54 protein-coding genes and 2 pseudogenes (2 of these 56 running past the window's edge) are annotated in these 57,671 nt (G+C 39.5%); 33 read left to right on the top strand and 23 right to left on the bottom strand.

What is annotated here, in order from left to right:
* Positions 1–442, bottom strand: the start of a protein-coding gene (gene prfA / locus HO345_RS01335; protein WP_253683484.1) for a peptide chain release factor 1. It extends 644 nt beyond the left edge of the window; the window shows 442 of its 1,086 coding nt (coding positions 1–442); its start codon is at positions 440–442; its stop codon lies off the left edge, out of view.
* A gap of 184 nt (positions 443–626) precedes the next feature.
* Complete coding sequence (locus HO345_RS01330) at positions 627–1,262, bottom strand: hypothetical protein (RefSeq protein WP_253683483.1); 636 nt, start codon at positions 1,260–1,262, stop codon at positions 627–629.
* Between the two features lie 260 nt (positions 1,263–1,522).
* Here HO345_RS01330 and HO345_RS01325 point away from each other — a divergent pair, with 260 nt between their 5' ends.
* Positions 1,523–2,287 (top strand): Rpn family recombination-promoting nuclease/putative transposase, encoded by a 765-nt coding sequence (locus tag HO345_RS01325; RefSeq protein WP_010694903.1) that lies wholly within the window; start codon positions 1,523–1,525, stop codon positions 2,285–2,287.
* 49 nt (positions 2,288–2,336) lie between these two features.
* Positions 2,337–3,557, top strand: a complete 1,221-nt coding sequence (gene tyrS / locus HO345_RS01320) for a tyrosine--tRNA ligase (protein ID WP_253683482.1) — start codon at positions 2,337–2,339, stop codon at positions 3,555–3,557.
* 40 nt (positions 3,558–3,597) lie between these two features.
* Here tyrS and HO345_RS01315 read toward each other — a convergent pair whose 3' ends face one another.
* The 10 genes from HO345_RS01315 to HO345_RS01270 all read right to left on the bottom strand — a co-directional run bounded on the left by HO345_RS01315 (position 3,598) and on the right by HO345_RS01270 (position 10,669).
* Positions 3,598–4,335 (bottom strand): 16S rRNA pseudouridine(516) synthase, encoded by a 738-nt coding sequence (locus tag HO345_RS01315; protein WP_366796446.1) that lies wholly within the window; start codon positions 4,333–4,335, stop codon positions 3,598–3,600.
* Entirely contained in the window at positions 4,332–5,258 is a 927-nt protein-coding gene (locus HO345_RS01310; RefSeq protein WP_253683480.1) for an alpha-hydroxy-acid oxidizing protein, read from the bottom strand. The genes HO345_RS01315 and HO345_RS01310 overlap by 4 nt, the downstream gene beginning before the upstream one ends.
* A 9-nt stretch (positions 5,259–5,267) precedes the next feature.
* Positions 5,268–5,840, bottom strand: coding sequence for a hypothetical protein (locus tag HO345_RS01305; RefSeq protein WP_366796645.1), 573 nt, complete (start codon positions 5,838–5,840; stop codon positions 5,268–5,270).
* Positions 5,837–7,042, bottom strand: coding sequence for an LIC_12708 family protein (locus HO345_RS01300; RefSeq protein WP_253683478.1), 1,206 nt, complete (start codon positions 7,040–7,042; stop codon positions 5,837–5,839). Before HO345_RS01300 ends, HO345_RS01305 begins: the two co-directional genes overlap by 4 nt.
* Before the next feature lie 14 nt (positions 7,043–7,056).
* On the bottom strand, positions 7,057–8,244 hold the full coding sequence (locus HO345_RS01295; RefSeq protein WP_253683477.1) for a class II aldolase/adducin family protein: 1,188 nt from the start codon (positions 8,242–8,244) through the stop codon (positions 7,057–7,059).
* A 5-nt stretch (positions 8,245–8,249) separates the two neighbouring features.
* Positions 8,250–8,819: a response regulator gene (locus HO345_RS01290; protein ID WP_253683476.1), complete on the bottom strand. Its 570-nt coding sequence runs from the start codon at positions 8,817–8,819 to the stop codon at positions 8,250–8,252.
* Between the two features lie 54 nt (positions 8,820–8,873).
* Positions 8,874–9,542, bottom strand: coding sequence for a recombination regulator RecX (gene recX, locus HO345_RS01285; protein ID WP_366796643.1), 669 nt, complete (start codon positions 9,540–9,542; stop codon positions 8,874–8,876).
* On the bottom strand, positions 9,508–9,897 hold the full coding sequence (gene rpsI / locus HO345_RS01280; protein WP_002672107.1) for a 30S ribosomal protein S9: 390 nt from the start codon (positions 9,895–9,897) through the stop codon (positions 9,508–9,510). The genes recX and rpsI overlap by 35 nt, the downstream gene beginning before the upstream one ends.
* Positions 9,898–9,907: 10 nt before the next feature.
* Positions 9,908–10,336 carry a 50S ribosomal protein L13 gene (rplM, locus tag HO345_RS01275; protein WP_010694886.1) on the bottom strand — a complete coding sequence of 143 codons (429 nt, stop codon included), beginning with the start codon at positions 10,334–10,336 and terminating at the stop codon, positions 9,908–9,910.
* Positions 10,337–10,435: 99 nt separating this feature from the next.
* Positions 10,436–10,669 (bottom strand): hypothetical protein, encoded by a 234-nt coding sequence (locus HO345_RS01270; RefSeq protein ID WP_002670146.1) that lies wholly within the window; start codon positions 10,667–10,669, stop codon positions 10,436–10,438.
* Positions 10,670–10,975: 306 nt separating this feature from the next.
* Here HO345_RS01270 and HO345_RS01265 point away from each other — a divergent pair, with 306 nt between their 5' ends.
* The gene (locus HO345_RS01265; RefSeq protein ID WP_253683474.1) at positions 10,976–13,141 is read left to right on the top strand and encodes a methyl-accepting chemotaxis protein; all 2,166 of its coding nucleotides are present in this window, start codon (positions 10,976–10,978) and stop codon (positions 13,139–13,141) included.
* Positions 13,142–13,350: 209 nt separating this feature from the next.
* Here HO345_RS01265 and HO345_RS01260 read toward each other — a convergent pair whose 3' ends face one another.
* The 7 genes from HO345_RS01260 to cfpA form a co-directional block, all read right to left on the bottom strand.
* Positions 13,351–14,064, bottom strand: coding sequence for a queuosine precursor transporter (locus HO345_RS01260; RefSeq protein ID WP_253683473.1), 714 nt, complete (start codon positions 14,062–14,064; stop codon positions 13,351–13,353).
* Between the two features lie 57 nt (positions 14,065–14,121).
* Positions 14,122–14,808 carry a YkgJ family cysteine cluster protein gene (locus tag HO345_RS01255; protein ID WP_253683472.1) on the bottom strand — a complete coding sequence of 229 codons (687 nt, stop codon included), beginning with the start codon at positions 14,806–14,808 and terminating at the stop codon, positions 14,122–14,124.
* Positions 14,809–14,814: 6 nt separating this feature from the next.
* A complete protein-coding gene (locus tag HO345_RS01250) occupies positions 14,815–16,986 on the bottom strand; it encodes a DUF4954 family protein (protein WP_253683471.1) in 2,172 nt (723 codons plus the stop codon).
* A 130-nt stretch (positions 16,987–17,116) separates the two neighbouring features.
* The gene (locus HO345_RS01245; protein ID WP_253683470.1) at positions 17,117–17,791 is read right to left on the bottom strand and encodes a TIGR00266 family protein; all 675 of its coding nucleotides are present in this window, start codon (positions 17,789–17,791) and stop codon (positions 17,117–17,119) included.
* Positions 17,792–17,892: 101 nt separating this feature from the next.
* Positions 17,893–20,700, bottom strand: a complete 2,808-nt coding sequence (locus HO345_RS01240) for a putative PEP-binding protein (RefSeq protein WP_253683469.1) — start codon at positions 20,698–20,700, stop codon at positions 17,893–17,895.
* Positions 20,701–20,710: 10 nt separating this feature from the next.
* Entirely contained in the window at positions 20,711–21,748 is a 1,038-nt protein-coding gene (locus tag HO345_RS01235) for a hypothetical protein (RefSeq protein WP_253683468.1), read from the bottom strand.
* A gap of 86 nt (positions 21,749–21,834) precedes the next feature.
* Positions 21,835–23,883: a cytoplasmic filament protein CfpA gene (cfpA, locus tag HO345_RS01230; RefSeq protein WP_253683467.1), complete on the bottom strand. Its 2,049-nt coding sequence runs from the start codon at positions 23,881–23,883 to the stop codon at positions 21,835–21,837.
* Between the two features lie 167 nt (positions 23,884–24,050).
* Here cfpA and HO345_RS01225 point away from each other — a divergent pair, with 167 nt between their 5' ends.
* From HO345_RS01225 to HO345_RS01195, 7 genes are read left to right on the top strand one after another with little or no spacing between them, the layout of a single operon-like run.
* Positions 24,051–24,713, top strand: a complete 663-nt coding sequence (locus tag HO345_RS01225) for a vWA domain-containing protein (RefSeq protein ID WP_253683466.1) — start codon at positions 24,051–24,053, stop codon at positions 24,711–24,713.
* A 41-nt stretch (positions 24,714–24,754) separates the two neighbouring features.
* On the top strand, positions 24,755–26,233 hold the full coding sequence (locus tag HO345_RS01220; protein ID WP_253683465.1) for a pallilysin-related adhesin: 1,479 nt from the start codon (positions 24,755–24,757) through the stop codon (positions 26,231–26,233).
* Between the two features lie 46 nt (positions 26,234–26,279).
* Entirely contained in the window at positions 26,280–27,722 is a 1,443-nt protein-coding gene (rsxC, locus tag HO345_RS01215; RefSeq protein WP_253683464.1) for an electron transport complex subunit RsxC, read from the top strand.
* Positions 27,722–28,738, top strand: coding sequence for an RnfABCDGE type electron transport complex subunit D (locus HO345_RS01210; RefSeq protein ID WP_253683463.1), 1,017 nt, complete (start codon positions 27,722–27,724; stop codon positions 28,736–28,738). The genes rsxC and HO345_RS01210 overlap by 1 nt, the downstream gene beginning before the upstream one ends.
* On the top strand, positions 28,735–29,304 hold the full coding sequence (locus HO345_RS01205) for an RnfABCDGE type electron transport complex subunit G (RefSeq protein ID WP_253683462.1): 570 nt from the start codon (positions 28,735–28,737) through the stop codon (positions 29,302–29,304). The genes HO345_RS01210 and HO345_RS01205 overlap by 4 nt, the downstream gene beginning before the upstream one ends.
* Complete coding sequence (rsxE, locus tag HO345_RS01200) at positions 29,305–29,964, top strand: electron transport complex subunit RsxE (RefSeq protein WP_010694856.1); 660 nt, start codon at positions 29,305–29,307, stop codon at positions 29,962–29,964.
* A 3-nt stretch (positions 29,965–29,967) separates the two neighbouring features.
* A complete protein-coding gene (locus tag HO345_RS01195; RefSeq protein WP_253683461.1) occupies positions 29,968–30,540 on the top strand; it encodes an electron transport complex protein RnfA in 573 nt (190 codons plus the stop codon).
* A 132-nt stretch (positions 30,541–30,672) separates the two neighbouring features.
* On the opposite strand, the gene HO345_RS01190 is transcribed toward HO345_RS01195, so the two are convergent.
* A complete protein-coding gene (locus HO345_RS01190; protein WP_253683460.1) occupies positions 30,673–31,725 on the bottom strand; it encodes a formylglycine-generating enzyme family protein in 1,053 nt (350 codons plus the stop codon).
* Positions 31,722–32,261 carry a hypothetical protein gene (locus HO345_RS01185; RefSeq protein ID WP_193328954.1) on the bottom strand — a complete coding sequence of 180 codons (540 nt, stop codon included), beginning with the start codon at positions 32,259–32,261 and terminating at the stop codon, positions 31,722–31,724. Before HO345_RS01185 ends, HO345_RS01190 begins: the two co-directional genes overlap by 4 nt.
* A gap of 266 nt (positions 32,262–32,527) precedes the next feature.
* On the opposite strand from HO345_RS01185, the pseudogene HO345_RS13055 reads away from it, so the two are divergent.
* From HO345_RS13055 to mnmG, 3 genes and pseudogenes are all read left to right on the top strand, one after another.
* Positions 32,528–32,875 (top strand): annotated as a pseudogene (locus tag HO345_RS13055) (nuclease/transposase family protein); the annotation flags it as partial.
* A 131-nt stretch (positions 32,876–33,006) separates the two neighbouring features.
* The gene (locus tag HO345_RS01175) at positions 33,007–34,299 is read left to right on the top strand and encodes a M18 family aminopeptidase (RefSeq protein ID WP_253683459.1); all 1,293 of its coding nucleotides are present in this window, start codon (positions 33,007–33,009) and stop codon (positions 34,297–34,299) included.
* A 15-nt stretch (positions 34,300–34,314) separates the two neighbouring features.
* Entirely contained in the window at positions 34,315–36,201 is a 1,887-nt protein-coding gene (mnmG, locus tag HO345_RS01170; protein ID WP_253683458.1) for a tRNA uridine-5-carboxymethylaminomethyl(34) synthesis enzyme MnmG, read from the top strand.
* A 213-nt stretch (positions 36,202–36,414) separates the two neighbouring features.
* On the opposite strand, the gene HO345_RS01165 is transcribed toward mnmG, so the two are convergent.
* A complete protein-coding gene (locus HO345_RS01165; protein ID WP_253683457.1) occupies positions 36,415–38,007 on the bottom strand; it encodes a UDP-N-acetylmuramoyl-L-alanyl-D-glutamate--2,6-diaminopimelate ligase in 1,593 nt (530 codons plus the stop codon).
* 101 nt (positions 38,008–38,108) lie between these two features.
* Here HO345_RS01165 and HO345_RS01160 point away from each other — a divergent pair, with 101 nt between their 5' ends.
* The gene (locus HO345_RS01160) at positions 38,109–38,786 is read left to right on the top strand and encodes a CAP domain-containing protein (RefSeq protein ID WP_253683456.1); all 678 of its coding nucleotides are present in this window, start codon (positions 38,109–38,111) and stop codon (positions 38,784–38,786) included.
* 3 nt (positions 38,787–38,789) lie between these two features.
* On the opposite strand, the gene fabZ is transcribed toward HO345_RS01160, so the two are convergent.
* Positions 38,790–39,221 carry a 3-hydroxyacyl-ACP dehydratase FabZ gene (gene fabZ, locus HO345_RS01155; RefSeq protein WP_253683455.1) on the bottom strand — a complete coding sequence of 144 codons (432 nt, stop codon included), beginning with the start codon at positions 39,219–39,221 and terminating at the stop codon, positions 38,790–38,792.
* 297 nt (positions 39,222–39,518) lie between these two features.
* On the opposite strand from fabZ, the gene HO345_RS01150 reads away from it, so the two are divergent.
* The 19 genes and pseudogenes from HO345_RS01150 to HO345_RS01065 all read left to right on the top strand — a co-directional run.
* Positions 39,519–40,100, top strand: coding sequence for an MptD family putative ECF transporter S component (locus HO345_RS01150; RefSeq protein WP_253683454.1), 582 nt, complete (start codon positions 39,519–39,521; stop codon positions 40,098–40,100).
* A gap of 9 nt (positions 40,101–40,109) precedes the next feature.
* On the top strand, positions 40,110–40,814 hold the full coding sequence (locus HO345_RS01145; protein WP_253683453.1) for an energy-coupling factor transporter transmembrane component T: 705 nt from the start codon (positions 40,110–40,112) through the stop codon (positions 40,812–40,814).
* Positions 40,814–42,430 (top strand): ABC transporter ATP-binding protein, encoded by a 1,617-nt coding sequence (locus tag HO345_RS01140; RefSeq protein WP_253683452.1) that lies wholly within the window; start codon positions 40,814–40,816, stop codon positions 42,428–42,430. The genes HO345_RS01145 and HO345_RS01140 overlap by 1 nt, the downstream gene beginning before the upstream one ends.
* Before the next feature lie 97 nt (positions 42,431–42,527).
* Complete coding sequence (locus tag HO345_RS01135; protein ID WP_253683451.1) at positions 42,528–42,881, top strand: four helix bundle protein; 354 nt, start codon at positions 42,528–42,530, stop codon at positions 42,879–42,881.
* A gap of 69 nt (positions 42,882–42,950) precedes the next feature.
* Positions 42,951–44,690: an ABC transporter ATP-binding protein gene (locus HO345_RS01130; protein ID WP_253683450.1), complete on the top strand. Its 1,740-nt coding sequence runs from the start codon at positions 42,951–42,953 to the stop codon at positions 44,688–44,690.
* 17 nt (positions 44,691–44,707) lie between these two features.
* Complete coding sequence (locus HO345_RS01125) at positions 44,708–45,289, top strand: MptD family putative ECF transporter S component (RefSeq protein WP_253683449.1); 582 nt, start codon at positions 44,708–44,710, stop codon at positions 45,287–45,289.
* 39 nt (positions 45,290–45,328) lie between these two features.
* Entirely contained in the window at positions 45,329–47,191 is a 1,863-nt protein-coding gene (locus HO345_RS01120; RefSeq protein WP_253683448.1) for an ABC transporter ATP-binding protein, read from the top strand.
* 210 nt (positions 47,192–47,401) lie between these two features.
* Positions 47,402–48,082, top strand: a complete 681-nt coding sequence (locus tag HO345_RS01115) for a TetR/AcrR family transcriptional regulator (protein ID WP_253683447.1) — start codon at positions 47,402–47,404, stop codon at positions 48,080–48,082.
* Positions 48,079–48,513: a hypothetical protein gene (locus HO345_RS01110; protein ID WP_253683446.1), complete on the top strand. Its 435-nt coding sequence runs from the start codon at positions 48,079–48,081 to the stop codon at positions 48,511–48,513. Before HO345_RS01115 ends, HO345_RS01110 begins: the two co-directional genes overlap by 4 nt.
* Before the next feature lie 29 nt (positions 48,514–48,542).
* Complete coding sequence (locus tag HO345_RS01105; RefSeq protein WP_253683445.1) at positions 48,543–49,379, top strand: KilA-N domain-containing protein; 837 nt, start codon at positions 48,543–48,545, stop codon at positions 49,377–49,379.
* Positions 49,380–49,408: 29 nt separating this feature from the next.
* The gene (locus HO345_RS01100; RefSeq protein WP_253683444.1) at positions 49,409–49,771 is read left to right on the top strand and encodes a VOC family protein; all 363 of its coding nucleotides are present in this window, start codon (positions 49,409–49,411) and stop codon (positions 49,769–49,771) included.
* Positions 49,752–49,901 (top strand): hypothetical protein, encoded by a 150-nt coding sequence (locus HO345_RS01095; protein ID WP_253683443.1) that lies wholly within the window; start codon positions 49,752–49,754, stop codon positions 49,899–49,901. The genes HO345_RS01100 and HO345_RS01095 overlap by 20 nt, the downstream gene beginning before the upstream one ends.
* Positions 49,902–49,919: 18 nt before the next feature.
* Positions 49,920–51,656, top strand: a complete 1,737-nt coding sequence (locus HO345_RS01090) for an ABC transporter ATP-binding protein (protein ID WP_253683442.1) — start codon at positions 49,920–49,922, stop codon at positions 51,654–51,656.
* Positions 51,657–51,882: 226 nt separating this feature from the next.
* Positions 51,883–52,377, top strand: coding sequence for a methyltransferase family protein (locus HO345_RS01085; RefSeq protein ID WP_253683441.1), 495 nt, complete (start codon positions 51,883–51,885; stop codon positions 52,375–52,377).
* A 267-nt stretch (positions 52,378–52,644) separates the two neighbouring features.
* On the top strand, positions 52,645–54,366 hold the full coding sequence (locus HO345_RS01080; RefSeq protein WP_253683440.1) for an ABC transporter ATP-binding protein: 1,722 nt from the start codon (positions 52,645–52,647) through the stop codon (positions 54,364–54,366).
* 159 nt (positions 54,367–54,525) lie between these two features.
* The gene (locus HO345_RS01075) at positions 54,526–56,139 is read left to right on the top strand and encodes an ATP-binding protein (RefSeq protein ID WP_253683439.1); all 1,614 of its coding nucleotides are present in this window, start codon (positions 54,526–54,528) and stop codon (positions 56,137–56,139) included.
* A 114-nt stretch (positions 56,140–56,253) separates the two neighbouring features.
* Positions 56,254–56,658: a hypothetical protein gene (locus tag HO345_RS01070; protein ID WP_253683438.1), complete on the top strand. Its 405-nt coding sequence runs from the start codon at positions 56,254–56,256 to the stop codon at positions 56,656–56,658.
* Positions 56,577–56,924, top strand: a pseudogene (locus HO345_RS13100) (InlB B-repeat-containing protein); the annotation flags it as partial. The gene HO345_RS01070 and the pseudogene HO345_RS13100, both read left to right, overlap by 82 nt.
* Before the next feature lie 57 nt (positions 56,925–56,981).
* Positions 56,982–57,671: the 5' portion of an Ig-like domain-containing protein gene (locus HO345_RS01065; RefSeq protein WP_253683437.1), read on the top strand. It continues 2,769 nt past the right edge of the window; the window shows 690 of its 3,459 coding nt (coding positions 1–690); the start codon lies at positions 56,982–56,984; its stop codon lies beyond the right edge, outside the window.

The following is a 57,671-nucleotide window of genomic DNA, read 5'->3' as shown; positions in this document are numbered from 1 at the left end:
AAACCTCGTACTTCCAGTTTTTCATTTCGGCATAGTGGGTGTACATTCTAAAAAGGTCGGCCGCAAAGAGGGCTGCTTCATCGCCTCCTGTACCGCCGCGTATTTCCATAATAATATTTTTTTCTTCCAGAGGATCGGGCGGAATTAAAAGCATCTTGAGATCTGCCTCGCTTTTTTCAAAGGCGGCTTCAAGAGAATGCAGCTCTTCCCTCGCCATCTCTTTAAGTTCGGCATCGCTTTCTTCTTGAATGAGAAGCTTGGAATCTTCTATCTGTTTTTCGATAGAAAGATAGTTATCGTATTCTTCCATCAATTTTGAAAGATAGGAGTGTTCCCTCATGGTTTCTTTATATTTTGCAACATCTTTGATAAGGTTAGGGTTTTCAACTTGTTTTTCGACTTCAATAAGCCTGTTTCTTAAATTATCCAATCGTTCTTTCATAAAAATTCCTTGTATTGAGGGGAGAGTATAACAGTTTTTTTAATTTTTTTCAATTGGACGAGATTTACGTGGGTGGATATAGCTAAAAAATAAGGCCTATTTAGTTTTATAGTTGAATATTGGTATAAAGATAAAATTTATTTAATGTTCTACTTCACTAAATTGAATTTAATAATTTTAAGATCTAATTTTTTTTCTTTTGTTTCAGTTTTCGGACATACTCTTTTTCTCCCTCATTTAAAGCTTCAAATGAATCATAAGCTCGCCCGTCTTTTGCGTATGGAGTTACTGCAACTACATAATTACCGGCAAGCGGTTTATGTTTTATAAGGGGGCCTGAAAGTTTTATCATATGCAAAGGAAGAGTTCTATTCCATACAGCGACAGATTCATTATAATTCAGTTTTACCGTTTCACTATCTTCAAAATCAAGCTCAAAACATACATCAACTATTGCATTATTAGCAAGTTTACCCATATACCTTGTATGCAATTTATAGTTATTGTCAGATACTTTTATAATTTTCAATACTTTATATCTATCCCACATTTCCTGTACATATAAAGATTCATTATCATAAACATCAATTTGAATAAGAGTTCTAAATGTATCCGTAATACCCTGACCCCAAGAAAATTCGGTCTCGACCCAAAATAGAAATCCTTTTCGGTCTTTTTCCATATATGTCCCAAGAATATTTTCAATATCATGCTCTGAAACATTATAATTATTTGCATATTTTATATATGGCAATTTTTCGCAATATACTTCAAAAACAATAAGACATATAAATACAAAATATAAAATATTTTTTTTCATTTTATCACACCAATAATTATTCTTTTTTGCTCAAATTCATTGTAATACAATTTGTAAGTTTTGTATAGCCTTAACCTCGTTCTCTTTAGTATCGAATACTGTTTTAAAAGCATAGCCGTTGCGGAAGGTGATTTTAAATAGTTTTTCATAATTAATACTTTGCACTCTGTTATTTTTTTTATAATTTACTATTTTTTTCAAATAATTCTTATAAATATAATGGGGATGGGAAAATATTAAAAAATAATAGGAGAAAATAAATGATTAAGAAGTTTGAAGATTTAACGTTTACAGACGATTTTATGTTTTGTAAGGTTATACAAAATCCGGATCTATGTAAGAGACTTATTGAAATGATACTATTCGATACAATAGGTAAAATTGCTTATATTTCGGTACAGCATAGTATTAAAACTTATGAACAAGCTAAATCCGTAAGGTTTGACGTGCTGGTACAAACAGAAAATGGTAATTTCTACGATGTGGAAATGCAGGTAAGTAACGAGAGAAATATCCCAAAACGAATGCGGTTCTACCAAGCAACTATAGATATTTCATTCTTGGATAAAGGGAACTTCTATAACGATTTAAATGAAAGCTTTATAATTTTTATTTGTCTGTTTGATGTTATCGGTAAAAATAGACCTGTTTATACCTTTGAAAACATCTGTCTTGAAGATAAAAACATATCTTTACAAGATGGAACAAAAAAGATTATAATAAACGCAGAGGCCTTTAAAAACACTAAAAACAAAGAATTGAAGGAATTTTTAGAATACATTAAAACAGGTAAGGCGAAGAGTGAATTTACAAGGAGGATAGAAGAAATGATACAAACAGTAAAACAAAACGAACAAGCAAGGCAAGAATATAGATTAATGTCTACCTTTGAGATGGACGCTAGGTATAAGGGATTTTCTGAAGGCTTAAAGCAAACAGCTAAAATCTTAAAACAGTTAGGGGATCCAATACAAAAAATTATGCAAGTTACAGGTCTTTCCGAAGCGGAAATCGAAAAACTATAATCTTAATAAATCTGTTGACCTAAGCTAAAAATTATTGTATAGTCAAAACATGAATAAAGCATTAAAAATATTACAGGAGAGGGGCTTTATCCAGCAATGTACCGATTTGCAAGCCCTTTCCGATAGAATGGACAAGGGGCAAATCGCCTTTTACACAGGTATCGACCCGACAGGGCCCAGCTTACACATAGGGCACATGGTTCCGATTTTTGCCTTAAAGCATTTATGCCGCGAGGGGCACAAGGGTGTCGTTTTAGTCGGCGGCGGCACTTCGCGAATAGGAGACCCGTCGGGAAAAACAGAAATGCGCAAGATGCTTTCTTACGATGAACTCGATAAAAATGCGGCCTCAATTCAAAAACAGATTGAAAAATTTTTAGCGGAAGATATTGGAAATGTACGCTTTGTCAACAACAAGGATTGGCTTGCCGATTTAAACTACATCGATTTTTTACGCGATATAGGTTCACACTTTTCGGTCAACAAAATGCTCAGCTTTGAAGCCTACAAAAAAAGAATGGAAACGGGGCTTTCCTTTTTGGAATTCAATTATCAGCTTTTGCAAAGCTATGACTTTTTAATGCTCAATCAAAACTACAATGTCAAACTCCAAATAGGCGGTGATGACCAGTGGGGAAACATGGTTGCAGGAAGCGACCTTATCCGCAGAAAGGGAGGCAGCGAAGTTTTTGCCCTTACCTTCCCTCTGGTTACAAGAGCCGACGGTCAAAAAATGGGAAAAAGCGAAAAGGGAGCTCTGTTTTTGGATCCTGCCCTTGTTTCTCCCTATGATTTTTTCCAATATTGGAGAAACACAGCCGATGCCGATGTCGAAAAGTTTATGCTGCTTTTTACATTCCTTCCTATAGAAGAAATAAAATCGGTTTGTGCAGGAGACATAAACAAGGCCAAGGAAAGATTAGCCTTTGAAGTTACAGCCCTTATTCACGGAAAAGAAGAAGCGGAAAAAGCCTTGGAAGGTGCAAGGGCAGCTTTTTCTGGCGGAGGAAATAAGGAAGCCATGCCCACGGCGAATTTGAGTCTTTCAAAATTAGATGAGGGCATCGGTATTATTGACCTCTTTGCCGAAGCAGGACTTGCCTCCACCAAAAGCGATGCCCGCCGTCTTGTCGAGCAGGGAGGAGCCTTTATAAACGAAGAAAAAATTTCGGACATCAAGGCTCTAATTGGAAAAGAAAAACTCGACAAGGACAAGGAGATGATTTTGCGTGCCGGTAAAAAACGATTTATGAGGATAATTTTCAACTAAAAGGATTAATCTCTAAAATCCGATGTTTTTAGCGAGACTCTCAATAATCTCTGAGCGAATCTATCTCTTCAGCGGAAAGCTCGCGGTATTCTCCGGTCTTCAAGCTCTCATCTAAAACTATTGAACCGACTGCAATCCGGCGCAGGTAACAAAGTTCGTTCCCTGCGCTTAAGCACATTTTTTTTACTTGATGGAATTTCCCCTCGGTTATGTGCATTAAAAATCCGCTTCTAAAAGAACCGGTTTTATTTTCACATTTTTCGAATTTTGCAGGAAGACACTTATAACCGTTTTTTAGCACAATTCCTTTTTCAAACTCTTCGCAGTAATTTTTAAATTCTTCATCGGAGGGCTCTCGGCTTAATTCCAGATAATAAGTTTTTACCGTTCCCGATTTAGGCGAGGTAATCTTGTGGGTAATCTCGCCGTCATCGGTAATAATCAAAAGGCCTTCGCTGTCTATATCCAGCCTGCCGATAGGGAACAGCTTCATCCTGTCAAAGGGAGCTTTTATATAATCCATTATAGTTTTATGTACGGGATCGCTTGTCGAAGTTACACAGCCTTGCGGCTTATTAAACATAAGATAAACATTTGTCCTCAACACAAGAGGCTCCCCGTCTATAGTTATTTTATTTAGGTCAGTGTCTAAAATAAAAGAAGGAGAAACAATACGCACCCCGTCCACGCAGCAGTTTTTTTTGCGTATCATTTTTTTTACATCACTTCGGGAGCCTAAACCGCTGAGGGCCAATATTCTATCCAAACGGGTCTTCAAGGTTTTTCAAAACTCCTTAAAGGGCTGTTCTCTAGGGAGCCGCAAGCTTCTTTATTTAAATCTTTACTTAAAATAGAATCGATAAAATTTTTTATACCGTTCTCCCTGTCCCTTAAAAGAGCGGTAATACAGGGGCGGCCTATTAAAACTTCTTCAATACCTAAAGAAGAAGCAGCTATAAAATCTTCTCTTTTCCGTAAGCCGCCGTCAGCCCAAACCTCGCCTGAATATTTTTTTATCTCTTTTAAATGAGAGTGAACAAATGAGGCAACGCTTCCCCTATCGGTTTCGATACGGCCGCCGTGATTTGAAATAATGGCAATATCGGGTTTTAGCTCCTTCACAACTTCGATATCATAGGAGGTAAAAATACCCTTCACGGCAAAGGGCAGCTTTGCATATTTTTTTAAAGCAGCCAAATCTTTTGCGCTTTTTTTTTCAAGGTGAACAAGATTCCGCATAGTTACAATATTATAAGCATCCGTATCTACCCCGATAATTTCCGCCTCCTCCAGTGAGGCCTCAATTCTTTCAAAAAGCTTCATCTGAGGATATGGTTTTAAAAAGACTGCACCTTTTTTTTTAACATCCTTTAAGGCTTCAATCCCTGAAAAAAGTTTTAAGTCGGGATAGCCGTCCCCAATGCTTAAAGCCAAACCGGCCTTAACCGATGCCCTTATAAGGTCAAAATAAAATTGCCTTTCGTCCTCATAGCCGACATTTTCGACAGCCCCCGTCATAGGAGCAAGGCGGAGTCTCGGCAGAGGATAGGAATCAGAGGTATAATAATTTTTCCACTCGGCACAGTTTAAAATAAAATTAGAGCTTTCAAAGACTCCGCCCATTCCGGGAAGCTCTCCTATGCAGGCTTTTCCGTTACATTCCTTGCATAATCGGCACTTATATTTTTTGTTCACACTCATTTTATTTTCTCATTTTATTTTTGACGATAAAACCAAAAGTTTTTCTTTAATATAAATTTCGGCTTGAACCTTTTTTGCATTTCCGGATTCATTTTGAGAAGAAAACCTAAGCTCCCCTCCCGTATAAATACCGGTCTGCAGAGAAGACGATAATTTATTTCCGTTATCATCTAAAAAAATAAAGTTTACCCTTACCAATGCACCGTCTTTTTCTTCACTCTCTTTTAAGCTTTCTAAAAATTTAGTATTTTCACTCAAACGCAAATTTGCCAAAGCTCTATCTTGATAAATAAAGGACTTTAGCTCTACTTTTATTCTATAAATCCGGCCGCTATTTCTGTCGGAACGGGTAATAAAAAAGGCTATGTTAATACTTACAAGAACAACTATAACAAAAAATACTGACCTTAAGCCCCGATTTTCGGTTACACTTTTTATAAAACTTCTTCTTCTTACAAAATCAGGATCGTGTAATTGCCTGACCTTTTCTGAAGCATTTTTAATTCTATCTTCCCTATTATAGCGGGTAAAAACTTCACGGGAAGAAGAATCCCTTGTTTCAAATAAATCATCACTCATTATTTATCCCCGATAATTTTATCGGCACGCCACCATATAATTAAGGCCTTGTCTTCTCGGGCAAGAATGGCCGAAATAATTCCCTTAGAGGAAACATGGAAGGTATTATAAAATGTTTCATCATTTGAAACAATCAAATCTTTTTTATATTTTTTTTGAGATTTTAAATTCATCATTTCAAGAGCATAACCTTTACTTGTGGGAGTCAATAAGTAACACCAATTACTTTCCGTAATACCCATCATTTCATAAACTTTTTTAAAAGTAAAAGTTTCGGTTCCCGATGTTTCAATTTCCTCATAATCATCTATATCCATTTTTTTATCATACTTACCGGTTTTAATATTTAAAAAATACAAACAGCTTTTATCGTAACTTACCCCAAGGTTTGCCCTAGTTGCAGCATCCTTTTCTTCAAGATAGTAATCAATTTTAATATACAAATAAAGATCATTAAAGTCGGGAATTATCTTATCTATCGAAGAAAATATTTTATTGGAACCTTCATAGGGGGTAGGTACTGCATTAAAAAAGATAGGTATCTTATACAGCAAGTCTCCCTTGCTGTTATACCAATAAATTTTTAAACTCGTCTGTGTTCGGCAAACGACTATTATATCGTTGGAAGAATTCGTATGAATCCCCTCAATAGATGGAAAAGGCGTTCCGCCAAAACCTTCCTGTCCCAGATAGTCTATAAAAGTTCCGTTTTCGTCGAAATGCAGGATTATATCCCTTAAGGCTAAATTCTCCTCATGATCGTACTCGATTCTTTCATCCAAAACGGAATCTACAACAAAGAGATGCTTGGAAGAGTTTACGGTTAAAAGAGCAGGATGATTAAAGGGATATTTTATGGCTCCTCTTGTAGTTGCCTTAACATCCTGAGAATCGTTTTGCATAAAGGAAGGTTCCATGTTTGACTCGGGGTTATAAAAAAAGGTAAGTAAGTCCCCGAATGACGAAAGCTTTAATATTTTTTGTCCGCCCGAATTAACTATGTAAAATATACCTTCTTTCATCAAAATCTGTGTATCAGGACGTGAATAAGTACTGTTTAAATTAAAAAGATTGAGCTCGTTTTCAAAAAGCCCGTAATTAAGGGTAAACTTTTCTTCTCTCTCAAGCTCTAAAGACGTTTCGCGTCTACAGCCGAATAAAAGGCCGACAAAAACCACAAGCAATATTTTTTTTATATTTTTCATCTTAATTTAATCCCCTAAATTTGTAAATTCATTTTGGAATATCCTCCGATATAGCCTCTTCTCATTCTTTGAGCACTCCTACGGCTTATCGGAAAATAATTTTTAAATTTCCATGAAAGAACAAGAGCCAAAAGATTTTTTTCCAAGATTTCTTTTAAGGCGCCGATATCATTCTTATCGGAAACACAACAAAGAGCTCCGCTTTCATTTACCAAAACGCAAGAGCGGTTTTTTAAAGCATCTACAATTTCCGTGCTCATCTCTTCAGCCCGGTTCTCAAAAAATGGAAACAAAAAAACATTTTCGCCGGCAATCTGAGCAAAATCATCCAAAAAAGCCGGTATGCAGTTATCTATGTTCATTTTTTTTGAAACAAAAAGAGCTGCCGGCAGAGAGCTTTGCTCTATAAAATTAATATCGGGATAGCTATCATATATATGTCTATGTAAATCGGCTTGAAAATCAAAAAGGCCTTCAGTTATATTTCCGGATTTTATATCCATCTTGCAAATAGTAATATCGGTACTTTTATCGTAAACAGTGCATGAATCTCCCTCACGGCAGCTTGCATAAAAATTAATCAAGGGCTGTAAGGCTTTTCTTTCATACCGCCGGTAAGCAAGGGAAAGGGCCGGAACTTCAGCAAAAATCAAATTACGGCAAAGGTCTTCCAGAGCCTCGGCTTGGGCAAAAGCTTCCGCTGCATCAGCACCAAAACAGACAGCCCCATGTTGAGCCATAATTATTGCCCCGGCAGGTCTTGTTAAACACTTTACAACATTACGGGCTATTTTTTTTGTACCGGCAGGAGCATACCTTGCAACAGGTACGACTTCCCCTAAAACTGAACGAAGCTCCTCATTTTCAACAGGTATAGAAGAAAAACAGCCTGAAACGGCAGAGGCAAATTTTTGATGTGTATGGATTATAAACTTTATATTTTGATCGGCCTTGTAAAGGCTTGCATGAACATAGCGTTCAGAAGATGGTTTAACAGGTCCGGAAGTTTCAGGCCTGTTGATTTTAAGAATGACTATATGTTCAGGCTTTAAATTCTCATAACCATAGCCGGAAGGGGTAATAGCAAAAGTATCGGCATCTATACGGGCACTTACATTTCCCCATGTACGTATCGTCAGACCGGACGTTAAAAGCCTCTTTCCCGTCTCTATTATAATACTTTTTGCTTCATCAAGGGTCATCAGCTCTAGCTCACAACCTCGTTGATCTCTCTTAATATAGCATTAAAATCTATGGGCTTCTTAAAGAATGCATCGGCGCCCAAATCTTTCATCTGTTTTTCTAAAGATTCATCATCCAGTCCTGTAATAACAATTATATAAGGCTGTCCGAAAAAAGGATCTGTTTTTATTTTTTTGCATATTTCCTTGCCGTTGACTCCGGGAAGGTCTATATCCAAAATCACAAAGCCCGGTTTATGCTTTACAAGTTGAGTACCTGCATCAAAGCCGTCAAGAGATTTGTATACAGTTAAATTAGGAAGATTTTTACCAAAAAATGAAGATATAGCCTCATTTAAAACCGCATCATCATCTATAACTATGATAGAATTCCAATGAGCATCATCCAATGAATCCTGCAGCTCAGGAGGAATTTTCATTCCCCTTTCTTTTATAAAGAGGATCAAGTCTTCATAATACACCCTATATTGGCCGCCCGGTGTATTAAAAGCTTTTAAATAACCGTTTCTAATCCAGTTAATGGCAGTCTGATTTACGACTCCGCATATGTTAGCGACCTCAAGGGCGGAGTACATTTTAACTCGTCTTCTACTTTCGCTTTTACCCATAGTATAACAATTAAACAAACCCTAAAAAGAGTCGGTTATGTTTTCAAGTTCCTCCAAACATATATTCACAGTGCTAACGGAAAAACCCAGTCTATACATTTTACGCATCAACCGAGGTCTATCCACCCCATTTATCAGTTGTTTTTTCAAAGCTTCTCGGCAAATATCTTCTTCCGAATGCTCCGAAAAAAACTCATTAAGCACATCTTCCACAATTTTAAAGCTTACTCCTCTTTGGGCAAGCTCGGAGGCCAATCTATTACGGCCTTCTTTTTTACTTATAACTCTGGTATTAAGCCAAGCTCCGGCAAAACGCCCATCGTCAAGAAGCCCTTTCTCCTCAAGATAATCCAGTGCCGGATTAATCTCAAAAGCTAAAAAGCCTTTTTTTCTGAGCTTTAATTCCAACTGAAACCTGGAATGTTCAGCTCTGTATAAATAGGCCGCAGCGGTACACTCAGCCTCATAAATTCTTACCGCATTAAGCAGCGCCTCAAGCGATTCATTGCTTATAGGGCAACCGCATTCAGCAACAAGGCCGTCAAAGTCATCTTCATCAAAATAATCAGGCCGTGTTACAAAAGACACTCCTTCAGAATTGATGATTTTCACCAAATCTGAAGAAGTGCTGCATATATCCGCAATAGAAAAAGGATTAACGCTTGCTGAACTGGAATCTTCGTCTTGCACCGCGCTGACCGAATTTTTTTCGTTCAACCATTCGTGAATCACGTGTAAGCAATCCGTTAGCCTTTAAGGATGCATGATTTGAAGCATCTACTTGGGCTAATGCTCTTGCAATTCCGTGAGAGCACGCACCGGCTTGGCCTGTAAGACCTCCGCCTCGTACAGTGATTATAATATCATACTTAGATTCACCCGCAGTAACCATTAAAGGTTCTTTTGCTTTTTGGACTTGTTCCGGAGTAGCAAAGTATTCGTTAATATCCTTATCATTGATAATTAACTGACCTTTTCCATCCCGAATGTATACTCGCGCCACTGAAGTTTTTCGTCGGCCTGTTCCCATTCCAATATTTTTCACTTTACGCTCCTTATACTTCAACCGCTATGGGGTTCTGTGCTTGGTGAGGATGTTCGGGGCCTGCATAGACCTTAACATTCGTTAAAAGTTTTCTTCCAAGGGGCCCCTTAGGAAGCATACCTTTAATTGCAATCATCAAGGGTTCAGCCGGTTTTTTAGCGATTAAGCCGTTAAAGTTGATAGACTTTAAACCGCCTACATAACCGGAGTGAGTATAGTACATCTTATCTTTAGCCTTATTTCCTGTTACGGCTACTTTTTCGGCATTAATAATAACGACATAATCACCGATTTCCTGATGAGGTGCAAAACCTACTTTGTGCTTTCCTCTCAGCATAGCTGCAGTCTTAGCAGCAACGCGTCCAAGCGGCTTCCCGGCGGCATCAATAACGAACCAAGAGCGCGGCGCTTCATGTTCTTTTAAAAAAATAGTTTTCATTTAATGTATACCTTCTACAAACAATATATGCAGATAATGTGGGTTCTGATATTATAACTAAATATAGAATAAGTGTCAATAACTTAAGAACAATGACAATTATTCGGCTTTATTTTCGGCAGCCTTCATAGCTGCTTCTTCTTTTCTTGCATCTTGCTTGTCTTTAATATCGGCAATTCCTATAAATACGGAAATAAGGCCGACAAAAGCTGCGAAAATAGGTAAACCGCCTCTTAAAAATAAGAGAATATCCTGTCCCCAAGCCAAGCCCATGGGGAGGGCTGCAATAACCGTAAAAGCGATTAAAACAATACCGATAATAAGTGCTAGCATCTAAAGCCTCCTAGTAGAAATTTATTATTACATATTTAAACATTTTCGTCAACTGGAGTGTCCGTACTCAATGTGCTCATACTCCAAAAAATAGGCAAAATATTGAAATATCGGCAAAATAGGCCGGATATCTCTATTCCTCAGGGAGCGAAGTAAAATTCGGCAATATTTTTAGAGATTCTCTATAAATCGTTAAAAATTTAAATATAAAATCTTGCATTATTTACAATACTGATGTAAACTATTTATAGGACAAAATCAAAAGTTATAGTACATAATCAAAAGTGTATTTTTTAGGAGGAAAAAATGAAGGATAAAGAATTAGTTGTTGCAAAACCTGCCGCAAAAAAAGAATTAGTTATGCGAAAAAGTGTATCGGAAGATAAGATTTTTTCAATGGGTAAAAAACTCCTTATTCTTTTTGCTGCGATCGTTGTTATTTCCGTATCGACACAGGGAATAATAGGAGCAGTTATGTCAAAAAGGGCAATCCTCGAAAAGGTAGAAACACATTTGAAGGACAAAGCCACGGATACTGCCGATCTGGTAGATTCAATGGTCAACTCTTTTTTGAATTTTGTTTCAAGTGCTTCAAGAGCATCCGAATTAAGAAATATAGATGCGTCCTACTCAGACAAGATAGCCTATTTAAAAAAAGAAGCAGCTTTTAATCCCAGAATAATAGAGTTTTCAATAACGGATATAAACGGGAAATGTCACGCACTTGATGGACGGATATTTGATGTAAATGATAGAGAATGGTTTAAAAGAGCTTTAGCAGGAGAGCAATTCGTAAGCGAGCCGTACGGTTCAAAGGCCGACGGAACATTGGTAAATACCATCTCAGTTCCCATATACGATTATGAAAATAGAATCATCGGTGTACTCGCAGCAGATACACCGGGAACAAAGCTTTCAGAAGACATAGACCATATCACAGTAGGAAGAAGCGGATATTGTTTTATCTTAGGCAAAACAGGAAATGCCATAGCCCACCGCAACAGGGAGCTTGTTCTAAATCAAGACAATTTTCAAGAAAATGCCAAAACAAACCCTGCATTGGTATCAATTGCAAATTTTGCAAAACAAGCAATGCAGTCAAACAAACCTTCCATAGGATATTATACATTTAACGGAGAAAAAAATATCGGTTCGTATGCTATTATGCAGTCAACGGGCTGGATGGTAATAGTAAGAGCTCCTGTAAACGATTTTTTGGATACCGTAGCAAGTCTGCAATACATGATGGTTGTAACAGGTTTTACTCTTTTGGGAGTTGCCTTAGTATCGACATTTATTGTAACACGCAAAATGATCTTACCTCTGCAAAAAGTTGTTCTGGCTTTAAAAGATATTTCTCAAGGTGAAGGCGATTTAACGGTAAGGCTGCCTGTAACAAGTAATGATGAAGTTACCCTCTTGTCAAAATACTTTAACCAGACTATTGAGAAGATAGGTAATTCCATTAAATCGGTAGGAACAAATACAAATACCATGCAGTTTATTGGAGATGAACTTGCAAGTAATATGACCGAAACGGCAAGTGCCGTAGAAGAGATCAACTCAAATATCGACAACATCAAAGATCAGGCCCTAACTCAGGCAGCAAGTGTAACCGAAACTGCAGCAACAGTTGAGCAAATCATACGCACAATAAAACAGCTTAACAACAGCATAGAAACACAGGCAGCAAGCGTTGCCGAATCATCTTCATCTATAGAACAAATGGTTGCAAATATTGAATCGATTACACAAACATTGGGTAAGAGCGATAATATTATAAGAGAGCTGGCCGATGCTACAGCAGAGGGAAAAGGCAAGGTTTCTACGGCAAATGAAGTAACCCAAAAAATAGCCGAAGAATCGGGAAGTTTGATGGAAGCTTCCAATGTTATACAGCATATTGCAAGCCAAACAAACCTCTTGGCGATGAATGCGGCAATTGAGGCGGCACACGCAGGGGAAGCCGGAAAAGGCTTTGCTGTAGTAGCTGACGAAATAAGGAAGCTTGCAGAAGAATCAAGCGCCCAAGGAAAAACCATTACCTCTACACTTAAAAATCTTTCGGGAGAGATAGAACTCTTGGCTGAATCGGCTAGAACAGTTGAAGGAAAATTTAACTCAATTTTCAACCTTGCAGAAAACGTAAAAGAGATGAGCAACACCGTCATGGAAGCAATGACTGAACAGGAAAACGGCAGTAAAGAAGTCTTAATTGCAATCCGAAACATCAACACTGTAACGCAGGAGGTCAAGCAAGGCTCATCAGAGATGCTAAAAGGAGGAGAGGGTATAGCTCAGGAAATGAATAAACTAGATGAGCTTACCCGTACAATTACAGATCGTATGAATGAAATGGCCTCAGGCGCATTACAAATAAATAATGCGGTTCAAGAAGTTCAAGGTATAACCCAAAAGAATAAAGCAAGCATAGAAGGATTGGCAGATGAGGTAATGAAATTTAAGGTTTAGCATAAAATTAAAAATCATCAAGTAAGAAAGTTATAAGTAATCAACAACCCCGACGCAGAGCATCGGGGTATGTTGTTCTCATAAGGTAGTTGCAGTCGGCTTTAATACCCTTTGTTACGATGCAGAGCGTCGGGGTATTAAACCCTCCGCACGAATAAAGTTATGAGTTTTACCCATCTTTAAAAATTAAGGATGGGTATTTTTTAAACCTATTTTCCCGGAAGGGGATTATAACTTACATTGTAGTCATAAACATCTATCTGTTCATGTTTTTTTACAAAGGCAACTATCTTGTAAGTGAAAGGCGTAAATATAACTTCTATAAACGTTTTAAAAAGATAGTTTGAAAAAGCCATTATAATAAGAATATCTATGCTGTAAAGGCCTAAAAAAGAAACGGCAACAAAAACGGCACTGTCCAAAAATTCTCCAACCAATGTCGAGCTTATTGTTCTAAGCCATAAGTACTTGCCCTTTGTTATTACTTTTAACTTAGACAAAACAACCGAGTTGGAATACTCTCCAATAAAATAACCGAAAAGGCTGCCGGCACAAATGCGGGGCATCTGTAAAAGAATGTTATCAAAATCTTTTTGAAATATCCACTCTGCCTCGGCAGGAAGAACACTTATAAGCCAGATATTCAGGCTCATAATAAGAAGCATAAAAAAGCCGGTCCAAATAACCTTTCTTGAAGCCTTATAACCGTAGACTTCAGCTAAAACATCTCCAAAAATATAAGAAAAAGGAAAAAGAAGAGTACCTCCGTCAAAAACGAAGGGTCCAAGCTGTACCATCTTTGCCGCAAGAATATTCGACAAAACCAAAATGCCTACAAAGAGTCCGGAAATTACCGGCAAGAAATTCGTTTTCTTAATGGAGTCCGTTTCAAGGACTCCTTGATTTAACTGTGAATTTTCCATGACCGCGATACTAACACAAAGAGGGAAAAAAGGGAATAAGGTTTCAGCTAATTTATTTTAAGAAGCAAGAGGCGGAGTTTCAGGATCCGTATCAGGTTCAAATTCCGGATTGTTAGAATATCTTTCAAGCATAAGAATTTTAGAAATTGCAGCAGGTAAAGCATTCCTAAGCGGAAGGGTATGAGACGCCTGTTCAGTCATAAAACACAATATCCGTGAAGAAAAATCGCTCATAACCGGAGGCAGTGTACCAAAAGCATTGAGCAAATCTTCTTGTGAGTATTGTTTAATGGTTGAAGCAGAAAGATTTTTATCCATAGAAATCAGATATTTGCACGGACGCCAGCGCACGGATCTGTCTTTGCCGTGATCTCCGGAATAACCGAAAAGACGGCATATTAAACAACGGCCTTCATATACGGTACAATGATAAGGATTATCTATATCGAATAGGAGGCATCCGTTTTTTTTATCTAAAACATTTTCATTAAAACGGCCTTCCAGTATTTGCAATGCCCGTTCCCTTTGATGAAAGAGGAGCCAGGAGGCAAGATAAAGAGCCTCAACCTCATAAACATCCGGTTCAAAATGAACACAGCAGGCTCCGCACCCGTCTATACACTTAATAGGACATTTTGACATCCACTCATTCTCGGCTTCTTCAATTTCTTTATAGACCTTGTCCAAAAGCAAAATCATTTCGGCTGTTTTTGTTCCTTTAAAACTTTCGACTTCTTTTTCCATTTTTATCTAAACCTTATGCCTTTCAAAAAGTTTAAGATAATATTCTGTATCTTTTTTTGCTTCAATAATTAAGGCGTTATCTTCTACGCTTCCCAAAACAGCTTTTCTTTCTTCAGAATTCCGGTAAGTTATATCCCTAAAATGATTATTATAATCCTTATTCTTTGTATAGAATATTTGTTCTTCAATATATTTTCTTATTGATGCAGCTTTTTCCAAGAGCCTATTCCAAAGGGCCTTATCTATCTTTTTAACCTTCATAAGCTCGCAAAGAACAGCATAAGAATTTTCAGCCTTATCACGGCAATAAGAATCATAGGCATCATCATAAGATTTATGAATATCTTGCCAAGTATTAAGTTTTCCTGACTTTATGTCTTCTTTAATTGAATTGAGTTTTTTTTCGGGGATCAACTGACCGCCCATATTTACCCAGTTAAAATCAAAATCCTTTGAAAGTTTAAACTCTTCAATACTCATTCCAATCTTATCTAAACCCTTATCAAAATACTCGGCTAAGATTGTAACCCCATACCATATCAGCATATCTTGATAAGCCTCATAAGATTCTACAGACTTGATTATTTTTACCCGGCGTTTAGACCTTTCGATATTTTCACCCTGTACAAAAAGATTCTTTGCCTCATCTTTTTTATCTTTGAGAATTTCATCTATGCTTAAAGGTTTGTTCCCGGCATCAGTCCAAGCTGCACATATCCATTTTTCAAGAAGAGTGCGGGCTTTTAAAATTTCGGCAGCTGTATCGGGAGCAAGATAGTCGGTTTCAATGTGCTGGGTCTTTGTTATTCTTCTATCCCGTTTTAAGAATTTTTTATTGTTGCGTTCAAGAGCGTACATATTGTACATCCAATAATAGGCAGGCATAATTTCAAGCCTATCCTCATGAGCATCATTTAAAACCAAACTAAAAGGAAAAGGAATATCAAGCTCTGCAGGATAATTTGCCTTTGCAAGAATAACAAAGGAAGCAAAACGGCAATTATGTTTTAAAGTTGAAGAAAGCCCCGGCCAAAAACCGCGGCCTGCGATAATCTCGCCGTCATTTCCTCTTGTGTTGTGATTGGAACCTACAGTAGCCCCCGCAGCCATATTGGACTGTCCTTGAATCATAGCTGCAACCAAAAAAGAGTTATTGTGATGCTGTTCATGGTACGGGAAGATAAGAGCATTGAGAACTTCACAGCAAGAAATGGTCGAGTTATCTCCAACTATGGAATGAATGAGCCTTGTACCGTATTTTAATTCACAGTTATTGCCGAGAACAAAGCGGACTGCCTTTACTCCGTAAAACACTCTGGAGCCCAAACCTATTATACCGTTTACAAGCTCTACTCCCTCCCCTATCTGCGAGGGCTCCTCAGCTGTTGATTTTATAGTCAAGTTTTTAAGTTTATTTGCTCCCTTCACATATACCGAAGAACCGAAATTAACGTCTTTTATAATTCGGCAGCTCTTTATTGCGGAATCGGAACCGACCTCACCGTAATAACCTCTGCTTGAGTCTTTAGAATTTTGAGTTATTTCTTCACACTTTTTTATAAGAGCAGAATCATCCCTATACCTTGCCCATAAAAATGCATCAGCCGTAATCATATCATAAAAGGGGTAAACTTCCCTTCCTCCGGCCTCATTGAGCGTATCTATTGTTACCCTAACCTTTTCATCTTCGCCGTCTTTTACTAAACCCTCTCCGAATTTTGAATGGTCGGTCGTACACATTTCATCAATCCGGCTCAAAATAACTCTGTCGCCTATTATATAATGTGAAAGATAGGCACAATAATGAATTGCACAGTTTTCCCCTATATCGCAGGAAATAATCTTACTGTTTGTAATTCCTGCAGGAACCGTAAAATCATGATATTTTAAGTAAAAATTTTGAGTTGAAGCAATGCGGACCAAACCGGCAAAAAGACTGTTTGTTATCAAATCGGTATCAAAAGGGTCTTCAACCAAGACCATCGACCAATCAGTACTGGAATTTCCGTTTTTTATCAGACGTTCAATTTCTTCCGAATCCAATTGCCGATATTTACGATTTTGGTAATTAGTTTGATTAAATCTTATATAATACTCGTCTTTACCGGACGGTAAATATTTACCATCAATAAAATCATAACCGAAATCTTCGGATTTTATTATCTGCATTTTAGCCATAGGATTCTCCAAATTAAGCGATTGTAAAAACACAAAGATAAGTTAACGTTACAAAATAACTATAAGGACATCTCTCGGCAAAGCCGGTAAGCATCGCTCACCGGCTAATAAAAATTTGCTTTAAAACCGATTATTTTCCATGTGGTAAAAACGGAATCAAAGATTGTGCAACCGCATGAATAGGCATTGTCTGTACAATTATTTTTCCAGGACCGGTAACTTTCGTGTTAAATAATCCCTCTCCGCCGAAAAGGATATTTTTTACACCCTTTATCATCTCTACTTCCATCTTACAGGTTTCTTCCATTGCTGCAAGATATCCCGTATCCAAAAGCATTGTTTCACCGGCACCCAAAGTATACTCTACTGCAGAACCGTCAATTTCAAGAAAAACCGTTCCATTGCCTGAAAGTTTTTGCATTATAAAACCTTCACCGCCGAAAAAGCCTGCTCCCAGTTTTTTCTGAAAATGAATCGAAAGGTCAACACCTTCAGTTGAAGCTAAAAAAGCGGTTTTTTGTGCAATCAGGGAAGAGCCCGAAGTGATTTCAAATGCTTTTATAGCACCGGGGAACCTTGAGGCAAAAGAGATTTCTCCATCGGTATTTGCCGTGTATTTATTTAAAAATAAACTTTCTCCCGAAAACATCCTTCCGAGGGCTTTACCGACTCCTCCGGCAGATGTTTCCATAGAAACCCCGGAACTCATCCAAGCCATTCCGCCTGATTGAGTTATCATCTTTTCTCCTGCTCTAAGTTTACAAACAACGGCAGGAAAAGCATCTCCAATAATTTTGTACTCCATAAAATACTCCCATAAAATTAAGATAAGAATACCTGCAAAAATTCACATTTTTGCAGACTGTCATAAACATCTAAAACGGCTCCAAACGGAGCCGTATAAAATTACTTAGATTTTTTTGCAGTCTTCTTCTTGGCAGAAGAAGGCTTTTTAGCAGGTGCAGACTTTGCCTTTACAGGCTTTTTTCCGGTTGCCTGCTTCTTTTCAGCCGATTTAGGTGCTGCCGAAGAAGCCTTTCGCGAAACAAGAGCTTTAGGTGTAAGCTTTATCCCTGCTTTTTCCGCATTCTCCAGCTCAACTTGTGCAATCGAAAGAAGGGCAATAGGTACGGAATAAGACGAACATGAAACATAGTTCAATCCGGCATCCATACAGAAGCGTACGTTTTCGGGACGGGCACCGTGTTCACCGCAAAGACCTAAGTGCAAATCGGGGCGGGTAAGTTTACCGCGCTGAATTGCAATTTCGATTAAGTCCCTTACACGGCTATCAAGCACGGCAAAGGGGTTTCCGTCGATAAGGTCGTACATGGTATAGTCCGGCATAAAGCTGTTAAAGTCATCTCTCGAAAGACCTAATGTTGTTTGAGTCAGGTCGTTGGTTCCGAAAGAGAAGAACTGTGCATATTTTGCAATTTCATCGGCACTTAAGGCTGAAGCCGGAAGCTCGATCATGGTTCCAACCTTGTAATCAAGGTCTCCGCCTTTTACGGCAGCTTTAACCTCTTCGGCAATAGCATCGATACCTAAATAAGCATGACCTTCAATCTTCTTTCCATAAATAATCTGCTTTAATTCTCTAAAGTTCATTATAAGGGGAATCATAATTTCAGGTTTTACATCCACTTTTTCTTTTTTTAGCTTGTATGCGGCTTCAAAAATAGCCCTTATCTGCATAGCATAAATTTCAGGATAGCTTATGGCAATTCGGCATCCTCTGTGACCAAGCATAGGATTGATTTCGGAAAGTTTTTCGATTTCCGCAGTCAAATCTTTTTTGCTTACCTTTTTCTTTTGGGCTGTCAAATATTTTACAAAACCGTCAAGCTCAATATCATTATGAGGCAGGAATTCGTGGAGAGGAGCATCCAACAAGCGGATAGTAACCTCTTTGCCGTTCATAGCCTTAAAGATTCCGTAGAAATCTTCCGTTTGTACTTTTTGAAGTTTATCAAGCACCTTTTTTCTTTCAGCTTCGCTTGGAGCTAAAATCATTTCACGGAAGGTGTTTATTCTCTTTTCATTAAAGAACATGTGCTCGGTTCGGCAAAGGCCTATACCTTCAGCACCGAAATCTAAAGCAAGCTGAGCATCACGGGGACTGTCGGCATTGGCTCTTACATGGAAGCCTGATAAGAAGCTCTTTGCAAGGCTTATAAAGTCCAAAAGGCCTGATGTTTCGGGATCTGGTTCAATCAGTTTTGCTTCACCGAAATAAACCGTAGAGTCGCCGTAATAAGGAACATTGAGCGTAATATAATCGCCTTCGTTTATAGTAACACCCTCAATAACGGCCTTTTTTCCGCTTATCTTCATATCGGGGCGTACAAGAGATATTTTACCGTACTGTCGGGCAACAACGGAAGCATGGGCCGAATAGCCGCCTTCGTTCGATATAACACCTGTAGAAACCTCTATACCCTTTACGTCTCCTGCATAGGTTGCAGGCATACATAGAATACATCTTGTGTCCAGTCCCTGAAGCTTTGCTGCTCTTTGAGCTTCAATAAGGGAGTCGGCAGTAAAATAGACTCTACCCACTGCGGCTCCCGGAGCACCGGCTATACCGCCCTTTGATGACTTCATACCCTTTGTACTCATGATGTCGATTACGGGATGTAAAATCTCGTTTAACTGACCGGGCTTAACGGCTCGAACAACATATTCGGCATCTACTATTTTTCGATTATATAAATCGAGCAAAATCTGAACTATTGAGATTGTGCTCTTAGCTTCAACGGATTTTTGCTCGATAAGCCAAAGTCTTCCGGCTTCAATAGTAAATCGAATATTGCGGATATCCTTTGTATAATCTTCAAGCTGCCATGCAATCTGCTGGAATTGTTTTAAATATTCCGGCTTTATTGAGTTAATATCTTTACCTTCGGCATTTACCTCATTGAATTTTTCGGCAAAGAACTGACCTTGTAATTTTTTCTCGCCGTTTACAATATTTCGGCTAAAGAAAGAACCGGAATATGAATCCTTTCCGTAGTTTCCGTAAACCATGGGCTGAATCAAAAGAGCCACATCATGGTCGGTATCTTCTTCAAGGGTCAAAAGACGGGCAATAAGATGGATTGACTCTTCAAGCTGAACTTTGCAATCATCAAAAAAGTGTTTTGGTAAGAATTTGGAATATTTATCCATGATGGCACCGGGTTTTAAACCGATTTTACCCATTTTCATTGATTCTTTTATATCATGCAAGGCTTTTTCCAAATCTTTAACTTTCTGTTCATTTTTCTCTAATTCTTCGATTTTTAGCACAACGGTTAAGATTCCATTAAGCAAAAACAGAACTTCATTTGCGGCAAAATCTTCACCTACATTTTCTTGAAATCCTATCACAGTATCCTTGGTAAGACCGAAGTTATGCAGGGTGGGATAGCTTGTAATAAGCATATTGGGCGAAATAACTAATTTTAAAAGCAATGGAGAGTCGGCATCGCCGTATGTTTTTTTTACTTCTGAGCCGAATTTGCTTAAATAGGAAGATATCTCGGAATATATCTTTACATCGCCTAGATCCTGCACCACAGAAGCATCAATTATAATACCCGGTAAGATCGGAAGCTTTAGTTCTGCAAATTCGTTTGCCTGTCTTCCTCGGATACCAAGTAAATTCTTGTCAACTTTTTTACTGACAGTCTCTTTACTATTAAAAAAGTGTATGTTGTTTGAAATTTTCATTTTTTACTCCTTAAAATAGATTTAATACGGTATCCGGAGATCCGCGCAAAAATGCTTCAAACATGGGACTGGCTCCCTGCCTAAAATATTTTGACAACTTTGAAAGGTCATTAATTTCTGCTGCAGAAACGGCAAATTGGATTGTACTTCCATGTTTAACCTTTCCCCATTTAAATAAGGTATTTATATCTACAATACGCTCTCCGTCATAGTATACCATAACTTCAGCATCTTGATATTTTGCAGTATAACTTCTTATAATTCTCTTCCATGCTTCAACATTTCCGTTATGAAAGAGCTCATTCGAAACAGGAACAGAAACAAGCTGCGACATCTTTTTAGGTCCTGTGGACACGGCAGACGGGCGCTCTAAATGTGATGGGACGGCCGAGCTAGTCTGCACTTTAGCTGCAACAGCAACAGGAGCAGCAGCCTTAACTTTTTTACCCGGTTTTTTTGTAACAGTCTTTTTAACTTTTACAGGAGCAGCTTTTTTGGGTTCAACATATATAAAAGGGCCTGCTTTTACAGATGCAGGAACCGAGCAAGCTTTCTTCTCAAATAGTTTATGAATAGCAGAAATAACGGAATCGGCAAGACCGGAATCGACAGAGCCCCTGTCTTGTTTTCCTACAAATATTAAGAGAAGCTCATTTTTTCTAAATCCTTGAATAACTTGAGCAGCCGCAGGATTTTTCGGATTTATAACTATAAAACCCAAATCCGGATGATCATAGCCAAAAACCAAATCAATACCGGTCCATTTGGCAACCTCAGCAACAAAAGAGGAAGCATCTTCCAAAATAAATTTCAAATTTTCAGATACAACTTTATAATTCCATTTATCAAGCAGAGAAACCGAAAGAATAGCCCTAACCTGCTCCGGCTTTATCGTCTGTTCTCTTATCATAAGATTTATCTTGTCCGCAATATTTTCTTTGGGATCACAGTCCTCTAAAATTTCTATAACAGACTGAATATGTTTAACGGAAACATTAAAATCAGTCTTTTTAGCAAGCGGAACAAAAAAATTAGTCATATTAACCATAATTACTCCTTTTTAAGCAAAAGCCCCCGAAACGGGGTTGTTCCAGGGGCTTAAATTTTTAATCAGTTAAGCTCTAAAATCCTAAATTAGATTTCTTTAATTCCTGACTTAGCCTTTCGTCGGCCTCGTCCTGCATCAACAGAGCCGGTCTTTTTTGCCTTAGCGGCCCCCCTTTTGGGTCCTCTGCGTTTAGCCGGAGAGCTTACAGCCTCGGCTGCAGGAGCTTCAATGGCAGGAGTGCTGTTCAGCATATCGATAAACTGAGAGCGGCCTGCAGCTCCGGCAGCTTTGGGATCATCATCTTCGGCGGCAGCAAAGCTCTGTGCAATATCGGCACGAACTGTGGATCGTCGGCGGCTGAACGAAGCAAATGCTGCGTCGGCAAAGCCTTTTGATACACCGTGCAAGAATTCGTTGAGCACGTTAGCCATTCCGTCCAATGTAGCCTTCTTTCTCTTAATTGATGTAATATCAAGATCAAGCAAAAGACCGGGCTGAATGTGGAATGGGTTGATCAAATAATCGAATTTGTTGAATTCGGCTTCCAAGAATGAAAGTCTGTCTTCGATAACGCGTCTTTCGATAGGATATTGATAATCATATAAATCCTTCATTCTCTTGCGCATAATAATAAGCTTCTTGCGGAGCTTATCTTTTTCGTAGACATAGGTTCTGTTCATTTTTTCAACTTCGGTTTCGGGAGGCTTAACAAAGGAGATCTCATCCCAAACATGAGCCGTATCTTCGTATACGGGTTCACCTGAGGGCTCTTTGTACTTTCGTTTGATGAATTTCTTGTAATTTGCAGCCAAATCGTCAAAGTCTGTGATCTTTGTCATAAACTTGGATTTGTCGTATGTAGCGCGTACTACATCCCACAAGTGCTGAATTTCAGTTTCGAAAGAGCTCATCATTACTTCATAAGCCTGTCTTTCCGAAATTAACTGAGCATTGTCATAGTACTTGAGGCGGATTTGATACCTTTCATCAGGAAGATTAGCGATATCCGTGTCATCATACTCGCGCAAGATAAGCTCACGGGCATTCTTTAAGTTTTCGATGTACTGATATCCCATCTTTGAAGTATCAAGGATTGAGGTAATCGAGTTGATAGCCGTGTTAAATCCGCGGTTTCTTATGTTTTCAAGGTCAATGATCTTTTTAATGTTTTCTCTGATGTTAAGCTGATCAAAGGTCTCAGGATCGATTTCAGCTCGCAAGTTGTTGATTCTTTCCATAAGCTGCTTGGATACTACATCGTACCTCTTGCTCTTGGGATTCTCAACATCATCATCAGTGATATCTTTTACCTTATCGATTTTTGCAAAAACGATTTCGCCGTCAGACAATTCATCCAATCCCTGATCAATTCTCTTGTCCTTTATCTTCTCAATTTCCTTGTCAATTACATCCATGTAGTGATTTGACAAGAGGTCTTTGATAAGATATTCGACTGTTGATTGATACTGGAAGATCGGGCTGATAAGTTCCGTATCAAGAATGTTTACGGAAAGCTTAACATCGGTTACAGTCTTCGGTTTGTAGAGGTTGTCTTTAAATGCACACTTTACGATTGAGTATGCGTTTTCACCTCGAACGAAAGCACCTACGTCCGTCTTCTGCCTTAACAATGAGTTTGTCAAGGTTTCCAAATCATTAACACCGCGCTGTACGTGGCCCTGTAAGTGTCCGTACATATTTACAATCGATTTTTCGATTTCGCCTGTGTTAAACTTGTCAGCACCGCCGACTGCATCAAGAAGGTTTGCGATTTCTTTCGGAGTATAGCGGTCTAAAACCTTCATTTCTTCCCGATCGATAAATCCTCGAACCTTTTTGAGCATTTCATCTTCAGCCGTTACCATGTATCGGTTGAACATGTTCTGGTAGTTCTGGTTAAAGTAGTTATACAACTTTTCCTTGACACCGCCCATTACGTCCAATCTTTCAAGGACTTCTTTGGGAAGCTTTGTGGTCAAGTGGTGTAACACTTTATTTGTTTCTTCTTCAATCAGCTGATTAACTTCTTTCTGCTGATCTCGATAGTCTTGAGCCAATGAGTTCCTAGAACCGACAGCACTGGGCTTCTCGGGATGGAATACATTCGGGCTCTGTGGTAGATCTAAATTTGCCATTCCTAACTCTCCTTACTTTTAGCAATTTTGTTTAATTACAATATATATCACTATTGTATAATTATAAACATATTTTGCATAATGTAAAGAGTTTTTATTTAAAGTTGATGATTTTTTTTTAAATATGTTATATAATATTGCATATAAAGCATAAAAAAGGAGTATTTATGAAAATTAAAAAACTTATTTTTATATTTTTACTGTTAGCGGGAGTTTTATTTAATTTAAATGCAGGCGAAAGAACAATGCCTGTTGACATGATTATTATGATTGACAAGTCATTATCCATGCAGGATCCGGGAAAATTTGAGAGTCTAAAACGATGGATTCTTGACGAACTGATAGACCAAATTATCATCACCGGTGATTGGATAAGCATTTATCAGTTTTATGAAAGTCCCGAACATTTGATTTCAATTGAAATAAAGAGCAAAGAAGACACCGACAAGATAATTAAAACGGTAAATAAAATAAGCCCGAACGGAAGGTTTACCGATGTAGGAAGGGCTCTCGATAAAATACAGGAAGCCGTAAACCAAAGAGGCGAAAACGGAAGGTATAAGGTTCTTTTTATGTTGACGGATCTGGAACAAGATGCTCCTATGACATCCAAATACAGCGGGAAACAAAAAAAGTTTTCAAGTCCTTATTTAGTTGAATCAAGAATTATAAAACACGATAATTGGTATGAAATTACGGTTGATATGGGACTTGATGAGAGGGTTGTAAAAACAAGCAAGGCTCTTTTTTCCGATATAATAAAAAATAACGATAAAGAAAGGGTTCAATCCGACGAAAACACAGCCTTAATCAAAAAAGATAATCCGTAACCATTAGTAACCATAATTACGGATAAGGATTTAAACAAAGTATGTTCAAACGCATAATGTATATTATTTCGGCTCTTATTGTTTTGGCTGTATTAAGCTTTTTAATTTATTTAAAGTTTATACGGTCAAATACAAAAGGTGAAGAAAAAATTGTTACGCAAACAATAATCCCCATAGTTTCTTCACAAATAGACAACAAAGATAAAAAAAACGAAAATTATTCAGCGAATACTGAAACAAGAATATTTTTGGAGTTATTCAATGATGAAACCTTTGTTGATGCTATTTCGGATGATTTAAATGAAGACGGTGTAGAAGACCAAATTATTGCCGTAAAAAAACTATTGGATCCTTTTTTATACCTGATTATTTCAATTCAAAACCCTATAACGCAAAAATGGGAAAGGATTGAAGAAATAAGAACAACAATCACACAGCCTAAGTCTCTTACATTCTACATTATGAATTTGACGCAAGATCCTAAATCCCTTATTTATTCCGGAATGACATCGGATAATAGGCAGGCCTTATCCATACACACTATCAAAAAGGACAAAGACGGAAATATTGAGTTTACCCAAATAGCCGACCTACATGCGGATATGCAGATTCAAATCAAAGAAATTGAAACTCAAGACGAAACCCCTGTTAGTCTATCTTCATATTGTATATACACTTACGACTCCGATCCTTCGGCTCCCAACACTCTAAACCAAATTGAAACTGAATATACGTGGAACGTCAAAACACAAAAATATGAAGAAGGTTTAAAAAAGACAATTCCGGGTGAAAAAATAGAGGTTCAGCTTTTAAGAAAGCTTCAAAGCGGAAATATGGAATCCTTTATAGACTTTTTATCCGGATTATGGTTTCAAGAAGATGGAAATGAAGAAACAGGCAGGAGTGTTTATTTTGACAAAAACGACAGTCATATTATTTTTAATTTAGACAATGTTGAAGAAATATATGAAATAAAAACAACCTTACCTCGAAGGTACGGTTTATTTTTTACAACAAACAATAAGTCGATTCCGAATATTGTAAGAAGAGTCGAAATTGAAATTAAGGGACTTGATGAAATACAAGTGCGAGTAATTGAAGACGTTTTAAGAATTAAATTCGGAACAGCCTCTCTTTGGAATGGAAAGTATAAGAAAAACACAAATTTACTTTTAAATAACACCAATGAAAAAGAAAATAATGCGGAAAAAGCAAAAAGCATTTTATCAAAATCGTCAAATCAATGGAAATCGGCAAATAATACTTTTTTAGATCTTTTAGGAAATTCTTATACTCTTCAACAATCTGAAGATATTGAAAAAGGTTATTTTAACATCTTAGAAATAAACGAAAAAATCATAATGCAGATGAAATCGGAAAAAGATACAACTAAATTTTATCTGCTTGAAATAAGCGAAAAGAAAAATGTGCAGCGGATGGTTTTAACAAAAATTAAGTTGAGTATAAACGATGTGACACCTACAGGTGATGAACCCATTATCTTTGAAAGAGAAAATTAATTATTATCCTCTTGAAAGTTTCATTACTTATGTATAAAATACTTGTATGGGTATAAAATCATTTAAAGGCGGAGTGCATCCGCCCGAGCGAAAGGCGGTCTCACCTAGCGACAACGTAGTTAAGGTATTACCGTCAAATAAATCAGTTTGGATTCCTGTTACGCAGGGAGGCATGCCTAACACACCTCTTGTAAGCGTAGGGGATTTGGTTGCCAGAGGGCAAAAGATAGCCGAAACCGATAAATTTATGTCGGCTCCCGTCCATTCCTCCGTTTCAGGAAAGGTAAAAAAGATAGAGCCTCATCTTGTAACCGGAAATACGGAAAATCTTTGTTTTTTAATCGAAATCGATGAAGAAAATAGGGAAGAATTTATGCCTCCCCTTGATCCTTTTACATGTACCAAGGAAGAAGCTCTTAAAAGAGTAAGGGATGCAGGCATTACAGGCATGGGAGGAGCATCATTTCCTACTCATGTAAAATTAAGCCCTCCCACTGATGCAAAAATCGAGTATGTAATTGCAAACGGCGCGGAATGTGAACCCTATCTTTGCACGGATGCTGCAACCATATTCAGCGATTCTGATAGCATTGTAGACGGACTTGCAATAACTATGCGTATAGTAGGTGCAAAACAAGGAATTATAGCCCTCGAAGACAATAAAAAAGATTTGGTTCCGGTTTTGGAAAAAGCCATTTCAAAAATCAAAGCAAATCCGATTGCCGCAGGTGCCTACGATATAAGCGTTCAGCTTTGTAAAACAAAATATCCGCAGGGCGGAGAAAAAACTCTTACGGATGCAGTCGTAAACAGGGAAATCCCTTCAGGAGGGCTTCCTTTTCAGATAGGCTGTGTTATTCAAAACGTAGGAACCTTAAAAGCTATTTCAGAAGCCTTCCGTTTGGGTAAACCGCTTATCGACAGAGCCTTAACCATAGGAGGCGGGGCCTGCGAAAAGCCCTTAAACGTAATAGCCCCTATAGGAACCTGCGTCGGCGACCTTATTCCAAGCGTAGTTTCCCTTAAACCGGGAGTTGTAAAAATAGTTTCGGGTGGCCCGATGATGGGCTTTGCCATGAAAAACGCCGACTTTCCTATTCAAAAAAACACCTCAGGCGTGCTTTTTTTAACAAAGGAAGAGGTTTCTTTAGAAGAAGAAAGCCCCTGTATAGGCTGCGGTAAGTGTATTGATGTATGCAGCTGCCGCCTTTCTCCCGTTTTAATCGTTAGAGCATTAAATGCAGGAAATACTAAAGAAGCAATCCGCTGCGGTCTTTTGGACTGCGTAGAATGCGGAACCTGTGCTTATACCTGCCCTGCCCGCATCAAACTTGTTCAAAGGTTTAAGGTCGGCAAGCAGATAGCAAGGGAAGAAAAGCAAAAAAGAGACGCCAAAGCTGCCGCAAAGGCCGCAGCCGCAGAAAAACAAGCAGCAGAAGCTCAAAAACAAGAGCCTGAGGCTGCAAAAACCGAAGAAGGAGGCAAATAATGGCAGAATCGGATAAAAACGAAATATTTATGTCTCCGGCACCCCATGTTGTAACACCGGTTAAGACTCAAAACTTAATGCTGGATGTGATCATAGCCCTGCTCCCCCTGACAGCCTATGGAATCTATCTTTTTTCGATACCTGCCTTGATTAGAATCGTAGTTTCGGTTCTTTGCTGTGTAGGTTTTGAAAGCCTATTTAGGCTTATATGTAATCTGGATATAAGAGTAAAAGACCTTTCAGCAGTGATTACAGGCCTTTTGATAGCCCTTGTAATTCCGCCGAATCTTCCGATATGGATGCTTATTTTAGGCTGTCTTTTTGCAATAGTTGTAGGCAAGGAATTTTTCGGGGGGCTTGGTGCAAACGTATTTAACCCTGCCTTGGTAGGAAGAGCCTTTATGTTTGTAAGCTTTTCGGGAGCAATGACAAGCTGGATACAGCCGGGGAATTCTTTTTTTGATGCAATGAGTACGGCAACGCCTCTAAAGCTCATAAACGCAAAAGAAGGAATCGCACTGAGTGCTTCGGAAATAGCAAAGAGTTTAAATTTAAGTTCGAGCACGGACCTTTATACTCAGCTTATTTTGGGAAACCACGCTGGCTGTATTGGAGAAACAAGCATACTCCTGATTCTTTTAGGTTTTGCATATCTTCTTTTTAAAAAGGTTATCGACTGGAGAACGCCCGTTACCATGATGGTAACAGCCGTTGCAATTACCGCAATCGGAGGTATCAATCCTATTTTAACCCTGACTTCGGGAGGTTTAGCCTTCGGAGCCGTCTTTATGGCAACCGATTATGTAACAAGCCCCGTAACGCCAAAAGGTAAACTTCTTTTCGGAGCAGGCTGCGGCCTTATAACCGGCCTTATCCGCCTATTTTCAGGTATGCCTGAAGGTGTTATGTACAGTATCCTTATAATGAATGCCGTAGTTCCGTTTTTAAACAAACTTATACCCGTAAAATACGGCTATGTAAAACCGCCCAAAAAGAACAAGGAGGCTGCAAAATGAAACAGATGATAAAGTTAGCCCTTACCCTTTCAGCCTATGCGGTCATAGCATGTTTAGCCCTTGCCGCAGTTTACAGCTTTACAGCCCCGCGCATTGCTGAAGTAAAGGCAGAAAAAACAAACAGAGCATTAAAGGCCGTTTTTCCTGAAGCTGAAGACTTTAAAGAAATAAGTGCGGAAATCCCCGAAGGCTTAAACAAAACCAAGTTTTTAAATGCTTATACGGCAGTAAACGGCGGAAAAACCGTAGGTCTTACCATAACCGCTAAGGGTCCCACCTATGCAAGTGCAACCATATTGATAGCTATGGACCTAAACAAAACAATACGCAAGATAGAATTCTTAGAGCTTACCGATACGCCCAGCTTAGGAAGCAAGGCTGCGGAAGAACCCTTTGCGGGACAGTTTAACGGAAAGGCTCTTGATTCGGCCTTTGAAGTAAATGCCGATATAAACGCAATCGGAGGAGCTACGATAACCTCGAGAGGTGTTGCAGCCATCGTAAAAGATGCTTCCGTTACGGCAATAGAATATATGACCAAAAATAACTTGGAGGAGGGAAAATAAATGAAAAACTTAAACATTTTCACAAACGGGATTATAAAAAGCAACCCTCTTTTAGTACTGATGATAGGTCTTTGTTCGGCCCTTGCCGTTACAACCAACGTATTAAACGGCCTTGGAATGGGTCTTGCGATGACCTTTGTTATCGTTATGAGCGAGTTAATCATAAGTATTTTTAGAAAATTAATTCCTCAGGATATAAGAATTCCTGTTTTTATCATAGTAATAGCTTCTTTTACGACTATTGTAGACCTCTTGATGCAGGCCTATACCCCTGCCCTCTCGGATGCGATGGGGCTTTTTATTAAGCTGATCGTTGTAAACTGTATTATTATGGGAAGAGTAGAGTCCTTTGCTTCAAAAGAAAGCCCTGGAAAATCCGTTTTGGATGCTCTGGGAATGGGAGTCGGTTATACGATAGTGCTTGTGCTTATTTCGGCCATAAGAGAAATTTTAGGCTCGGGAGCCTTGGCAGGAAATGTTTTTATACCCGAAGCCTATCACATACGCTTTTTTGCAAATGCACCCGGCGGTTTTTTTGTATTCGGGATTATGATTTCGATAAACCTATTTGCAAAAATGCTTTTAGAAAGACCTAAAAAGAAGATTCAAAGCCAGCCTGCTCCGCAAGCCGAGCCGGAAGCTAAAAAAGAGGAGGAGTAAAAAATGCCCGAAACACTTAGTATTTTTCTTTCTGCAATTCTTGTAAAAAATGTAGTTTTAATGCGGTTTTTAGCCCTTTGCCCCTTTATAGGAATGTCCTCCGACGTAAAAAAATCGGTAGGCATGGGCTGGGCCGTACTCTTCGTTACCCTTTTGGCCACAGCCGTAACCTATCCCATATACAATTACGTATTGATAGGAAACCTCGAATTCCTTCAGACCCTTATCTTTATCTTGGTAATTGCAAGCTTGGTTCAGCTGGTAGAATTCTACCTAAAAAAAGCGGCTCCGGCTCTTTACAGCTCGATGGGAGTTTATTTGGCTCTGATTACGACAAACTGTGCAATCCTTGCAGTTACAATCGATGCCATTGATGAAGGCTATACATTTGTACAAGCCCTTGTTCATGCGGCAGGTTCGGCCTTAGGCTTTATGATTTCGCTCCTGCTTTTAGCAGGTTTAAGGCAAAGAATAGATAATGCCCCCGTTCCGAAATTCTTAAAAGGGACGCCCATTCTTTTTATAGCGGCAGCCCTTTTATCCATGGCATTCGGAGGCTTTGCAGGACTGATTTAACCGCTGAAAAATGTACGTCCAGAGTACATTTTTCAGCTTCGAGTATTTTTGCTTCGCAAAAAACTCGTAAGTTTAAACCACCGGCATCCGTGCCAGTTGTGAAATTTACGCCCTTTTATATTTTTCAGAGCCTCACGGCCGGCAAGCCACACGGAAGCCGAGAGCGTCGCCCTTCCCATAAGGGGTGCTGTGGTTCCGTAGCCCTACAGTGCAGTTCTTCGCACTCTCGCTGCAAAAACCGCCTCGTACAACACGCCGATTGCCCAATGCGGCACCTTGGGGATCGGTAACAATACCTTCACTCGTATAAGCGTTATCGTTTGACGCAGGGTTATCATTATACCAATCAAAACACAATTCCAAGACATTTCCTGACATGTCATGTAAACCGAGAGCATTCTTCCGTTTTTTTCCTACAGGATTGGTTTTACTACCTGAATTACCAGAATACCATGCAACCTCTCCCGTTTCAGTCGTGTCCCACTTGTCTGTTGCTCCGCTTGCACTGTACAGTTTGGTCAGCCATACATCGCCGTATTGAACCGCATTTGTTTCTACACTTCCCTGCCAGCGGGCAGCATACTCCCATTCGGCTTCGGTTGGAAGGCGAAAGCCTCTTTTCTTCATATCGGCATAGGCAGCATCGCAAGCAGCCCCGGCTGAGTCCCTTGAGTCTTTTAATACGGTAGAATCGCTTTTGCGGTATACGCATTCATTTTCATCCATCTTCATTTCCGTATAGGCATTACACCACACAATGCAGTCCCGCCAGCTTACTTTAGTTACAGGTTGTTCTTTGTCATTTCCGGTTCCGGAACTGCCTTTTGTCCCCGGATGAGCAAACTGATACCCTTTTTCAGTAGCCCAATCATAGACTTCTTTCCAAAGTTTATAGGTTACCTCTGTCTTGCCCAGCTTGTAGGGGCTTAATTTTACTTTGCGGCCGGCAATAAATACGCCCTTCCACTTAGCTTCATTTCCGGGTAAGGTAGCGGGGTCAGGCTCAACGCCTGCGATGCCGTTTGCAGGCGGGATTATTTTTACAAAGTCGCCTGCATCTTCAAAAGAGTCTAGATCGGGCTTTACTGTATCATCCTCAACCAACATCTTTTTTAAAAAAGGGTTTGTACAAGATAAAACCGATACCAAAAGTACCGCTAAAAATATAACTAAAGTCTTTTTCATATTCTAAATCCTCCGCTTATTCCGGCGGCCCATATTACAGGATAACCGCCTCTTATGTAGGGCTCTATAAAAAAGTTTTTTACTGTAAAGCGGTAGCCGAACGCCGCTTCCCCCAAACCGAACACAAAGGGTTTTGAAGCCTTGCGGTTCCAGCCTAAGGAAAGGCCTCCTTCCGCTTGGAAAAAAAAGCCCGAATCTACTTTTTTTAATTTTTCAAAGTCATAAAAATTCCAACGGAACAAAAGCGCCGTATCAAGCAGACTATATCTTTTAAATCCAGTCGAATACAAAAGCTTTGCTCCGGCCGAAAACCTGCCGACCTTTACCCAATCAGGCAGAACAACCATTCCGTAAAGCCCCGTGCCCAAGGCACAGTCTTTCGGCACATTCATATTTCCTTCAAGCAAAAGCCCCAAAGACCAATGAAGCCGGTCTTTTTGCATCTTAGGCTCCTCATTCGTTTCTTGAGCAAAAAGAAATAAACCTCTTAAAAATACCATAACAAAGAGTGCTGCTTTTATGCAATTCTTTTTCATACTATAAATATATCAAACAAAAAAACTTAAAGTCAAGGGTCAAAATATCAATTTTGTTAAATTTGTAGAATAATTAGTTTAAGTATAAAAAACTATCAATCAAATTAGTCACATAAATTCGTCACAAATTTTTTATAATTTACTCTTTTTTTCAAATAACTCTTATAAACATAATGGGGAGAGGGAATTTAAAAAATTAATAGGAGAACAGAAGTGGTAAAAAGATTTGAAGATTTAACATTGCAAAACGATTTCATGTTTTGTAAGATAAAAATATATCTTTACACGATGGAACAAAAAAGGTTATAATAAACGCAGAAGCCTTTAATGATACTAAAAATAAGGAATTAAAGGAATTTTTAGAATACTTTAAAACAGGTAAAGCAAAGAGTAAATTTACAAGGAGGATAGACGCTATGATACAAACAATAAAAAATAATGAACAAGCAAGACAGGAATACAGATTAATGTCTACTTTTGAAATGGATGCTATGGATAGAGGAGCTTATAAAACTAAGAGAGAAACAGCTATACTTATGAAACAGCGAGGCTATCCAACTTCTGAAATTTTGTTAATGACAGGCCTTCCCGAATCAGAAATAGAAAAACTGTAATTTTTTACTTTAACATAGTAGATGTTTATCGTAATTATACCGCACTTACAGCATTTTTGTAGGGGAACGCATTGCCTTGAATTCCATATTCTGATATAATCTTCAATACATCAGAATAAGGAGCTTAGAATATGAAAAAAGCGGAAGCATTGATGAAGTTCATCGACAAAAGCCCATCGGTTTACCATGCAATAAAAAATGCAGGCGAATTTTTAGAAGCAAAGGGCTTTGTTCATTTAAACAGAGAAGACAGCTTTGAGTTAAAGCCTCAAGGAAGATATTTTGTAACAAATAACGGAAGCGCTTTAATAGCATGGCAAATGCCCAAGTCCGGCAATGCCGAAAACGGCTTTAGGATTGTAGGAAGCCACAGCGATTCCCCTACTTTCCGCATAAAGCCCAATCCCGAAATTAAGGTAAACAATCACTATTTAAAACTAAACACCGAAGGTTACGGAGGGGTAATCCTTTCAACATGGTTTGACAGACCTCTTTCGGCTGCAGGAAGGGTTATCATCAAAACCGGAGACCTTTTAAAACCTGAAGTAAAACTTATCAACTTCGATAAAAACCTTTTGACAATTCCGAGCCTTGCCATTCACATGAATAGGGAGATAAATGACGGCTATAAATTCAACAAGCAAAAAGACACCCTCCCCCTAATCGCTTTAATAAACGAAAAACTTGAAGAAAAGGGCTTTTTGATGAACCTTATCGCCGAAGAAGCCGGAGTAACGGTTGACAAGATTTTGGACTTTGACCTCTACCTCTATGACAGACAGCCCGGCTGCTTTATCGGAGCAAAGAACGAGTTTTTCTCCGTAGGAAGAATAGACAACCTTGGAATGGCCTGTGCCTCCATCGATGCCCTAGGCGATGCCCTTCCTTCAAACTTTGTGCAGGTTGCCGCTATCTTTGACAACGAAGAAGTCGGCTCAAGGACAGCCCAAGGAGCGGGCAGCCCCTTCCTCCACGATACATTGCAAAGAATAATCGTAAGCACCTCAAAGGGAAATGCCTTTGAAGAATTGCAAAAAGCCTTGGCAAAATCCTTTTTAATCTCTGCGGATCAGGCACATGCCCTTCATCCCAACTATACGGAAAAAAACGATATTACAAACTTCCCGCTTATGAACAAGGGGCCCGCAATTAAGGTCGCCGCTTCTATGAGCTATACTACCGACGGTATATCGGCTGCAATCTTTAGGGATATCTGTGCAAGGGCGAAGGTTCCATGCCAAAACTTCGTAAACCGCTCCGATATGGCCGGCGGCTCGACGATAGGCCCGATTTCCGTTTCTAACCTTAACATAAAGAGTGTCGATATCGGAAACCCCATCTTAGGTATGCATTCGGTGCGGGAATTGGGAGGCACCGACGATCAGGAATATATTACAAAGGCCTTTGCAGAATTTTACAAATAAGAGTTTTACAAAAAAATGTATAGATTTTCCGATTATGATGTAATCGTCGTAGGTGCAGGACATGCGGGCATTGAAGCCGCCCTAGCTTCCGCTAGAATGGGGGAAGCTGTCCTGCTGATTACCCAGACTCTCGACAGTGCAGGCCGCCTTTCATGCAACCCTTCGATAGGCGGCATCTCCAAGGGAAACATAGTCCGCGAGATAGACGCCCTCGGCGGCGAAATGGGGAAACTCGCAGATGCCTCGATGATTCAGTACAGGCTTTTAAACAAGAGCCGAGGGCCGGCAGTTCAGGCGCCGAGGGTTCAAGCCGACAAATTTCTTTATTCTCAACTGGCAAAACACGCAATAGAGCTTGAAAAGAACCTCCATGTTTTTCAGGACACCGTTATCGATATAGTTTCTTCAAACACAAATGAGTCGGGCTATGTAGAAAAGGGAAGTGTTCAATATGTAAAGACGGAAAGAGGTAGGGAATTTTCGGCTAAGGCGGTAGTCCTTGCAACCGGCACCTTTATGGAAGGCAAGATTTACATAGGCGAATACGAATCTCCCGACGGAAGGCTTGGCGAAAGAGCAGCCATAGGCCTCGGCCCCGCCCTTGCAAAGAAGGGCTTTACCGTAGGCAGGCTTAAAACGGGAACGCCCATGCGTATCCTCCGCCGCTCCTTCGATTCTTCCCTTACCGAAGAGCAGGAAGCCGATGAGATTATGCGGCCATTTTCTTTTTCAAATGCGGAAATACACAGGCCCTATGCAAAATGCTATATAACTCATACCAATCAGGAAACCCACGATATAATAAGGGAAAACCTTCACAGGGCCGCCCTTTTTTCGGGCAAAATCACAGGGACGGGAGCCCGCTACTGCCCCTCCATCGAAGATAAGATTAAAAAATTCCCCGAACGGGACCGCCACCATGTCTACATAGAACCGGAAGGCTTAAACACGGAAGAGCTTTATATAAACGGGCTTTCTTCATCCCTTCCCGAAGATGTGCAGGACAGAATGATAAGAACCATTCCTTGCTTTAAGGAGGTAATAATTACCCGCCCGGCCTATGCCGTAGACTATGCCTATGTTACGCCTATCCAGCTTTCATCGGATCTTCAGACACGGCGGATTGAAGGCCTCTTTTTGGCAGGACAGATAAACGGAACCTCAGGCTATGAAGAAGCCGGAGGCCAGGGCATAATCGCCGGTATAAACGCAGCCCTTTTTTCACGCTCTCTAAAATTTAAGGACGAAAAATATATTCCCTTTGTGCTAAAGAGGGATGAGGCCTACATAGGCGTTATGATAGACGACCTTGTAACTCAGGGCGTGGATGAGCCTTACCGAATGTTTACGGCCCGTGCAGAGTACAGACTGAACCTCAGGCATGACACAGCCGATGAAAGGCTCACGGAAAGGGCTTATCAGATAGGCCTTCAAACCAAGGAGGCTTCAAACCGCCTAAAAGAAAAACTTTTAACCAGAGAAAGAATAATATCGCTATGGAAGGATATAAAGATTACGAGGGAACTCATTGCAAAAAATCCCGAACTTAAAAACCATATCGGGAAGAGTCTTGCCGATGCCCTCCATGACCCTCAAGTTTCCCTTGAATGTATATGTGCAATAGATGAAAATTCCAAGGATTACAGTACAGAACTTTTAGAATCGGCCGAGCTTGAAATAAGGTATGAACACTATATAGCCGTTCAAAACAGGAAGATAGCCAAGGTCAAGCGTATGGAAAACACTAAAATTCCGGCCGACTTTGACTATGATGCAGTTTCCGGCCTTTCTACCGAGTCACGAGCCCGCCTAAAAGAAGTACGCCCCGAAACCATAGGGCAAGCAAGCCGGATTAGGGGGATTAGGCCTTCGGATATTATGTTATTGTCTATACTCTTATAAATCTCTTGTAAATATGCGGACATCTACTGCGTTACTTCACAAAAAACAGTCCTCGACGTGCAAAAAGCACGACTGCGAGTGTTTTTTGTTTGTGCCTTGTATCTGCCTCGCCTATTTACAAGAGGCTGATTAAAAAACTGCCAAAGGGCTTGCCGCCCTTTGGAATCTGGCATTGTTACGAAGTTTTTGGTTTATTCTTTTAAACTTAGAGTCTTATTTTTCAAGCAAGGCTTTTAACAATTTTCTTGCCGTGGCTTCTTCATCGTAGGGCATGGTTCTATCTTTAAAGATGATGGAGTTTTCGTGGCCTTTTCCCAAAAGGAGGACTGCATCGTTTTTACTTGCAAGGCTGAATGCTTTTTTGATGGCAGAGGGGCGATCGGGAATTATAAAGAGTTCTTCTCCGCGTTTTTTTTCGGGACAGCCTGCGGCTATCATTTCCAAAAGCTCAACGGAATCCTCGCCTCGAGGGTCTTCGTCTGCAAGAATTACAATATCGGAATATAGGGCTGCTATCCTTCCCTGCTCCGGCCTCTTTTTTACGTCTCTTTCTCCGCCTGAACCGAAAAGACTTATAACCTTCCCTCCCGATTTTTTTATTCGTTCTTTTATTGAAGGAAAAATTGTCATAAAGGAAGAAGGCGTGTGAGCATAATCGATAAGCACCTCAAAATCCTGTCCCTCATCTATCAGCATCATCCTTCCCTTTACAGGTTTTACAAGAGGTAGTTTTTCGATTATGCGCGCGATATCAAGCCCTGTAATTCTTTGTACTGCGAAGACCGAGGCGAGAATATTTTTTACATTAAAGATTCCTGCAAGTTTTAATTCGCATCCGTATTCTTTTTTTGAGGAAAAATCGCAAAGCGTAAATTTAATTCCGGTTGAAGACTCTTCAATATCCTTTGCAAAAAGACCTTTATATTCTTCAATCTTTTTTAGGTCTTTAAGCTCGGTGCTAAAAGGGTAGACATTTTTTTTAGTTGCTTCCATAAAATAAGGAGCGGACGGGTCTTCATAGTTTACTATTCCGAATATGGGAAATCCTTTTTCCGGATTTTTATCCAGAGCTCTAAAAAGGTTGGCCTTGTCATATCGGTACTGCTCAATGGTTCCGTGAAATTCCAAGTGCTCCTGAGTTACATTCATAAAAACGCCTGCATCAAAGATCACATCTTCAAGACGGGCCGTTTTCGGGGAAAGGCCGTGAGAAGAAGATTCCACTACGGCATAGCCGCAGCCTGAATCCCTCATTTGAGCCAGACGCAGCTGAACGATGTTAGATTCGGGAGTGGTCTGATGTTCCGGGTTCGGAATTACATTTCCGTCTATGGAGTATTCGACAGTAGAAAAAAAGCCTGCCTTTTTTCCGCAAAGGTTTAAAAGCTGAAAGATAAAAGAAACAGTGCTGCTCTTTCCTTCGGTTCCGGTAACGCCTATTAGGCCTAGTGCTCTTGAGGGCTCATCATAAAGAAGGGCAGAAACCTTGGACATAGTTTTGCGCACATCATTTACCTGAATAAAACAAATTTCATCACAAGAATGATTATTTAAATCTCCCTCATAAAAGACACAAACGGCTCCGTTTTCGATTGCAGAATTTATAAATTTTTTTCCGTCAGTATGAATCCCGGGAAGAGCAAAAAAGGCGGCTCCTTTTTTTAAGCCCGTCTTATCGTCATAACTGCAAGGCCGAACCTTACGCGAATCATACTCTATAGAATTTATAAGAGATTTATCGTTTCCAAAACAATTTACAACCTCAATAGCATTGATACATTCCTCAATCGATTTTGTGTATTCCATAGTTAAAAAGTATAATTGATAAGATAAAAATTATCAAGTAATATTGATATAAGACATAATCCATGTTATAATTACACATTCAATTCTTCGGAGGTAAGGATATGAAAAACAAATTATTTGCACTTTGGATATTTGCCGTCTTTATTTTTTTAAGTTCATGCGAAAGTCTTTCTTCGCCGGCATCCAAACATGTTCCTTCAAATGATAATGCAGCACATAGCCCTATCGTAAGAGATATTCTAATTGAACTTAACAGGGTAAGACGCAACCCTAAAAAATATGCCGAAGAAGAAATTAAACCTCGATTGAAATACTTTGACGGAAAATTTTATAAGGCTCCGGGACAAATTCCTATATTAACAAATGAAGGAGCATCAACAGTACAAGAATGTATTGATGTTCTGATGAAGACAAAACCGATGGAGCTTTTAGAACTTGAAAAAGGCCTGTGTTCTGCCGCCCAATGGCTTGCCGATGACCAAGCAAAAACAGGAAAAACAGGTCATTACGGCAGCGACGGATCTTCTCCCTTTGACCGTATAAACCGTTATGGAAAGGTGCTTATAACTGGCGGAGAAAACTGTGCATACGGGCCTAAGACAGGGAGAGAAATTGTAGCTCAGCTTTTAATCGACGACGGAGTGGCGGATCGCGGACACCGCATAAATATCCTCAAACCGGAATTTAAGAAGGTCGGTATAGGTTATAACAACGAGGCTAATGCCCCCTACGGTACCGTAAGCGTTATGGACTTTGCAGGGGACTATATTTCAAAATAGGCTTTAAGCTTCTTTGCCGACGAGGCACATCCATTCGGCTTCGGCGGCAAGGGTTCCTCCTACATAGGCCTTACCTGCCTGCTTAATCATTCGGGGAGATACACGCAAGTTCGTAACCTCCATTCTAACCTTGTCGCCGGGCTTAACCTGAGAGCGGAATTTAACCTTATCTACTGTAGCCAAAAAGAATAAAGAACCTTCTTCAAAAATCTTTTGAAAACTCAAAGCAGCTCCTCCGGCTTGAGCCATTGTTTCTACAAGGATAACCCCCGGCACAACAGGGTATTCGGGAAAGTGCCCCTTAAAAAAGAATTCGTCTTGGGTAAAGACGTGTTCACTCACACTCCCGTTTTCGTCGGCACTGATAATCTCGTCCACAAACAAAAAAGGTTTTCTGTGAGGGATTAAGCTTTCAATATCTTTTGTAATACTCATAGATTTCTCCTTAATTTTCCATAAAAGTAATATCTTAATATGGCAATCAATATTTGTAATCCCTCAATTTTACACAAAATAATAAGATTAAACAAGGACTACAAAATCACTTGTTAATAACACTATAAAAAAAACGGCCGGACAGCTTACCGTTTATAATCGTCATAGTCCCCGAAAAAAAGTTACCGATAGTTGACTAAATTTCTATTTTTTGTATAATATTAGCTGTTGATGACAGTACCGTCACTTTAAACGACGGCTGTATTTTTCGGTAATAAGAAAATAAGGAGATTGTTTATGAACAACAAGTTAGCTTTAAAGGATTTAATCAATATCGGCATTTTTTCCGTTATTTATCTTGTAGGACTTTTTGTAATCGGTATGCCCTTAGGTTTTTTGGTTATAACCTATTTGGCATTTCCCTTTACCGTAAGTTTAATTTTAGGAATTGCGGTAATGTTTTTGCTTGCAAAGGTGCAAAAGCCATTCGGCCTTTTTATCTTTGCAGCAATTCCCGGATGTCTTATGACCCTCATGGGACACACACCTGTAGTTGCAATCCACAGTCTAATCGTTGCGGCCATTGCAGAAATCGTACGAAAAGTACTCGGCTATAATACGGCAAAGGGCAGTATCGCAGGATATTCAATTATGTCTTTATGGCTTTGCGGAGCATTTTGGCAAATCTTCCTTTCAAAAGATCAATATTTTGCTCTCACTGAAAAAATGATAAGCACCGACTACGCAAGAGAATTGACGAGTCTTCCATGGTGGATTATGCCGATTCTTTATGTTACAGCATTTTTAGGCGGACTCCTCGGCGGGCTTTTGGGTGAAAAAGTTTTAAAGAAACACTTTGAAAAAGCAGGTCTTCTGTAAAAAAATTGAATGGAAAAACGAGCAATATTGGTCCTTGATCCGCGGACAAAAATATTTTTAGTTCTGGCAATGGGAGCATCTATCACAATTCTTGTTCCCATATATGTAGAAATTTTAAGTGCCGCTCTTTTAGCCTTTTTATTTGTGATGAACAGACAAATTAAATCGGCAATAAAATTGATGGCGGTCTTTTTATTTCTTGCAGGACTTACCTATCTGCCTCAAGATATTCCCGGCGTTACAAGTATTGTAATGCCTGTAGGTTTTATGGTACGCAGATTTATGATGCCCATTGTTGCCGGAAACTATTTAATTTCTTCAACACCTGTCGGTCTTTTGATGAACGCTCTTGAAAAATTAAAACTGCCGTTTTCGGTTGTGATCACCATTGCAGTTATGTTCAGATTTTTTCCGACACTTAAAGAAGAGTACGGGCATATTAAAAATGCAATGAAGATGAGGGGTATCGGTCTTAATGCGGTAAATGTAATCAGTAGACCTATTTTGACACTTGAATATATGATGGTTCCCCTCCTTTCATCCGCTTCAAGAATCGGAGATGAACTTGCTGCTGCGGGACACACCAAGGGCGTAGACGCTCCGGCAAAAAAAGTACGCTATAAAACCTCCCGCTTTACGGCGGCCGATGCTTTTATTTTTCTTTACATAATAGCAGTCTTTATCGCTGCAGGAATAACGAGGATACAAGCATAATGGAAACGGCAGTCAATCTTCAAAACCTATGTTTTAATTATCAAGCTTATGAAAATACGGATAAGACAGACAGGAAAAACTTATCCGCACTAAACGATATTTCCATTTCGGTAAAAAAAGGAGAATGTATTTTACTTACAGGAATTTCAGGCTGCGGAAAAACAAGCGTGCTGCGTACAATAAACGGCCTGATTCCGAATTATTATGAAGGAAAACTTTTAGGTTCAATTAAAATTTTAGGAGAATCGATAAAAGAAAAACCTATTTACGATATTTCAAAAAAAGTTTCTACGGTTTTCCAAAACCCCAAATCCCAATTTTTTAATTTGGATACCACTTCGGAAATTCTTTTCTTTCTTGAAAATATGGGAACGCCTTTTGAAAAGATGCATCAAAGGCTCAACTTTATTTCGGAATTTTTAAATATTAAACATCTGCTTGACCGGAATATTTTTAATCTCTCAGGCGGAGAAAAACAGATGATTGCTATAGCCTCAGCTCTTGCTGCCGATACGGATATTATTGTTATGGATGAGCCGACTTCCAATTTGGATTTATGTTATATAGAAAAAATAGCTGAAGTTATTAGTCTTTTAAAAGAGTCGGGTAAAACTTTAATCATAAGTGAACACCGTCTGTATTTTTTAAATGAACTTATAGATCGGGCTTTTTTAATAAAAGAAGGCAAGCTTGAAAAAGAATTTTCTCAACAAGAATTTCTTGCTCTTACGGAACAAAATAGAAAAGAACTTTTACTTCGTCCCATAACAATGAATAAAAGTGTTTTTAACCGTTTGGAAGATTCGGATTATATACAGGTGCAAAGCTCGGAAACAATCCGTAAAAATAAAGAAGATAAAAATTCGGAAGAAACAAAATCGGCATACCTGACTGTAGAAAATTTATTCTATCGTTTTAAAAAAGAAAAAGACGATTTTCTCCGTGTGCAAAATTTAAAAATGGAATTCGGCAAGGTTATCGCTCTTACCGGCAAAAACGGTCAAGGCAAAAGCACCTTTGCTCAATGTCTTACCGGCTTACTCAAAGCAAAAAAAGATTCCGTTTTATTAAATGGAAAAAAGATTAATGCCAAACAACGGCTTGAGCTTTCGTACATGGTATTGCAGGATGTAGGCTATCAGCTTTTTACCGAAAGCGTTGAAGATGAAATAGCTCTCGGTAAAAATAAAAAGATTAAACCGGAACAAAACACTAAAGCTGAAAATAAGGAAGAAAGAGCTCCCGATGTTGAAGCTATTTTAAAGGCAATGAATTTAACGGAACTAAAAGATAAGCATCCATTAAGTTTATCGGGAGGACAAAAACAACGAGTTTCGATAGGAGCTGCCATCAGTTCAGGTGCACGTATTATCATCATGGATGAGCCGACATCGGGAATGGATTACTTTCACATGAAAGAAACAGCCAAGCTGATTAATTCGATACGCTCGAATCAAACTCTTATTTTAATTATCAGTCATGACTTTGAATTTTTAAGTCTGGTTACCGACGAAATAATTTTAATGGAAAAAGGAGCTGTGATTTCTCATTCGGAATTTACAAAAGAAAAAGCCGAAGAGGTTTTTAATTATTTGAAAGATGGAGTAGTTAATTAGGAATTGGAGGGTAATTCATAATTAGGAATGCTTAATTAGGAGATAACTCAATTCCTAATTATGAATTAAAAATTATGAATTAGTTATAGGAGGTGTGGTGAAAACTGATAATGTTATTGTTGATAAGTCTAAAGATTTTGCGTTGAAGATTATTCGGCTATATAAAAAACTGTGCGATGAAAAACATGAGTTTATTATGTCAAAACAACTTTTAAAAAGCGGGACGAGTATAGGCGCAAATGTAAAAGAAGCGATACGCGGGCAAAGTAAAGCCGATTTTTACGCAAAACTGTATATTTCTCTTAAAGAAGCGAGCGAAACGGAATATTGGCTGGAACTTTTGCATGAAAGCGGATACATCAGTGAAAAAGATTTTTCTTGCATATATGAAAATTGCCAAGAAGTTATAAAAATCTTAGTTGCTATAACAAAAACCAAGTCTCATAGTTAATTATGAATGAGGAGGTAATTCAATTCCTAATTATGAATTAAAAATTATGAATTAGTTACAGGAGGAATTATGTTAAAGAATTATTTTGCGCTGTCAGACAAGGGAGCGCGGGATCTAAACAAGGCAGTAGCTGTTACTACCTTCGGGAATTTGTTTTTGATTGTTCCGTTGGGACTTTCATTTTATGCACTGCAGGAACTTTTAAAGCCCATTCAAGGCGGTTCTCTTGCAGCTTTTAATCCGTGGATTTATCTAGGGATTTGTGTGCTGATCATCATTGTGCTTTTTTTAATTGAAAAACTTAAGTACCGCAAAACCTATGCAAGCTGTTATGATGAGTCGGCTAATGTGCGTATTTCCCTTGCAGAAAGTATCAGGAAGCTGCCCCTCTCGTATTTCGGAAAAAAGGATTTATCGGATTTGACGGCAACGCTTTTAAACGATGTTGCTACAATGGAACATGCACTAAGCCACACGGCATCCGAATTGTTCGGGGCGGCAATTTCAATTATTGTATCGGCGGCAATGCTTGCTCTTTTTGATTGGCGAATGACGATTGCTCTTTTCAGTTGTTCCGTTTTCGGATTTTTGCTTGTATACTCATCACGCAAACAAGCCCGCCGTTATGCAGTTAGAATTAACACAGTACTGCTCGGCGTTTATAATTCCATTCAGCAAATGCTCGACAATATCAAGGTGCTTAAATCCTCCGACAAAAAAGAAAGCTATGTACAAAAGGTAAAAGACGATATTGCACACAGCACAAAGGAAGCGGTTAAAGCCGAATTATTTGTCGGCTCGACTATGATAGGTTCCATCATAATTATCCGCTTCGGATTTCCGTTGGTTATTGCAGTCGGAGCGGTTTTATATGCACAGGGAAGTCTCCCGCTTTTTACCTACCTTGTCTTTTTACTGATTGCCGGAAGAATTTTTGAACCCCTTACCGCCGTTTTTATGCTGCTCGGCGAGTTTTTCCACGCACGCACGGCAGTCGAACGCCAAATGGAAATCATAAACTACCCCAAGCAGAAAGGAAGCGAAACTTTTAACCCCAAGGGCTACGATATTCAATATGACAATGTTTCGTTTTCATACAATGATAATGCAAGCCGCGATACGGTAAGCAATATCAGCTTTACTGCCAAGCAGGGGGAAATCACTGCCCTCGTCGGACATTCAGGCTGCGGCAAGTCAACAATTACCCGTCTTGCAGCCCGCTTTTGGGATGCTGCTTCCGGCACGGTGAGTGTGGGCGGCACGGATGTTTCTACCGTAGACCCTGAAACCCTTTTGACCGCTTTTTCAATCGTCTTTCAAGATGTAGTGCTTTTTAATGACACAGTCTACAACAATATCCTTGTCGGGAATAAAGATGCTGCAAGGGAGCAGGTTCTTGCCGCCGCAAAGGCTGCAAGGTGCACCGACTTTATCGAAAAACTGTCGCAAGGTTATGACACGGTAATCGGCGAAAACGGTTACACCCTTTCAGGCGGAGAAAGACAGAGGCTTTCTATAGCCCGTGCTCTTTTAAAAGATGCACCTATAATTCTCCTCGATGAAGCTACGGCAGCCCTCGACCCCGAAAACGAAACCTTAATTCAAGAAGCATTGAGCAAGCTCGTTAAAAACAAGACAGTTATAGTCATTGCTCACCGTTTAAGAACAATCGAGAATGCCGATAAAATCGTTGTTCTCAAAGACGGAGCGATAGAAGAAATAGGTACACATGAAGAGTTGATGAAAGGAAAGTCATCGTATCCAATGATGTATAAGCTGCAAAAAGAAAGCGAAAGCTGGAGTGCTTGATTTTTAAGGAGGTTGTTATGAACAACAAATTGGTTTTAAAGGATTTGATAAATATCGCCATTTTTTCCGTTATTTATTTTGTTGGGTTGACTGTAATTGGAACTCCCCTTGGTTTTTTGGTGCTGACTTTTTTAGCGGTTCCTTTTGCCGTCAGTGTAATGTTGGGAATCTCAGTACTGTTTTTACTTGCCAAGGTGCAAAAGCCTTTTGCACTTTTTATTTTCGTCGCTATTCCTGGCTGTTTGATGACGCTAATGGGACACACTCCGGTCGTTGCAATCCATTCGCTTATAGTTGCCGCCATTGCGGAAATTGTACGTAAGGTGCTCGGTTATAATACCGCAAAGGGAAACATAGTAAGCTATGCTGTTATGTCGTTAGCATTGTGCGGAGGCTTTTGGCAAATTTTTATTTTAAAAGAGCAATATTTTGCTCTCACCGAAAAAATGATGGGAACCGCCTATGCCGCTGAATTAACGGGATTGCCTATCTGGATTATGCCGATTCTCTACGCGACCTCTTTTGCAGGCGGATTACTCGGCGGGCTTTTGGGTAAAAAGTTCTTAAAGAAACACTTTGAAAAAACAGGGTTGGTTTAAGTAATTAAGAATTAAAAATTATTTTAGAGGATGTACATAATGAAAAAAAATGAAGAAAAAAAGAAGGCCAAAAAGGAAAAACAGGCGGGGGTTGTAAGCCGCATTCTATCTTATGCGGGAAAGCATAAACCCTTTATCTATGTGTCGCTTTTTTTATCGAGCTTGAGTACGGTTGCACTGCTTATTCCGTATGCAGTTGTATTTTATGTTATGCGCGATATTATTTCAGCTTATATGTCGGGTGTGCCGATCGATATAAACCGGATGATTTTTTACGGAGCGGCGGCTCTTATTTCCGCTGCAGCAGGTTTCCTTTTGTACTTCGGTGCTCTTATATGTTCGCATATTACCGCATTCAATTTAATGGGGAATATGAATATGCGCTTGGCGGAAACATTTGCCCGCCTTCCGGTCGGCTGGCACACATCACATGCAAGCGGTTCTGTGCGAAAGGTATTTGAAAAAAATGTCCATTCGCTTGAAGGGCTTATTGCACACATGCTGCCCGATGTCGTACAAAATATAGTTAGTCCGATTGCCGTTTTGTTTTTACTTTTCTTTTTTGATTGGCGGTTCGGCCTTATTTCATTTTTGACACTTGTTATCGCCTTTGTTCTTCAAGGTGTGATGATGGCAAAGGGCAAAAAAATGGGATTTATGGAAAGTTATGAAAACTCACTTGAAAAAATGAACAGTGCCGGTACGGAATATATCCGCGGTATTTCGGTTATTAAAACTTTTAATCAATCGGTACACCGCTTTAAGGATTTTTACAGTTCGATTATAAACTACCGCGATAATGTTTTAAAGTATACCGTTGCTTGGGAAAACGGCTTTGCAGTTTTTCTTGCTCTATTAAAAGCGGGCTTTATCTTTTTGGTTCCCGCCGCATTTATCTTTGCCGGAACGGCAGGAGATGGCGAACCTTATGCAAAGTTTTTGTACGGCTTTATTTTTTATCTTTCTCTTTCGCCTGTTTTATTTAATATGATGATAAAAATCGTGTACGGTTCAACTTTGAATCTTCAGGGAGGAGATGCCCTCAACCGCATCGAAGCTATCTTAAATGAAAAGCCTGCCCCCGAACCGGAACATTCGATTATGCCGAAAAAATTCGATATTGAGTTTAAGGATGTTGTATTTTCTTATAAAGAAGAAGGAACACAAGAGACACAAACTGCCGAACAGTCTTTTAAAAAGGCTATCAGCGGCATATCGCTTAAACTTCCCGAACATTCGTTGACCGCCCTTGTCGGACCTTCGGGCGGCGGAAAAACCACCCTCGTCAATTTACTCGGACGCTTTTGGGAAACCGATTCCGGAGAAATTACCATCGGCGGCGTAAATATCAAAGATATCAAAACAGATGACCTCATGCACCTTATCAGCTTTGTGTTTCAGGAAAATAAACTTTTTAATGAAAGCATTTTTGAAAATATCCGCTACGGTAAAAAAGATGCAACACGCGAAGAAGTCCTTGCAGTACTGCAAAAAGCAGAGTGCATGGATATTATCGAAAAGCTGCCTGACGGAATAGACACGGTATACGGTACTAAGGGAATATACCTTTCCGGAGGAGAAGCACAGAGGCTTGCGATTGCCCGCTCCCTTTTGCATGATGCTCCGATTATTGTTCTCGATGAGGCCACCAGCTTTGCCGATGCAGAAAACGAGCATAAAATCAAAAAAACATTAAGTCAATTACTTAAAGACAAAACGGTAATAATGATTGCTCATCGTCTTTCTTCAATTGTCAATGCAGATCAAATCTGCGTTATCAATGAAGGCAAAATTGAAGAGACCGGAACTCATGCAGAGCTTTTAGCAAAGACCGGCATGTACAACAGCATGTGGAACAACTTCCAATCGGGTATAAGCTGGAAACTGGCTGCGGGAGAATAATTACTAAGCTGAACTGCTGGAGCAATGAGCTTGTCTCGCTTGATGCCCGCGGTTTAACTGATTTGCAGGAACTATACTACCGGGAGAATCGGCTCACTTCATTGAACCGGCAAGGCTTATCCCATTTATGGTTCCTGCACTGCGATGATAATAGTAACCCCTGCTTGACATTTTTAATTCTTTTTAGTAACATTGTTCTTAATTAGTAGAATGGTTATTAAAAATATGGACAAGGATAAGGGAAAAATATTAGCCGATAAGGATGAGCTAAACACACGGGCAAAGATTTTACGCGCTGCAAAACAGGAGTTTTTTACCAACGGCTTTGCAGATACTAACGTGCGTGCCATTGCAGAAAAGGCGGGGGTTACGACAGGGGCGCTGTATAACCTTTTTGATAATAAGGACTGCATATTCGAAGCTCTTGTAAGCGGCGTGTTCGATGAATTCTTAAACATAATGGCACATCGTGATGTATTTGACGCTGAAAATTTCGGTATGAAAACGAGCGACCTTTCCGCAATTACGGAACTATCGCAACGCCGGTTCTTGCGAATGATAGATTTTTTTTACGATAATTGGGATGCAATGAAACTGATTGTCTGCTGTTCGAAGGGAAGTTCCTACGAGCATATTTTCGATAAGGCAATCGATATAACTGAAAAAGAAACCTTACAATGGCTGAAACTCGACGGCGTTAAAATGTCTCGCCGTATACGGTTTTTTATTCATGTCATGGTAACGTCCCATTTTGAAAATTTAAAAGAGATCTTTTATCATAATTTGAAAAAATCGGAAGCGGTGAAATATGTGCTCGACTTTAATGTATACCATTGTGCCGGCTGGAAACAATATTGGATGGAACAAGTAAAAGGACTTAAGAGATTATGAATGCGACATATCAAGAAGCAAACACGGTCGAACAGCTGAAACAAAACTCGCATCTTCCCTGTCCGCGAGCCAATTTGGAAAAGGGAAATGGTTATGAAAAAAGAGCTGTAGTCGCAGGGCTGTGCGAACCGAAGTTGTTAAAAGATAAAGCAGTCGCCTTTCATGTAATCAATCTTTTAGATGAAATAACGGCAACGCTTGCCCACGACAACAAGCTCACCGATGAAGAAGATTCGCTTAGAAAAGCACTCGGCTACGGCTGGAGCGTGGCGATTGTTCATGCGCCTGCAGGAGGAAAAAAAGCTTTTGAAAAATTGCTGCAAAAAAAGAGTAAGCATATCAAGTGGATTATGAAAGAAAACTTAAAAAAGAACCGGCTGATAAAAACGGATGCCGAATGGGTCAAAATAATGGAAAGCAAGCTGAAATAGAATACAGGACGCGCAAAAGGGAGAATGAAATGGCAAAAAACAGGAAGATAAACGTACAAGGCGTTGATATTGCACTTTATGAAAGCAATAAAAACGATTACATTTCGCTGACGGATATTGCTCGGTATAAGGATACTGAACATACCGATGATATTATTAAAAATTGGCTGCGGAACCGTAATACGGTGGAATTGCTGGGTTTTTGGGAGATAATAAATAATCCCGATTTTAAACCCGTCGAATTCGACGGGTTTAGAAAGCAGGCAGGGTTGAACAGTTTTGTTCTCACCCCAAAACGATGGATAGAAACGACCAATGCTATCGGCATAGTCTCTAAATCGGGACGCAACGGCGGCACCTTCGCTCATCGAGACATCGCCTTGGAGTTCGCTTCGTGGATTTCGATAGAGTTCAAGCTCTATGTCATCAAAGAATTCCAACGGCTCAAAGAAGACGAAAACAGCCGCCTCAAACTTGAATGGAACTTGCAGCGTACCCTTGCCAAAATCAATTATCACATCCATACCGATGCGATAAAAGAAAGTCTTATCCCGAAAGAGGTAAGTAAGAAGCAGGCGGCACTTATCTATGCCGATGAGGCTGACTTACTTAATACGGCATTATTCGGCCTTACTGCCAAAGAATGGCGCGAACGTAATCCTAAATTGAGCGGCAACATACGCGACTATGCAGGACTTGAACAGTTGGTGGTGCTCAGCAATTTGGAAAGCATTAACGCCTTGCTTATTAAACAGGGACTACCGCAAAGCGAGCGGCTTATCCAACTCAATAAAACGGCTATTGCCCAAATGAAAACATTGGTCGAAAACAGAGCGATAAAAAAGCTGGAGAGTAAAAACAACTGACGGAATATCGTTGCGGAGGACATCTGTAAGTGAAAGTAAAAAAAATATATGCCTGCTGGATTTATGTGAGCGATTTGAAAAAGTCGCTCCGCTTTTACCAAAATATAGGTTTCGAACTCAAGTTTATTGAAAAAGACGGTGCTTGGGCGGAATTCGATATGGGAGAAACAGCCTTCGCCCTTTTGCAACGCCCTGCCGAAAAAGGCAAAGTGCGGCCTGCGAAAACACGAATTATGTTCGAGGTAGATGATATCGAAAAGATGCGGAAACAGTCGGTTTCTCTCGGCGTCAAATTGATCGGGGACATCAGAGAAGAGCCTTACGGCAAGTTGCTGACATTCGAAGACCCCGACGGGCATTGGCTGGAGTTTTTTGAAAACAAGCGGGCTTGAAGAAGCGATCGTATCGTTTATAAAATTAAAGAACGATAAAATTATTTCGATGGATGAATATTGGGCGGACGACGGCAAAGTGCCGCACTGGCGATTGGAAAAACGACTGGGCTCAAAAATACATAATTAATCGGTATAGGAGGTCTGAATGGACACATATAAAAGACTATTGAAATATACACCTGAAAAAAAACACTGTGTGTATATTTCCATTATTTGCTCCGCTTTAGGCGTTGCTTGCCAAATGGGAGCATTTTGGTATTTATGGAAGTTTTTATACGCCTTTTTGGTTACAAAAAGCGTTATGGACGGCTCGTTTTATGCAACGGTGATTGTTGCTCTTATGCTCGGTTACTCGGTTGTGTATTTTGCTTCACTTTGGGCATCGCATGTCTTGGGTTTCCGTCTTGAATCGAATTTACGAAAAGAAGCAATCAAACATTTGATGAATGCATCCTTTGCTTTTTTCGATGTAAATAATTCGGGAAAGATTCGCAAAATCATCGACGACAATGCACAGGAAACGCACATGATTGTAGCACATCTTATTCCCGATAACATCGCCGCTCTTCTTACTCCGATTTTAATGTTCGTCATTGTTTTTATGGTAGACATAAAACTCGGTATCTTGCTCAGCATTATCGCGGTAATCGGCGGGGTGCAGATGATGTTTATGATGGGCAATAAGAACTTTATGCAAAAATACATGGCTGCCTTGGAAAGGATGAACAGCGAAGCGGTGGAATATGTGCGCGGTATGCAGGTAGTAAAAATATTTAAAAGCACGGTGGAATCATTCAAGGCATTTTATACGGCAATTACCGACTATTCCGATTTGGCATACAAGTACACGCTCAGCTGCCGAAGCCCCTATGTTATGTTTCAAGTGCTGTTCAATTTGTTTGCCGCCTTTACAATCCCTGCAGCAATTTATTATATGAATAAGGGTGCGGACGGAAATCTCATCATTGCAAAAATTGTGTTTTATGTATGCTTTGCAGGAGTTCTCTTTGCTTCCTTTATGCGTGTTATGTATGTCGGCATGTACAACTTTCAGGCAAAGAGCGTTGTAGACAAACTGGAAAATCTTTTTACCGAAATGAGCAAGGATAACATAACCCACGGAACTGAAGAAAAATTCGACAACTTCGGCATTGAATTTAAAAATGTTTCGTTCGGCTATAATGAAGAAAAGATTTTGAAAAACGTTAGCTTTAAACTTGAGCCGAATAAAACCTATGCCCTTGTCGGCTCATCGGGCGGAGGAAAGAGTACAATAGCAAAACTTATTTCAGGTTTTTATAGAATAAATGAAGGCGAAATTTTAATCGGCGGAAAAAATATTGCCTCGTACTCCAAAAACGCCCTGATGAAAAACATAGCTTTTGTTTTCCAAACATCTAAACTTTTTAAAACCAGTATTTTTGAAAATGTCAAAATGGGAAATAAGGATGCAAGCGACGAAGATGTCATGAACGCACTCCGCCTTGCCAGATGTGAAGACATCTTGGCAAAATTTCCCGAACGCGAAAAAACGCTTATCGGCTCTAAAGGTGTGCATTTATCGGGCGGAGAAATTCAGCGTGTCGCGATTGCCCGTGCTATTTTGAAAAATGCCGACATCATCATCTTGGACGAAGCTTCAGCCGCTGCCGACCCCGAAAACGAATACGAAATTCAGCAAGCCTTTTCCAACCTGATGAAAAACAAAACGGTAATCATGATTGCTCATAGATTAAGCTCGATTAAAAATGTCGATGAGGTTTTGGTTGTCGAAGACGGAAACATAATAGAACGAGGCAGCGATAAAGAGCTTATGGCAAAAGGCGGAAAATACAGCAAGCTGCAAAAGCTGTATTCGCAAGCAAATGAATGGCGCTTTTGAAAATATGCGGGCATCTGCGTTGTCGCTTAATAAAAAACAGTCCTCGACGTACAGCAAGTACGCCTGCGGGTGTTTTTTATACGCTCCTAGCATCTGCTCCGCCTATTTTCAAAAGGAGAGGCAGTAAAGGAATTATGAACGCTTAACTGGAAATAAGGAATTGGTGATGGGTAATTACATTATCAATTAAACATTAACTATTACTAATTGGATTAAGGGAGAAGTTATGAGTGAACAAAAAAATCATTTGCCGCTTATCGGTGTAGGGCCTATCTATGTCGGACCTACTATAGCCGTTACGGTTGCAAGTATTATTCTGACTAAGCTCAAAATTATTCCGCCTACAGTAAGCGGATTTGAATTGGTATTCCGTATTGCAGGCATTATGTTAATTGCAGCAGGTATATACCTTTGGTGTTCGGCAGTATTTATGTCGCGAATTGACAGTAAAATAAAAACGAACACACTAGTTACTGATGGAATATATGCCCATGTCCGCAATCCCATTTATTCCGCATTTTTGTTTACTTGTTCAGGTGCGCTTTTACTGGCCTGCAACTTATATCTGCTTATTCTGCCGCCAGTATACTGGCTTTACCTGACCATCTTTATAAAACTTACGGAAGAAAAATGGCTTTTAAATCTGTACGGCAAAGACTTTGAAGACTATTGCAAACGAGTAAACCGCTGTATTCCGTCAATATGGAAAAGAAAAAATTAATGTGAAATGGGTAATTGGTAATGGATAATTAGTACAAAGTACAAAATCCATCCGTACCTTGCAATTAGTAAATTGGATGTTGAAGTCTGCGGCTAAATAGCACTAAGTACTTCAACCTAAAAACACCCCCAATCCTAGCAATAAAAGACGGGGTTCTTAGGGGCAGAGCCCCTAAGCGGTTCTTTTGAAGATAGGAGGGGTCATAGGGGAGAGAAGAAAACTTTTATCCGAAAAAGTGTCTTCCCTCCCCTAACAATGGAGATCTATATGAAACGAAAATTACAAAAATTATTTGCAGTTACCGAGCAAGGTGCTCGGGATTTGGTTACGGCTTCGGTATGGTCGGTGTTTTCCAACATCGCCTATATCCTGCCGATGTTTTTGATTATGTTTTTTTTGCAGGGCTATTTTGAAGGCTCGCTTAAAACGGCTTACTTTTATACCGGAGTTATTGCGGCCATTGCAGTGGTAATGTACATTCTTTTACACATAAATTACAACACGCTGTACACGGTAACTTTTAAAGAATGTAAGGAACTGCGTATCGAAATTGCAAACCGCTTAAAAGCATTACCGCTTGCATATTTTTCCAAGCACGATATTTCAGATTTGTCGCAAGCCGTTATGGCGGATGTCGCAACTCTTGAGCATGCGTTGAGCCACGCCATTCCGCAAACAATAGGACTGGTAATTTATCTTGTAATTATCGGCACAATGATGATTATAGCTCATCCGGCCTTGGGACTTTGTGTCTTTGCACCGATAGTAGTGAGTTTTATCCTGCTTATTTTATCAAAGAAAATACAAGTGCGGGAAACCACAAGAGACTTCCACAAACAAAGACAGCGTTCAGAATTTTTTCAGGAAGCGATTGAGCTTCAACAGGAAATTAAAAGCTACGGCCGCACAGATACGGTTGCAGAAAAATTAAACCGCAATGTCGATGAGGCTGAAAAACTTCACCTCTCTGTTGAAGCCCATCAAGCGATTCCGCTCAATATCGCAATGGCGGCACTCAAGTTTTCAGTCGGGATAACGGTCTTTTTCGGTTTAAAAATGTACTTAGCCGGAACCGCCCCACTTCTGTATTTTATCGGCTATGTCATTGCCGCCTCGCGCATTATCGATGCGGTTGCAGCTGTCGAAGCAAACCTTGCAGAGATTATGTACATCGATTCACGCGTTAAGCGTATCAATGAGTTGCGAGAAACCGAGGTACAGGAAGGCTCTCCTGCAAACTTACAAAAATACGGCATCGAATTTAAAGATGTTGAGTTTTCTTATAATGACGGGCAAAAAATTATCGACGGCATTTCTTTTACAGCCGAGCAAAATCAGGTTACAGCCCTTGTCGGTCCTTCAGGCTGCGGAAAGACAACCGTACTCCGTTTGGCATCGCGTTTATACGATTACAACAAGGGGCAGATTCTTATCGACGGAAAGGACATTGCAAAAATCGACACGGACAGTCTTTTTGAAAAGATTTCGATTGTATTCCAAGATGTAGGTTTATTCAATACATCGATTATGGAAAATATCCGTGTCGGAAATAAAAATGCCACTGATGAAGAAGTAAAGGAAGCCGCCCGCCTTGCAAACTGTACCGAGTTTATCGAAGCTCTGCCCGAAAGCTGGAATACCTTTGTCGGAGAAAACGGCAGCCGTCTTTCAGGCGGAGAACGTCAACGTCTTTCGATAGCCCGTGCCTTCTTAAAAAATGCGCCCATCATTATATTGGACGAAATCAGTGCTTCTCTCGATGTCGAAAACGAAATGAAGATTCAAGAAAGCTTAAATAAACTTATCAAGGATAAAACAGTCATCATCATTTCGCACCGCTTAAAGTCAATCGAGAACGCCGACAAAATCATCGTCATGAACAAAGGCAAAATAGAAGCTGAAGGCAAACACTCGGATCTTTTACAAAAATCCGAGCTGTACAAAAACATGATTGATAAGTCTACAGCCACGGAAAAATGGGTGTATTAGTTTAATCGGTTAATATCCGCTGAATCCGAATTATATATATTTTGGAAATAATCAGCGGATATATATGCATAAAAATCAAGAGTTTAGTTCCCCTTATAAAAATTCTAAAAATATGCTATAATCAATTTGATTCATAATTATAAATTAAGGAGGTAAAAAATGTCCGGTATCCGAAAATTACCTTTAGGCGTTCAAAGTTTTGAGGTTATGCGTAATGACAGCTTTGTTTATGTAGATAAAACCGAATATGTAGTAAAGCTTGCAGCTGAAAGCCGCGTATTTTTTTTAAGTCGGCCGCGCCGCTTCGGTAAAAGTCTTTTTCTTTCGACTTTAAAAGCTTATTTTTTAGGTCAAAAAGAATTGTTTAAAGGCTTGGCTATTGAAGCTTTTGAGGAAGGTGAAAAAAGTAGGCGTGAGATATGGCAAAAATATCCGGTTTTTCACTTGGACCTTAATGCCTCAAAATACGAAACAAGAGAAGATTTGGAAGCTCTTTTAAACAATAGACTTTGTATTTGGGAGGAAACCTATGGAAGCCGCCCCTCCGAAACTGCCTTTCCTGAGAGGTTTATGGGAATTATAAGCAGGGCTCATGAAAAGACCGGAAAACAGGCCGTCATCCTGATAGATGAGTACGATAAACCTCTTCTTCAAACCATGTGGGACAATGAGGCAGTAAATGAAGCATACCGTTCTATTTTAAAAGGTTTTTACGGAATTATAAAATCCTGCGATGAACATATCCGTTTTGCTTTTTTAACCGGGGTTACCAAATTCAGTAAGGTTAGCATCTTCAGCGATTTAAACAATTTGAGGGACATCTCTCTCGAAAAAGATTATTCAGGTATCTGCGGTATCACGGAAACTGAATTGAAGCAATCTTTTAAACCCGAAATTGAAGCCTTGGCGGTAAACCGTAAGCTAAGTTATGAAGAAACCCTTGCTCTTCTAAAAAAGCGTTATGACGGATATTTTTTCCATCCTGAAGGAGAGAGTGTATACAACCCCTTTAGTTTGCTTAATGCCTTTATAAAAAAAGAAACAAGCTCTTATTGGTTTTCGACCGGAACTCCTACCTTTTTGGTCAAGGCCTTGCAGAAGCAAGATGTCTTTATCCGTGATATTTTAGAAAATGCCGAAATGAGTGAAAACGCCTTACAGGATTACCGTCCCGATATGAATAACCCGATTCCTATTCTTTTTCAATCCGGCTATTTAACCATAAAAGATTATAACAAGGAATTTCAGCTTTACAAATTGGGTTTCCCGAATGACGAGGTAAAGTACGGCTTTTTAGATAATCTCGTACCGGCCTACACCTCTATTTCAAAGGATGCAAGCGGTTTATTTATAGGGAATTTTATAAGAGATTTACGGGATAATAAGCCGGATTCTTTTATGAAAAGAATGTACACGGCTTGTGCAGGTCTTCCTTACAGCCTCGCCTCAAAGGAAAATGTGCATATGAGGGAAAGGGATTATCAGATAGCCTTTTATATAATATTTAGCCTGATGGGACAGTTTGTTCAAACCGAAGTAGTAAGCTCAAAAGGAAGGGCCGATTGCGTAGTTCACACTGATGATATGGTCTACATTTTCGAGTTTAAGCTGATGGGTTCCGGTACACCCAAAGAAGCTATTCAACAGATAAAAGAAAAAGGCTATGCCGAACCCTACAAGACGAGCGGAAAAAAGATAGTCCTAATAGGAGCTGTATTCGCTGACGGTATTGATGAAGAAACCGCCGATACTTGGGAAGCAGAAGCCTTATAACCTGCCTACAGAACCTTACAATCCATATTTTCTCCATATTTTCTACTCTTGCTTTTTTATAAATATAGTGTATAATATCGGTAACAAAATCTACACATAAAGAGAGGATCCAAAATGAAAAATCGGAATTTATTTTCGAAGATAGTCCTAAATACAGCGATACTGTGTGCGGTATTTAGTCTAATGTTTGTATTTGGGTGTAAAAATCCTATTGAATCGCCCAAAACTCAGGAAAATAATCAAGAAGCTGAAATAGCGCCTGAAAATTCGGCCGATGTCAGCTGGGAAATAGACGGACAAGGAGGAACTCTAAAAGCAGTATATACCGAAAAAGGAACTACAAAAGAAATTCCTGCAACAGGTAAAAAAATCCTGATAGGCACTAAAATAACTTTTACGGCCTTACCTGATACAGCTAACTATTATGCAGTAGACAGCTGGAATACGGGGGGGGGCAGCTATCTGTTTCCTCGGATAAACTTACAGCAACGTTTACTGTTAAAGATAAACAGAGTATAAAAGTTAAACTTAAATTTATTAAAGAAAAAGCAACCTTAACCCTTAAAGCCGACACCAATGGAACCATTAAAGCTGAATGGCAAGGCAACAGCGAGGACATCGAAGAAAATGCAACAAAAACCCTATCTATCGAAAAAGGCACAAGAGTAAAACTGACAGCAACACCTGAATCCGGCTACGAACTTGCAGAATGGACAGGTATAGATGAAACTAAAAAAAATCCTAACATCATAACTGTAACGGAAAATATTGAGATAAGTGCTAAATTTAAAAAAATAGCCCCTGTTCCAAAATATATAAAAATTAACGGCTATAATGTAGACTTGACTGAATGGAAAGTAGATGTTCCGAACACCATAGCAACAGTAACACAAGCCGAGGGAAAATTTACTATAGGAACTACGGAGATAACACCCACTATCAATATTGAAAACAGCCCCGTATCTCTTACCGAAGGAACTGAAACTCACGTTACCCTAAAAGTAAATGCTGTCGAAGGTCAATACGGCGAATGGCAGCAAACTATAAAGGTAAAACGTTTATCGTCTTCTGACCTGCCTGAGTTAACCCTTGAATCTTTAAAGGTATATGGTGAAGAGGCGGATCTAGCTTCTATGTCGGTAAGAATCCCTAACGATAAAGAAACTGTCTCAAGCGGAGACCTCACTGCCGAATTTTTAAGACTTCTAATACCAATTTCGGATATAAATATTACCGTCAAAGATGAACCTATTCAGCTTGAAGCAGGAAAAATTACAGAAGTAGAGCTTTCCATTCCGGAAAAAACAGGAAGCGATGGTTACAAAGCATGGAAGAAAACTTTGCATATTACACGAAAAACCGTTCCTGTAACCGGAGTAGATCTATCACCTGAATCGATTACCCTTGAAACAGGAGAGACAATAAAACTGACAGCATCGGTTCAGCCGCCCAACGCAACAAATAAAAAAATAGAATGGAGCTCGGACAATAATACGGCCGCCTCTGTAGACCAAGAAGGAACAATTACGGCT

It is taken from the genome of Treponema denticola (assembly GCF_024181645.1).
In the GTDB taxonomy this organism is placed as follows: Bacteria; Spirochaetota; Spirochaetia; order Treponematales; family Treponemataceae; genus Treponema_B; species Treponema_B denticola_A.
This window is presented reverse-complemented; position numbering and strand designations above follow the sequence as displayed.

Bases quoted from the DNA above. Each gene is read 5' to 3' on its own strand.
- HO345_RS01330 (WP_253683483.1), bottom strand. From the start codon at position 1,262: ATGAAAAAAAATATTTTATATTTTGTATTTATATGTCTTATTGTTTTT.
- HO345_RS01325 (WP_010694903.1), top strand. From the start codon at position 1,523: ATGATTAAGAAGTTTGAAGATTTAACGTTTACAGACGATTTTATGTTT.
- tyrS (WP_253683482.1), top strand. From the start codon at position 2,337: ATGAATAAAGCATTAAAAATATTACAGGAGAGGGGCTTTATCCAGCAA.
- HO345_RS01310 (WP_253683480.1), bottom strand. From the start codon at position 5,258: ATGAGTGTGAACAAAAAATATAAGTGCCGATTATGCAAGGAATGTAAC.
- HO345_RS01300 (WP_253683478.1), bottom strand. From the start codon at position 7,042: ATGAAAAATATAAAAAAAATATTGCTTGTGGTTTTTGTCGGCCTTTTA.
- HO345_RS01295 (WP_253683477.1), bottom strand. From the start codon at position 8,244: ATGACCCTTGATGAAGCAAAAAGTATTATAATAGAGACGGGAAAGAGG.
- HO345_RS01290 (WP_253683476.1), bottom strand. From the start codon at position 8,819: ATGTACTCCGCCCTTGAGGTCGCTAACATATGCGGAGTCGTAAATCAG.
- rplM (WP_010694886.1), bottom strand. From the start codon at position 10,336: ATGAAAACTATTTTTTTAAAAGAACATGAAGCGCCGCGCTCTTGGTTC.
- HO345_RS01270 (WP_002670146.1), bottom strand. From the start codon at position 10,669: ATGCTAGCACTTATTATCGGTATTGTTTTAATCGCTTTTACGGTTATT.
- HO345_RS01265 (WP_253683474.1), top strand. From the start codon at position 10,976: ATGAAGGATAAAGAATTAGTTGTTGCAAAACCTGCCGCAAAAAAAGAA.
- HO345_RS01260 (WP_253683473.1), bottom strand. From the start codon at position 14,064: ATGGAAAATTCACAGTTAAATCAAGGAGTCCTTGAAACGGACTCCATT.
- HO345_RS01255 (WP_253683472.1), bottom strand. From the start codon at position 14,808: ATGGAAAAAGAAGTCGAAAGTTTTAAAGGAACAAAAACAGCCGAAATG.
- HO345_RS01250 (WP_253683471.1), bottom strand. From the start codon at position 16,986: ATGGCTAAAATGCAGATAATAAAATCCGAAGATTTCGGTTATGATTTT.
- HO345_RS01245 (WP_253683470.1), bottom strand. From the start codon at position 17,791: ATGGAGTACAAAATTATTGGAGATGCTTTTCCTGCCGTTGTTTGTAAA.
- HO345_RS01240 (WP_253683469.1), bottom strand. From the start codon at position 20,700: ATGAAAATTTCAAACAACATACACTTTTTTAATAGTAAAGAGACTGTC.
- HO345_RS01235 (WP_253683468.1), bottom strand. From the start codon at position 21,748: ATGGTTAATATGACTAATTTTTTTGTTCCGCTTGCTAAAAAGACTGAT.
- cfpA (WP_253683467.1), bottom strand. From the start codon at position 23,883: ATGGCAAATTTAGATCTACCACAGAGCCCGAATGTATTCCATCCCGAG.
- HO345_RS01225 (WP_253683466.1), top strand. From the start codon at position 24,051: ATGAAAATTAAAAAACTTATTTTTATATTTTTACTGTTAGCGGGAGTT.
- HO345_RS01220 (WP_253683465.1), top strand. From the start codon at position 24,755: ATGTTCAAACGCATAATGTATATTATTTCGGCTCTTATTGTTTTGGCT.
- rsxC (WP_253683464.1), top strand. From the start codon at position 26,280: ATGGGTATAAAATCATTTAAAGGCGGAGTGCATCCGCCCGAGCGAAAG.
- HO345_RS01210 (WP_253683463.1), top strand. From the start codon at position 27,722: ATGGCAGAATCGGATAAAAACGAAATATTTATGTCTCCGGCACCCCAT.
- HO345_RS01205 (WP_253683462.1), top strand. From the start codon at position 28,735: ATGAAACAGATGATAAAGTTAGCCCTTACCCTTTCAGCCTATGCGGTC.
- rsxE (WP_010694856.1), top strand. From the start codon at position 29,305: ATGAAAAACTTAAACATTTTCACAAACGGGATTATAAAAAGCAACCCT.
- HO345_RS01195 (WP_253683461.1), top strand. From the start codon at position 29,968: ATGCCCGAAACACTTAGTATTTTTCTTTCTGCAATTCTTGTAAAAAAT.
- HO345_RS01190 (WP_253683460.1), bottom strand. From the start codon at position 31,725: ATGAAAAAGACTTTAGTTATATTTTTAGCGGTACTTTTGGTATCGGTT.
- HO345_RS01185 (WP_193328954.1), bottom strand. From the start codon at position 32,261: ATGAAAAAGAATTGCATAAAAGCAGCACTCTTTGTTATGGTATTTTTA.
- HO345_RS01175 (WP_253683459.1), top strand. From the start codon at position 33,007: ATGAAAAAAGCGGAAGCATTGATGAAGTTCATCGACAAAAGCCCATCG.
- mnmG (WP_253683458.1), top strand. From the start codon at position 34,315: ATGTATAGATTTTCCGATTATGATGTAATCGTCGTAGGTGCAGGACAT.
- HO345_RS01165 (WP_253683457.1), bottom strand. From the start codon at position 38,007: ATGGAATACACAAAATCGATTGAGGAATGTATCAATGCTATTGAGGTT.
- HO345_RS01160 (WP_253683456.1), top strand. From the start codon at position 38,109: ATGAAAAACAAATTATTTGCACTTTGGATATTTGCCGTCTTTATTTTT.
- fabZ (WP_253683455.1), bottom strand. From the start codon at position 39,221: ATGAGTATTACAAAAGATATTGAAAGCTTAATCCCTCACAGAAAACCT.
- HO345_RS01150 (WP_253683454.1), top strand. From the start codon at position 39,519: ATGAACAACAAGTTAGCTTTAAAGGATTTAATCAATATCGGCATTTTT.
- HO345_RS01145 (WP_253683453.1), top strand. From the start codon at position 40,110: ATGGAAAAACGAGCAATATTGGTCCTTGATCCGCGGACAAAAATATTT.
- HO345_RS01140 (WP_253683452.1), top strand. From the start codon at position 40,814: ATGGAAACGGCAGTCAATCTTCAAAACCTATGTTTTAATTATCAAGCT.
- HO345_RS01130 (WP_253683450.1), top strand. From the start codon at position 42,951: ATGTTAAAGAATTATTTTGCGCTGTCAGACAAGGGAGCGCGGGATCTA.
- HO345_RS01125 (WP_253683449.1), top strand. From the start codon at position 44,708: ATGAACAACAAATTGGTTTTAAAGGATTTGATAAATATCGCCATTTTT.
- HO345_RS01120 (WP_253683448.1), top strand. From the start codon at position 45,329: ATGAAAAAAAATGAAGAAAAAAAGAAGGCCAAAAAGGAAAAACAGGCG.
- HO345_RS01115 (WP_253683447.1), top strand. From the start codon at position 47,402: ATGGTTATTAAAAATATGGACAAGGATAAGGGAAAAATATTAGCCGAT.
- HO345_RS01110 (WP_253683446.1), top strand. From the start codon at position 48,079: ATGAATGCGACATATCAAGAAGCAAACACGGTCGAACAGCTGAAACAA.
- HO345_RS01105 (WP_253683445.1), top strand. From the start codon at position 48,543: ATGGCAAAAAACAGGAAGATAAACGTACAAGGCGTTGATATTGCACTT.
- HO345_RS01090 (WP_253683442.1), top strand. From the start codon at position 49,920: ATGGACACATATAAAAGACTATTGAAATATACACCTGAAAAAAAACAC.
- HO345_RS01085 (WP_253683441.1), top strand. From the start codon at position 51,883: ATGAGTGAACAAAAAAATCATTTGCCGCTTATCGGTGTAGGGCCTATC.
- HO345_RS01080 (WP_253683440.1), top strand. From the start codon at position 52,645: ATGAAACGAAAATTACAAAAATTATTTGCAGTTACCGAGCAAGGTGCT.
- HO345_RS01075 (WP_253683439.1), top strand. From the start codon at position 54,526: ATGTCCGGTATCCGAAAATTACCTTTAGGCGTTCAAAGTTTTGAGGTT.
- HO345_RS01070 (WP_253683438.1), top strand. From the start codon at position 56,254: ATGAAAAATCGGAATTTATTTTCGAAGATAGTCCTAAATACAGCGATA.